This is a genomic window from Solirubrobacter ginsenosidimutans (genome assembly GCF_027587205.1).
Genome location: NZ_JAPDOD010000062.1, coordinates 1 through 46,395, shown reverse-complemented (window position 1 = coordinate 46,395; position 46,395 = coordinate 1). Strand labels below are relative to the sequence as shown.

Annotated in this window: 39 protein-coding genes and 2 pseudogenes; 22 read left to right on the top strand and 19 right to left on the bottom strand. The window is 72.0% G+C overall.

Translation table 11 applies throughout. The features are described from left to right. The 15 genes and pseudogenes from OM076_RS38790 to OM076_RS38720 all read right to left on the bottom strand — a co-directional run. Nucleotides 1–253, bottom strand: a pseudogene (locus OM076_RS38790) (DUF1254 domain-containing protein); the annotation flags it as partial. Nucleotides 254–277: 24 nt separating this feature from the next. Then, the gene (locus OM076_RS38785; protein ID WP_270045558.1) at nt 278–1,864 is read right to left on the bottom strand and encodes a DUF1254 domain-containing protein; all 1,587 of its coding nucleotides are present in this window, start codon (nt 1,862–1,864) and stop codon (nt 278–280) included. Nucleotides 1,865–2,041: 177 nt separating this feature from the next. Beyond that, entirely contained in the window at nt 2,042–2,515 is a 474-nt protein-coding gene (locus tag OM076_RS38780; protein WP_270045557.1) for a GFA family protein, read from the bottom strand. A 25-nt stretch (nt 2,516–2,540) separates the two neighbouring features. Then, nucleotides 2,541–2,750, bottom strand: a complete 210-nt coding sequence (locus OM076_RS38775; protein WP_270045556.1) for a hypothetical protein — start codon at nt 2,748–2,750, stop codon at nt 2,541–2,543. 306 nt (nt 2,751–3,056) lie between these two features. Then, nucleotides 3,057–3,476: a DUF6325 family protein gene (locus OM076_RS38770; RefSeq protein WP_270045555.1), complete on the bottom strand. Its 420-nt coding sequence runs from the start codon at nt 3,474–3,476 to the stop codon at nt 3,057–3,059. Nucleotides 3,477–3,665: 189 nt separating this feature from the next. Then, entirely contained in the window at nt 3,666–4,196 is a 531-nt protein-coding gene (locus OM076_RS38765; protein ID WP_270045554.1) for a hypothetical protein, read from the bottom strand. 78 nt (nt 4,197–4,274) lie between these two features. Further along, the gene (locus tag OM076_RS38760) at nt 4,275–5,933 is read right to left on the bottom strand and encodes a SulP family inorganic anion transporter (protein ID WP_270045553.1); all 1,659 of its coding nucleotides are present in this window, start codon (nt 5,931–5,933) and stop codon (nt 4,275–4,277) included. A 49-nt stretch (nt 5,934–5,982) separates the two neighbouring features. Beyond that, nucleotides 5,983–6,195: a DUF6458 family protein gene (locus OM076_RS38755; protein ID WP_270045552.1), complete on the bottom strand. Its 213-nt coding sequence runs from the start codon at nt 6,193–6,195 to the stop codon at nt 5,983–5,985. 2 nt (nt 6,196–6,197) lie between these two features. Then, nucleotides 6,198–6,698, bottom strand: a complete 501-nt coding sequence (locus OM076_RS38750) for a DUF1269 domain-containing protein (RefSeq protein ID WP_270045551.1) — start codon at nt 6,696–6,698, stop codon at nt 6,198–6,200. Between the two features lie 196 nt (nt 6,699–6,894). Further along, a complete protein-coding gene (locus OM076_RS38745) occupies nt 6,895–7,506 on the bottom strand; it encodes a hypothetical protein (RefSeq protein WP_270045550.1) in 612 nt (203 codons plus the stop codon). 83 nt (nt 7,507–7,589) lie between these two features. Then, complete coding sequence (locus OM076_RS38740; RefSeq protein WP_270045549.1) at nt 7,590–9,617, bottom strand: hypothetical protein; 2,028 nt, start codon at nt 9,615–9,617, stop codon at nt 7,590–7,592. A gap of 184 nt (nt 9,618–9,801) precedes the next feature. After that, on the bottom strand, nt 9,802–11,133 hold the full coding sequence (locus OM076_RS38735) for an RNA polymerase sigma factor (RefSeq protein WP_270045548.1): 1,332 nt from the start codon (nt 11,131–11,133) through the stop codon (nt 9,802–9,804). Beyond that, nucleotides 11,130–11,498: a hypothetical protein gene (locus tag OM076_RS38730; protein ID WP_270045547.1), complete on the bottom strand. Its 369-nt coding sequence runs from the start codon at nt 11,496–11,498 to the stop codon at nt 11,130–11,132. The genes OM076_RS38735 and OM076_RS38730 overlap by 4 nt, the downstream gene beginning before the upstream one ends. Before the next feature lie 98 nt (nt 11,499–11,596). Next, nucleotides 11,597–13,405: a type IV secretory system conjugative DNA transfer family protein gene (locus tag OM076_RS38725; protein ID WP_270045546.1), complete on the bottom strand. Its 1,809-nt coding sequence runs from the start codon at nt 13,403–13,405 to the stop codon at nt 11,597–11,599. Beyond that, entirely contained in the window at nt 13,402–14,211 is an 810-nt protein-coding gene (locus tag OM076_RS38720; RefSeq protein ID WP_505017728.1) for a replication-relaxation family protein, read from the bottom strand. Before OM076_RS38720 ends, OM076_RS38725 begins: the two co-directional genes overlap by 4 nt. 405 nt (nt 14,212–14,616) lie before the next feature. On the opposite strand from OM076_RS38720, the gene OM076_RS38715 reads away from it, so the two are divergent. Further along, the gene (locus OM076_RS38715) at nt 14,617–14,901 is read left to right on the top strand and encodes a hypothetical protein (protein ID WP_270045544.1); all 285 of its coding nucleotides are present in this window, start codon (nt 14,617–14,619) and stop codon (nt 14,899–14,901) included. 4 nt (nt 14,902–14,905) lie between these two features. Here OM076_RS38715 and OM076_RS38710 read toward each other — a convergent pair whose 3' ends face one another. From OM076_RS38710 to OM076_RS38695, 4 genes are all read right to left on the bottom strand, one after another. Beyond that, the gene (locus tag OM076_RS38710) at nt 14,906–15,310 is read right to left on the bottom strand and encodes a hypothetical protein (RefSeq protein ID WP_270045543.1); all 405 of its coding nucleotides are present in this window, start codon (nt 15,308–15,310) and stop codon (nt 14,906–14,908) included. Further along, nucleotides 15,307–16,137: a ParA family protein gene (locus OM076_RS38705; RefSeq protein WP_270045542.1), complete on the bottom strand. Its 831-nt coding sequence runs from the start codon at nt 16,135–16,137 to the stop codon at nt 15,307–15,309. The genes OM076_RS38710 and OM076_RS38705 overlap by 4 nt, the downstream gene beginning before the upstream one ends. Before the next feature lie 226 nt (nt 16,138–16,363). Further along, a complete protein-coding gene (locus OM076_RS38700; protein WP_270045541.1) occupies nt 16,364–17,248 on the bottom strand; it encodes a hypothetical protein in 885 nt (294 codons plus the stop codon). A 1,805-nt stretch (nt 17,249–19,053) separates the two neighbouring features. Beyond that, nucleotides 19,054–20,394, bottom strand: coding sequence for a choice-of-anchor Q domain-containing protein (locus OM076_RS38695; RefSeq protein ID WP_270045540.1), 1,341 nt, complete (start codon nt 20,392–20,394; stop codon nt 19,054–19,056). 723 nt (nt 20,395–21,117) lie between these two features. On the opposite strand from OM076_RS38695, the gene OM076_RS38690 reads away from it, so the two are divergent. From OM076_RS38690 to OM076_RS38590, 21 genes and pseudogenes are all read left to right on the top strand, one after another. Further along, nucleotides 21,118–21,849 (top strand): AfsR/SARP family transcriptional regulator, encoded by a 732-nt coding sequence (locus OM076_RS38690; protein ID WP_270045539.1) that lies wholly within the window; start codon nt 21,118–21,120, stop codon nt 21,847–21,849. A 52-nt stretch (nt 21,850–21,901) separates the two neighbouring features. After that, nucleotides 21,902–22,108, top strand: coding sequence for a hypothetical protein (locus OM076_RS38685; protein WP_270045538.1), 207 nt, complete (start codon nt 21,902–21,904; stop codon nt 22,106–22,108). Between the two features lie 69 nt (nt 22,109–22,177). Continuing rightward, on the top strand, nt 22,178–22,756 hold the full coding sequence (locus tag OM076_RS38680; protein ID WP_270045537.1) for a Pvc16 family protein: 579 nt from the start codon (nt 22,178–22,180) through the stop codon (nt 22,754–22,756). Then, complete coding sequence (locus OM076_RS38675) at nt 22,753–23,490, top strand: hypothetical protein (RefSeq protein ID WP_270045536.1); 738 nt, start codon at nt 22,753–22,755, stop codon at nt 23,488–23,490. Before OM076_RS38680 ends, OM076_RS38675 begins: the two co-directional genes overlap by 4 nt. A 22-nt stretch (nt 23,491–23,512) precedes the next feature. Further along, nucleotides 23,513–25,432, top strand: coding sequence for a phage tail sheath family protein (locus tag OM076_RS38670; RefSeq protein ID WP_270045535.1), 1,920 nt, complete (start codon nt 23,513–23,515; stop codon nt 25,430–25,432). Between the two features lie 4 nt (nt 25,433–25,436). Continuing rightward, on the top strand, nt 25,437–25,886 hold the full coding sequence (locus OM076_RS38665) for a phage tail protein (RefSeq protein WP_270045534.1): 450 nt from the start codon (nt 25,437–25,439) through the stop codon (nt 25,884–25,886). A gap of 77 nt (nt 25,887–25,963) precedes the next feature. Continuing rightward, the gene (locus OM076_RS38660; protein WP_270045533.1) at nt 25,964–28,825 is read left to right on the top strand and encodes a hypothetical protein; all 2,862 of its coding nucleotides are present in this window, start codon (nt 25,964–25,966) and stop codon (nt 28,823–28,825) included. Then, the gene (locus OM076_RS38655; protein ID WP_270045532.1) at nt 28,825–29,292 is read left to right on the top strand and encodes a phage tail protein; all 468 of its coding nucleotides are present in this window, start codon (nt 28,825–28,827) and stop codon (nt 29,290–29,292) included. Before OM076_RS38660 ends, OM076_RS38655 begins: the two co-directional genes overlap by 1 nt. After that, the gene (locus OM076_RS38650) at nt 29,285–29,974 is read left to right on the top strand and encodes a CIS tube protein (RefSeq protein ID WP_270045531.1); all 690 of its coding nucleotides are present in this window, start codon (nt 29,285–29,287) and stop codon (nt 29,972–29,974) included. The genes OM076_RS38655 and OM076_RS38650 overlap by 8 nt, the downstream gene beginning before the upstream one ends. Then, on the top strand, nt 29,971–30,138 hold the full coding sequence (locus tag OM076_RS38645) for a hypothetical protein (protein ID WP_270045530.1): 168 nt from the start codon (nt 29,971–29,973) through the stop codon (nt 30,136–30,138). Before OM076_RS38650 ends, OM076_RS38645 begins: the two co-directional genes overlap by 4 nt. Further along, the gene (locus OM076_RS38640) at nt 30,138–31,202 is read left to right on the top strand and encodes a phage late control D family protein (protein WP_270045529.1); all 1,065 of its coding nucleotides are present in this window, start codon (nt 30,138–30,140) and stop codon (nt 31,200–31,202) included. The genes OM076_RS38645 and OM076_RS38640 overlap by 1 nt, the downstream gene beginning before the upstream one ends. Next, a complete protein-coding gene (locus OM076_RS38635) occupies nt 31,203–31,910 on the top strand; it encodes a phage baseplate assembly protein V (protein WP_270045528.1) in 708 nt (235 codons plus the stop codon). After that, nucleotides 31,907–33,439 (top strand): serine/threonine-protein kinase, encoded by a 1,533-nt coding sequence (locus tag OM076_RS38630; protein WP_270045527.1) that lies wholly within the window; start codon nt 31,907–31,909, stop codon nt 33,437–33,439. Before OM076_RS38635 ends, OM076_RS38630 begins: the two co-directional genes overlap by 4 nt. Then, entirely contained in the window at nt 33,436–33,834 is a 399-nt protein-coding gene (locus OM076_RS38625; RefSeq protein WP_270045526.1) for a GPW/gp25 family protein, read from the top strand. Before OM076_RS38630 ends, OM076_RS38625 begins: the two co-directional genes overlap by 4 nt. Before the next feature lie 6 nt (nt 33,835–33,840). Further along, nucleotides 33,841–36,054, top strand: a complete 2,214-nt coding sequence (locus tag OM076_RS38620; RefSeq protein WP_270045525.1) for a baseplate J/gp47 family protein — start codon at nt 33,841–33,843, stop codon at nt 36,052–36,054. A 1-nt stretch (nt 36,055) separates the two neighbouring features. Continuing rightward, complete coding sequence (locus tag OM076_RS38615; protein ID WP_270045524.1) at nt 36,056–38,704, top strand: phage tail protein; 2,649 nt, start codon at nt 36,056–36,058, stop codon at nt 38,702–38,704. Beyond that, nucleotides 38,701–40,446: a hypothetical protein gene (locus tag OM076_RS38610; protein WP_270045523.1), complete on the top strand. Its 1,746-nt coding sequence runs from the start codon at nt 38,701–38,703 to the stop codon at nt 40,444–40,446. The genes OM076_RS38615 and OM076_RS38610 overlap by 4 nt, the downstream gene beginning before the upstream one ends. A 1-nt stretch (nt 40,447) precedes the next feature. Then, entirely contained in the window at nt 40,448–42,244 is a 1,797-nt protein-coding gene (locus OM076_RS38605; RefSeq protein ID WP_270045522.1) for a COG1470 family protein, read from the top strand. Further along, entirely contained in the window at nt 42,241–43,842 is a 1,602-nt protein-coding gene (locus OM076_RS38600; RefSeq protein WP_270045521.1) for a hypothetical protein, read from the top strand. Before OM076_RS38605 ends, OM076_RS38600 begins: the two co-directional genes overlap by 4 nt. Then, complete coding sequence (locus tag OM076_RS46560; protein WP_270045520.1) at nt 43,839–45,911, top strand: AAA family ATPase; 2,073 nt, start codon at nt 43,839–43,841, stop codon at nt 45,909–45,911. The genes OM076_RS38600 and OM076_RS46560 overlap by 4 nt, the downstream gene beginning before the upstream one ends. After that, nucleotides 45,908–46,395 (top strand): annotated as a pseudogene (locus OM076_RS38590) (hypothetical protein); the annotation flags it as partial. The gene OM076_RS46560 and the pseudogene OM076_RS38590, both read left to right, overlap by 4 nt.

Here is a 46,395-nt window from a genome sequence, read left to right as displayed (position 1 = left end):
GCAGCTCCGAGAACATCAGGATCTCGTTGTCCTTGGCCCCCGCCTCCTGCATGCCCTTGCGCAACGCGTACGTCGACGCTCCCGCAAAGCCGTTGAGGAACACATTCAGGGCGTGCTGAAAGTCGAGATGGTCATACACCAGGTCGCTGGTCTCACGGCTCGGAAACCCGTCGACGTAGTCAAACGTCCCGAGCCGGCTCTCCACCTGCGGAGGCGTCGAGATAGACCGAAACGTCTCGGCGGAAACGGTCATTTGGTTACTCCCTGACGTAGAGGCTTAGCGCCCGTTCGGGGCGGAATGTCCGTTGGAGCTGGCCTCGAGCGGCTCGATCTCGCTCGGCCGCCAGGTCTTGTCAAAGAACGGCTGCAGTGGGTTGTAGAGCCGCAGGATCGGCCACCAGCCCTTGCCCGGAATCGTCTGGAGCCAGTTGTTGTCCTTGCCCTCGGGCGCAGTCGGCCCGAAGTAGAGATCGGTCGTACCGTCCGGGTTGGTCTCGACCGTGCCGGACTGGCTCCCGAGGCGCGGGAGGTGTTGATCGGTCTCGAGCATCGAACGCGTCTGGCGGTCGTACAAGATCACCGACCAGAAACGCGACTCGGGGATGTCGGCGGGAAGCGTCAGGCGATAGTTGCGGCCACCGTCGAGGTAGGCGCCGTCGCTGCCGCGCATCGCGTAGATGTACTGCGAGCCGATGCCGGTGAGGCGCATGCACATCGCCGGCGTGGCGCCGGTGGCCATGTAGAAGAAGTTGGTCCGCGAGTCGAGCTTGCGAGCACCGTCACTCTTGGCCAAAACCACCCCGCCGGGGGTGATCTGCGGGGGCGGGTCCAGGAACTGGTAGCCGCCGACGAACAGCGCACTCTGCCATTGGGAGCCCGGGTAGAACTCGAAGCCTTCCTCGGGCCGTGCGGCAAAGGTGACGGTGCGCGCCGTGGCGTTGCCCACCACGGCCGCGTCCTCGAGGATCTTGCGCATGCGCTCGTCGGGATCGAACAGCTTGCCGTGAACGATCCCGACCGCCGCGAGCAAACCCAGCAACTCCGGCTCGCCCGACTCAGGCGGCTCCTGCTGCACCAGCTCGTCGATCGTCTCCCAGAACCCGAAATCGTTCGCGAAGATGGTGTTGAACTCCAAGCCCGACGCCTCGACGAAGCGCGTCTCGGGCGCCGTCTGCGGCGCGCCGAGCGGTGTGCGCCCGGCCAGGAAGCTTCCGACGGCCGTGCCCTGCGCGCCCGGCACGTAGCGGGAGACCCGGAAGCCGTTACGGATGGCCTCGACCGGGACCGTCGGATCGTTGTCGACCATGAACGCCCGGCCGATCACCGTCACCCTCCGCGTGCGGGCATGGAAGACGTGGAAGCCGCTGTCGGGCAGCGGCCCGCGATACCCAGGCCCCACCAGCAGGTACTTCCCGCCCTCGCCGCGATCAGGTCCGGGCAGGCCGATGTCAGTGACCCACTGAAACCACATGTCATCGATCGTGCCGAGGATCCCCGACGGTACATCGACGGACGGCACGTCGAGCACCATCGGCCCATCCGACAGGTCGACGAACCCCCAGAAGTACACCGTGTCGCAGTTGCCGGTCAGGAACACAGACGCCGAATCCATCAGCTCCGAGAACAACAGGAACGTGTTGTCCTCGGCGCCCACCGACCGGAAACCACGCCGCGCCGCGACGAGCGAAGCCCCCGGTATCCCCCGGAGAAACGCCTGCACCCCGTGGACGAAGTCCAGGTTGTCGTACAGCAACGCGGCCGTCCGCTCAGACGGGGCGCCATCGTTGAACTCAAGCGTCCCCAGCCTTGACTGCACCGTATCGGGGGTGTGGATCGAGGCCTGCGAACCAGCCGTCGCACTCATCTGAGCCATCTCCTCTTGTCCACCGCCCGGCCGTCCGAGCAGCTCCAAAAACGCTATGTCGCGGGCCGTCCCGGCGCCTCATCCCGACTGGACGAAACGCACCCGAATCTCGCCCTGAGCGCAGGCCGCGACATCGGGACCGGGCGCAACAGGCCCGACGGCTCGATCTTCATCCCGTCACAGTCGCTTCCCGCCGTGTGATGTTCCGTCGTAGTCGTGATGCCCGCCCGGCATCGAGAGTCCCGAGACGTTCAGCGCCCACGCCGCCCCGTACGCTTCGAAGCCGGCAATCACCGGCGGCGGGAACGTCGGGTCCGTGAAGGCGCCGACCGCGGCCCCGAGGAAGCCCGGTGCGATGGTGAGGTCCCAGTAGACGGTCGAACCGCATTCTGGGCAGAAGTGATACGTGGCCCCCGCGCTGTCACAGGAGCGAAACTCGGATGGCTTCCCGCTCTCGCTGGGAAACGTCCACGTCGTCGATTCGCCTTCGATCGTCACGTGCTCGATCGGAAGTCGCGTTTGCACGCCGAACATGCTGCCCGTCCGCCTCTGGCACTCGTAGCACTGGCACAGGGACACACGCTCTGGGTCGGGTCCGTCGTAGGTGACGCTGAGCTTGCCGCAATTGCATGACGCCTTACGCGTGGCCATTGGCCCTCCGTTCTGATGTGCGTGTCTACGTCGACGCGACGACTGCTTCAGGTGTGTTGCGCAGTCCACGAGCGAGCTCGCTGTCGTCGCTCCGAACTGCGATCTCGGCCGTTGCGTCGCCGGTCCTGACGCGCACGACGACCGGGTGATCGCCGAGCCACTTGACCTCGTTGACGCCGGCCGCCTGCGGTTCGTCGACGCCGTCGATCGGGATCAGCTCGTTGCGGAACGGCATGGGCGCCTTCGTCCAGACGAAGACGTCCCGAACCCCGTGCCCGTACCCGCGGTGCCACTTCGGCCCGAGACCGTCGATCCCGCCGCCGGTGACCCGGATCGCTCCATGAAAGGCGCCCGGCCGACGCTTGACCCACGCTTGCGTGACAGCACGAGCGCGAGCAATGCGACGACGACGATGAGGTCGACGCCAAGGATGGCGAGCAGTGCGATGAGCATCGGGCACCTCGTGGTCGTGCGGCCGCGATAACGATGATCGATCGGTCTCGCGTCGGCATCATCCCGACGGGACGAAGCCCGCGAGGGGTTAGCTGGCCCGCGCGAGCTCGGTGACGATCGCCTGCAGGTCTTCGGGCCCGAGCAGGCCCTGCGCGAGGACCCCGCCGCCGGTCGACTCGATGGCTTCCGCCAGGTCGCGCGCCCACACGTGCTCGACGAGGATCATGCCCGCGGCCTGGCCCGGCTCCAGCTCGTCGCCCACGCCCTCGATCTCGCGTCGTGACACGCCGAGCGTCAGCGTGCCCGCCAGCGCCCGGAGCTCCTCGCTCTGGATGTCCATCGTCTGCAGTTCGCCCGTGCTCGGGTCCTTGCGCACGAACAGCACGTCGAGCACGCGCAGTGAACCGCTGGCCTCGATCGCCTCGATCTCGGTGATGATGCGGCCCTCGTAGGTGGCGTTCCCGGGGAAGCCAACGGCAATGAACTGGACGGGTCCGATGCTGGTCATACCGCGATGATCAGTCCGCCGGCGGCGCTGCGCATCCTCCCGAGTGGATGATCGTCGCCGGGCGATCCCGGCGACGATCGTGGTGGTGACTAGCGGCGGCGAGCGACGCGACGTGACGTGCGGCGCGCGACTCTGCGTGATCCGAACATACGGTCCTCCTGAGTGGTGGCTTGGCGGGCGGGCGAAGGGTTACGCTGTCTCGAGCGCGGCGAGCTCGTCGGCTTCCTCGCGCGTGACCAGTCCGACCTCGACCAGGTCGAGCGGGCTGATGAACGCGTCGCCGAGTCGAGATCCCCCTGCGCGAGCGACCGCGTCACGCAGGCCCACGGCCCAGTGGTGCTCGATCAGGATGAGCGCCGCCGCCGTGTCGTTCGGGATGTCTTCGAGGACGTCCCACGCATCCTCGTCGGTGAACACGCTCACCCCGTCGGCCGCCGCCTCGGCACCGGCTTCGGCGCCGGCGACGAATCCGTCCTCTCCTTCGATGCCGAGGCCGACCAGCGCGCCGACGACGCTGCCGAGCTCGATCGCCTCGTCCTTGGAGAGGTTGCTGAGGTGCGCCACCTCGAACTCGCCGTTGGCATCCTTGTGTACGGCAAGCGCATCGATGACGCGCACGGTGTCGCTCTCACGCAGACGTTCGAGCTCGGCGATGATCTCGCCGTGAAACTCGGGGTGATCGAAGCCGAGCACGATGAGTTGCACAGGTCCGATGGCCATTTCCATCTCCTCCGTTCGGTTGCGGGCATCGTGGCGCGGCAACGGGAGATCGGCGTCGTCCCGATTGGATGAACCTGGTCACTTCGCCGGCGCCTTCGCACCCTCGTCGAGCCAATGCTGTGCCTCGCGGTAGGCCGCATCGGATGAGTCGCCGATCACGTCCGTCGCAGGGAACACCTTGACTTCGGCGTCGAGGTGCTCGCGCCCCGTCCGCCGGAGCTGCTTGACCAGCTCGGGTGCCGTGCCGCTGAGGATCAGGCGGCCATCGACCTCGGCCAGCCGCCCGGCGTAGCCATCGAGCACGACCAGCGAGGACGCGCCGAGCTGCGTGCGGCCGCGCAGGCGCAGCACGACCACGGGCCGCTCCGCGCCGGCGGTCTCGGGAAGCCGCGCGGCCAGGGTCTTGGCCCCGGCGTAATACAGACTGCCGTAGACGTCGAGCAGGGTCACGGCGTGGCTCGGAAGCCGCGCGGGCACGTCGGCCTCGGCGAAGCGCCCGTCGTCGCGCGGCTGCAACCGGACGACCTTGAGGTCCATCGCCTCGCGATTGAGTTGCAGCAGCAGCGAGAGCGCGACGCCGATGCCGACGGCCGCGGCCACGGGCAGGAAGATCGTCGCCACGACCGTCACGCCGAAGGCGATCTGCGAGCTGCGGCCGGTGCGCAGGATCGTTCCGATCGCACCGCTGCGCAGCGAGCCGGCCGCGGCGTAGATCAGCACCGCCGCGAGCGTTGGCATCACGACCCGGCCGACGATCCCCGAGAAGACGACCAGGATCGCAAGCATCCACAGACCCGAGAAGATGGACGCCCAGCGCCCGCGCGCGCCGGCGGCGACGTTGAGTGACGTCTGCCCCACCGACCCGCCCACCGGCTGCCCGCGGAACAGCCCGGAGGCGACATTGCCGACGCCCTGGGCGATGAAGTCGCGGTTCGCGTCCGACGCGCCGCCGTCGCGGTTCGGTGCCGCCTCGCTGACCCCGACGCCCTGGACGAGCACGATCACCGCGACCGACAGCGCGCCGACCAGGATCGTCGGATCGAGCGCCAACGCGAGATCGGGGAGGTGCGGCAGCGGAACGCCGGTCGGGATCTTGCCCGCGTCCTCGACGCGCGCGATCGAATCGACCGACAAGGTCAACAGTGTCGGGATGACCAGCGCGATCACCGCCGAGAAGGCGGACAGCCGCGTGCGCGCGAGGCCGATCAGCAGCACGAGTGCCGCGGCGCCGGTGAGCAGTGACGCGAGTTCGATGCGCGACGGGTGCAGGACGACGTCGAGTGCCTTCTCGAGCGCGATGTCACCGGTCGCTTTCGCGCCGGTGAGGTCGGGGATCTGGCCGAAGATGATGTTCGCCGCGACGCCCGTCAGGAAGCCGATCATCACTGAGAACGAGACGAACCGGGTAAAGCGACCGAAGCGCAACAGGCCGGCCGCGAGCATCACGGCGCCCGCCAGGACCGTCAGCATGAACAGCGCCTCGGGCCGCTTTTCGGCGTCGAAGCCCGCAACGGCCGAGCCCGCCGCGAGCGCCGCGGCGGTCGTCGTGGTAATCACCATCAGCCGCGTGCTCGCCGTCAGCCCACCGCCGATCGGCCCGGCGAAGCTGGCGTAGAGCCCGTAGACGGGGTTGACGCCGACCAGCACCGCCGACGCCATCCCGTCGGGCACGCTGCCGACGGCGCCGGGCACGCCGGCGATCGCGTCCTGGCGCAGCGTGCCTGGTTCCGGACGCACGGAGCTCAGCCACCGGCCGGCGAACCCGAGCTTCATGAGTGGTCGCGCATCACCGATACGTCGCCGACGGTGGCGGCGGCGGGCCGGGCGCGGCGCGGCGGTTCGCGAAGTAGAAGTACAGCGAGATCACGAACCCGATCCCGCCGATGACCATCAGAATCGTGCCGACGACCTGGATGTCGATGCCGGCCAGCGTGGCGGTGACCGCGAAGTGCAGGATCGCACCGACCGCGATGAGGAAGAGACTGGCGCCGAGGCTCATGGCTAAACCGCCGCGGCTTGGTGCGACGCGAGCGTGGTTTGCAACTGCGCCTCGGCATCGTCGCTAAGCGAGCTCTGGATGACGTCGCCGCCGAACTTGGAGATCTCCGGCAGGACCTTGTCCGGCGTCGAGCGGTGCACGAGCACGATCAGCGCCGCGCTGCCCGGCTCGAGCTTGGCGCCGAGCTCCTTCAGGAACTTGTCGTCGACGCCGACGTCGGCCATCGCCCCGGCCGCGCCGCCCGCCGCCGCCCCGATGGCCATGCCCACCACCGGCGCCAGGAAGAGCAGGCCAATCAGTCCGCCCCACAGCGCGCCGCCCGCGGCCCCCGCCGCGCCCAGCTTCGCGCTCTGGTGCAGCTTGACCTTGCCGTCCTGGTTGCGGCTGACGATCACCGCGTCCTCAAGCTCGATCGTCTTCTCGGTCTGCAACCGCGACAGCGTCGCGAGAACATCCTCGGCCGTTGCCTGGTCCGGATAGGCGATAGCGATGAGGTTGGCCATGCGGCCCCCTTTCCTGGGATGGAGTCGTCGCAGCTTGCGCCGGGAGCACCGGAACGGCATCGTCCAAACTGGACGAACCAGCCCCGCTCAGCATCCGTGGCTGCCGCACCTGCGGCGCACGGACGCCGCTATCCGATGCGGGAGCTCACGCCTCCGGGACGCCACTCGCGCGCGATTTGGCTCTGCCGCGGGAGTGTCAGCACGACACGAGAAGATGGAACGGTGCCGGTGCGGGCGCGCCCGTGCCGTCGTATGTCTTGACGAGAACGCTCGCGCCGCCGGCGGAGGCCACGCCGACGCGGCCGCCCGCGGGTGGCTGTTCAGTCGCGCCGCCATTGCTCGCCGCGGCGAGTGTCGCGGCGTAGATGCACGTGCTGACGTCGCGGGTGAACTCGACGGTGTACTCGTTGCTCCCGCCCGGGTGGTTCACGTTGTCGCGCGCATTGCCGCCGACCTTGGCTCCGCCGGAGTTGACGGCTGCGGTGAGACCGGTTCCCGCCGGACCTGTCGCGCCGGCTGGACCTGCGGGCCCCGCGGGTCCGACGCCGCCGCGCAGGCTGGAGCGTGTGCTGACGGCGAGGTCGCGCAGTGCGATGGTGCGGTCGCGGATCTCGCTGCTGCCGACTGCGCTGCTGCGGATCTCCGAGGAGCCGACCGCGTTGCTGCGGATCTGGGTTGAGCCGACGGTGTTGCGACCGAGCGTCGCTGCGGCGTAGCTAGTCCCACCGAGCGCGACAAACAGCGCGAGTGTGGCGGTGACGTTGGCGTAGGACAGCCGCGCGCGCAGGCGGGCGAGCGATCGGGTCATGAACGACGACTCCTCATCGGTTGGTGCACCCCTGCCCGCACGATAACTCTGGGAGGGCGGGAGTTGCGGATCGGGCCGGTGGCTCATAGGCCGCGGACCTGGACTCGGACCGCGCGCGAAGTGCCGGTGACGAACGGGAAACCGGGCTGCTGCCGGATGCGTGCGCGGAACTTGAAGCTCGCTCGCCCGCGAACAGTTTCGAAGCGATACCGGTAGGTGTAGCGGCCAGTCTTCGCGCTGGCGCGAGGCTGGGCGAACGTGCGCCACTGTCCACGCGAGCGCACCTGGAGCTCGACGAGGGCTCCGGTAGGCGGGATCCAGCCGCCGGCGAGGCGACCGCGGAACGTGACATATTCGCCGTTGACGACGTTGCGGCGGCTCGGCCTCAGTGTGCTCGAGGCGCGGACTCGTAGGGCGACGTCGTCGTTGCGCCCGCGGACTGTCGGCGTGCCGGCGTACCGGAAGCGGATCGAACGGGCGGGACCGCGGCGCGCCAGGTACGAGAACCGGCCGGTCCGGGACGTGATGACCGTGCCGACACGTGCCCACGGTGCCCCCGTGAGCTTCAGCTGGCGCCAGATCTCGATCTGCGCGCCGGGCATCGCGGTCCCGGAGACGGTCAGACGCCCGTAGAGGCGGGTCGAGCGTCCGACGCGCACGTTGGGCTTCGTCACCAGGTGGTAGCGACACGTTCGCGTGTGGCCGTGCCCATGGCAGGTTCGCTTGCCCCGGCGTCCTGTCGTCAGGCGGCTCGCGAGCCGGATCGGCAACTTGATGGTCGCCGGGTCGCCGGTGGTTGTCCGATCGTTGGAAGCCTCGAGCCCGGCGGCGTCGGTCACGCGCGCCCGCAGGAAGTACAAGCCCTTCGGCAGGGTCTCGTCGTCGACGACTGCGCTCAATCCGCCGGCCGTTACGTCGGTCGGCAGCGGTTGCCACGCGGTCTGCCCGTCGCGGCGAGCCTCGACGCTCCCACCCGCCAGTCCGGACAGTGAGTCGGCGGCCTGCATATGGACGCGAGTGGGGTCGTCAGGAGTCGGCGGCGTAAATCCCGTTGCGCTCGGAGGCGCGTCGTCGAAACCGAGGCCGTCGAGCTCGACGGCCTTTGCCGGCTGCTCGTTGCCGGCTTCGTCGACGAGCCAGAGCTTGACGTCCCACTGTCCCGTCTTCGGCAGCTCGAGGTTGTCGATGCTCGTCAGGTCTCGCTTCGAGCGGGTGCCGGTCGTGCATTGCGCGAGCAGCTTCGAGCGCGCTTCCGCCGTGCTGTCGGAGGGGACGTCGGGGCAGAGGGTGTATCGAGCGGCGGCGATCGGCGCCGCGTTCTGCGGTGGGTTGCGCCACGTGATCGTGAACTTGTTGCTGGCTCGCCATCCGACGCCGCCGGCGGCGGCGACGTCCAGCGGCGCAGTCGGAGCGACCGTGTCCACGTAGAAGGTTGAGCTGCCGGTCGTGATGACGTTCCCTGACCCGTCAACGACTTGTGCCGCCACGTCGTGCGGACCGTCGGAGAGGCCGTTCGTTGGAACGCGCACCTCGGTTGCTCCGTTTGAGCACGGCACCTTCTGACCGGGGGTGCACTGCCGCGCGGCGCTCGCGACGACGGCGCCGTCGATCAGCGCTCGGACACTTTGGATGCCGATGTTGTCGCTGCCGTCGACGACGACCGTCTGTGTGCCGCTCTTCCAGCCGCCGGAGAGCAACGAGCCGCCGGTCAGCCGGCCGGTCGGGAGGCCGTAGTCGTTGAGCGTCACGCTCGCGTTGCTCACGTAGATCTGGCCGCCGAGAGCGCCGTTCGAGCACGCGCTCGCGCCGCACCTCACGCTGAGGATCACCGGTCCGCTGTTGAACGCCGGGTACCCGCCGGCGAACCCGGCGCTCGAGCCTGGGCAGGTAAGACCAGGACAGCCCACAAGTACACGGGCGCTGGTCCCGATCGTGTAAGCCGCGGCTTCCCACCCATACAGGCCTTGGAGGCTTCCCTGGAGGTCGACCTGAGCGACCGACGTGCCGTCCGGGGGATCGAAGCGCCAGCCGCCACCGATCCCGTTTGGCGTGGCGAAGCTACCGCCGACGTTGCGAGCCCACAGCTCTGGGCACGCGGGATATTCGGTCACGTATCCGCTCGTGTCTCCCCACGACGTCCAGACGCCGCAAGTTCCCGAAACCGTGTACGGCAATGCGTCGGCCGATGGGCTCGCGGCGGCTAGCAGCGCGAGACTCAGCACGCCGGCGGCGAAGAGGTGCGCTGCGCGTCGCAGGTGCTCTCGTTGTTGGGGTCTCATGCGGCTCCTCGTCCGGTCATCCGAATTCGGCTGCTCCCGGTGCGGCGGGCACGGGTGCAGGTGCGGCTGGTGCGTTGGGCTGGTACGACGGGTCGAACTCGCTCGCTCCTCCCGGAGCGGCGTTCGATGGTGCGGGGGACGCCGGGGCTTGCTCGTGGCTCCGCGGGCCGGTCCCGCCCTGGGTGGACTTGGACTGCGAAGCGCTGCGCTTGGACGTCCGCTTCCGCTGGATGGCTACCGCCGGCGTCGGAGTCGGGGTCGGGGCGCCGTGTGGGAGGCGCGACTCGGGCGCGGCCGGGGACGGGGTTGCGGTCGGCGTCGGGGTGGCGCGCGCCGGCGACTCGGGTGTCGATCTGATCGGGAACACGCCCGTGGCGACGCACGCGCACATGGCCCCGAAGCACACCGTCGCGAGCTTCGCGAGTGCGGCGCCTCCGATGCCTCGACCGGCGCCGCTCGTGAGCAGCTGCCCACTGGTCGGTTCGTGCGAGAGGAGACGGGCCATCCAGTCGGGGAGCCACTCGCGCAAGCCGCCGGTGAGCGAACGACTCCGTTCGTCCGCGGCGGCGGGAAGTAGCACGACGACCTGGTGATGGAAGCGCGCGCCCTGGAGGTACCGGAGCTGGCGCGCGTAGTCGGCGGTGCAGGTTGGGCAGCGCTCGATTTCGAGGTGCACGCGCGCAGCGAGTTCTCGCCCGCTGACGGCGTCCTCGGCTTCGGGGTCGCCCTCGGCGAGGGCGGCGACTGCTGGCGCGAGGTAGCCGCACAGCCGTCCGGCGGCGTAGATCGTCGCGAAGCGTTCGTGCTTGCCGGCGATCGAGCGTTCCGCGGAGCGCACGGCTCCGAGTGGAAGTCCGAGCTCACGGGCGATGGCCTTGGCGCCGAGCGGGCGACGGCGCCCGTCGCGGTGCTGGCAGAGGAAGACGTCGCGTTCCTCGGGCTCGAGCAGGGCTGCGAAGTGCAGTGCCGCGGAGAGCTCCGCGCGCACAAGCGTGTGGTCCTCGGGTGTTGCGTCGGTCCCGAGCTCGTCCAGCGAGGCGATGTCGGCGCGCTGATAGCCGGCGCGCACGGTGTTGTATCGACCCTCGTGTGCACGCGCGACCCGCTTGGTTGCCGCGTCCCAGAACAGGTTCTCCAGTTCGCGCTGGGAGTTGATCGTGCCGTCGTAGCCGACCGAGACGAACTGGATGGAGTCGTCGACGATCAGTACTCGAAGGTCGTCCGGCAACGCTCGCGCCGAACTGATCTTGTGCGGCAGGCGCGCACGCAAGCGATCCCGCTGCGCCGACAGCGCTCGAGCGCGCCGTTGCGCGTCCCAGCCGACCCGTGGTGACTCCAGCGCGCTCATGCGCGGGCGGCTCCGTGCTCGAGCTCGACCACGAGTGCCTTCAGAGCGACCAAGTCGCCCTCGTCCGGCCAGCTCGGCGAGACGACGTCGGGCAGCTCGGGCGCGGGTGTGCGGACGACGACGAGCGACGCCAGAGCGGCGATCGCTGCCTCGGCGAGGCCGGGCGATCGACATTCGAGGCGGGCGAGGTCGCGGGCGAGCAGCCGACGGCTGAGCTCGCGCGCGCCGCGATGGACGAACGCGCAGAGTCCACAGAGCCGGTCGCCGCGTGCCGCGGGAAGCGGGCAGTCGGCGGTCGCGCACCTGCTCGGCGCTCGGGCGGGCTCTGGCGGGACGATCAGTCGGAGGTGGGCGGGACGAGGCATACGCGGCTTAAGCCCGCCGAGCCGCGCGCGAGCGCAAGCGAATGCCGGCGCGCCTTCGCGCGGCCGTTTGCCATGTGCCTTGCCTTGAAGTCCTGCTGTCACAGCGCCTCGTCCACCTCCTGTAGGTGGATGTCGTCGCGATCTCGCCCCCCGACCCGCCCAGTTGGCGCGTCGACGCTCGCCGCCAGACTGAGCGGACCGCACGGCGCGTGCAGTCCGTCCGGGCTCACCGGTGGCTTCGAGTGCTCTGGAAGCTCCGCCATGCGGACGCGAACACGTTGCGGTCCCGGCCCGAGCGTGCTCCAGATGTAGGCCTCGCCGCGCGAGAGGGTGCGAAGGTCGTCGGGACGCACCAGGAACTCCCGGACGCGCCGGCGGCTGCCGACGCCGTCGGTGCCGGCCCCACCGCGCGACGTGCGGGCGGTGGACTGCCACAGCTCGCGCGTGCCCATCAGCCTCGACAACCAGTCGCGCGACTCCGGCGAGCTCTGCAGATGAAAGATGCCGCCGGCGAAGTTGTCCGCGAGCGCGTCGAGTAGCGCTGGATTGCCCGTCGCGGCCGCGAAGTCGGTCACGCTCTGCGTCGTCACCGCGACCTGACCGCCACCCGAGCGTGCGCGCTGCAGCAAAGCGAGTGCCCGCTCACCGGCTCCCGTGCTGAGGACGCCGCCGAACTCGTCGATGAGCGCCGCCCACTCGACGCCTTCCGGCAGTGTCAGCGCAGCGGCGGCCGCGTCGGCGAGAAACAGCGTGGTGATCGCCCGCGCCTCATCGGGCAAGTCGTCCACCCAGGTGCGTACGAGCACGACCGCGCCGGCTCTCAGCGCGGCGGGCAGGGCGATCGCACCACGCTCGGGATGCGGTGTCAGGACGTCTCGCCATGTCTCCCCGGCGGCGACGCGAAGTCGCAGGATGCCGCCGGTGAGATCCCTCCTGGCTTCAGGGCTGGCGAGCACCGCGCGGTGTTCGCGGAGGCGCCGGACGATCTCGCTGCGTTCGTCGACTCGGTCGCGGACCAGCTCGAGCAGCTCGTCGAACTTCGACAGCTGGGCCGCGTCTAGGAGCAGAGGGATGTTCGCCGGCCACAGGCCGGCGGCGTTCAGGCCTGCCGCGACGGTGCCCAGGTGGATCTGCAGGAGGTCGGCGTAGTAGCGAGCGTTGCCCTCGCCCGCGCCGATCGGTGCGACGAGCCGGGAGACGACCGCTCCGGTGTCCTCGCTCCAAAGGGGGTTCCATCGCGACGAGGCGGGGGAGCGGGGGTCGAAGAGCACGAACGGGCGTTGTACGAGTCGAGCGGCGTCCTCGAGATCGCGTGCCAGCCCGCGATCGCCCTTCGGGTCTGCGACCAGCACCCCGACCCCATCGCCGATGATCCGCGCCAGCAGCCAGCGACGCGCACTGACGGTCTTGCCCGAGCCCGTCGCGCCGACGATCAACAGATGCTGGCCCTCGCGGGACGGTACGCGTCCGTCATCCCCGTCGGACATCGGGACGAACGGCTCATCGTCGGGCCAAGAGCGCTCGTGGACGAGCTCGCCCTGATTGGCGATCAATGTGCGCTCGCCCGATCGTCGTCGGGCCCGATCGCGCATTGCCGTCCACGCCATCACGCGGGAACTCTCGAAGTCCCGCAGCTCGCCCGTGGCTCCCAACGCCGCGAGGCGGTATCGGCGAGCCAGCGAGGCCGCGACCACGCCAGCCGAGGCGGCGGCGCCTGCCGCTGGCAACAGCCCGAGTTGTCCGGCTGCGAGGGCGCCGAGCCACGCGGCGATACCGGTTGGAGCCAGCGCGTACAGGTTCCATGCCGACAGGCGCGTGCGGCGGTGCGCCCACCATGCGCCCGCTGCCCCCGCCACGCCGCCACCAAAGAACGCGCCCGCCAGCGCCCCCATCTGCGAAACGTTCATCGCTCCGCCGCCTCCGAGTCAAGTGCGCCAGCGCGCCCGCTTCCGACCGCCTCGCCGATGGGCGCTTCCGAGGTGGATTGCTCCGGTCCGTCTGGCCGGGGGTCCCGCCGCTCGCGCGTCAGACGGCGGACCTCAGCCTGGACGTCCACGAGCGAACGGGTTCGGAAGCGACGCTCGGGCAACGCGACGCGGCGCGCAGAGCGATTGACCGCCTCCAGGACGTCGGCACGATCAGAGACGTAGATCAGCCCGCCCGCTATCCGGCCCGACGCGATCGCCTCCTCGTGGCCGGCGAGGATCGCCCGCAAGCGCCGCGGCGACTTGTGCGAGAGCTCCACCTCGACGGCAACTCGGGAGCCGCGCATCACCACGCCGATGTCCGGCCGGTGGCGGCCGCGGCTGGCGGCCCAGACGACCGGGATCTGCCACTCCGCGAGCCCGCGCAGCTCGCAATCGCTGACCCACTCGCGCCCGCGGAGCGTCAGCAGCGCCGCAACCCACGAGACCGCCCGCGCGTGCCGTAGTCCCGAGCCATGGGTCGCGCCGCTGCGCACGTCGCCCTTGTCGGCCCCGACCTCGCGCCGGCCCGACGCGGTGATCGCGACCACACTGCCGTCACTGTCGTAGCCCCGTGCGATCAGACCCGCGTCCGCGAGGCGCGCGAGATGCGAATACGTCGCGCTGCGCCCGAACCCGAGGGCCAAACCCAACGGCTCAACGCCCGCGACCTCAAGCCGCGAAAGCCACCGCAACGCCTCAAGACTCCGCGGCCCAGGCCCACGCGCAACTCCACCCCGGCCACTCATCGCCGCGCCTCGCTACCGCACGTCCAACGTGCGTCGCCATCCCTCGCTCTCGCCGTCGCAACACGCGCTCCGCGCTCACCTCGCCGCTTCGCGCTTCCACCGCGTTTGTCTCCGTCCTCGTGTACTTCGGCCCTTGACGTTGAAGTTGTTGTCTCTCCTCTCCCTCTGTCCCTCTGTCCTTCTGTCCCTGCACCACCTCTCAGCCCGTCCGCTGATCCCCCACCACCGCTTCTTGGGGGGACTGGATCCGACCCCGATCGCTCCAGTGAAGAATGAACGTGGGGCGGGCGGGGTCGGATCCAGGCCCCCCACCAACACCGCACCAGACAAGGGATCAGCGGACGGGCGCTACGGACTCCAGTCCACAGCAAAATCCATAGCGCCCAACCCGGGTAGACACGGACTGTGCGTCGCTTCTTCAGCCGCCTCGCCGTGTATTTCGGGCTCGAGGACGACCCGACTCGAGTTCCCGAGGTGCCGTGGTCAGAACTGTCGCCGCTGCGGCGCGTCGTCCATACGATCACCGCGATCGCGTACTTCGTGATGGCGATCTTCTTCGGCTGGTCGCTGGCCGGAGGGGAGGACTCGATCCCAGCCGCCGTGAGCGTCGCCTCGTTGGTCGCCGCGCTGATCGTCCTGGCCGACGCCGGCACACGCTTGTACGCGCAGTTCCGCGGCCGGACCGAGTAAGACGTCATCGCTCGCTCTCCCGGGGATCTGGCGACCGGCTATCGCCCTGCAGCGCCGACCGGGCGCGTGCGGTCATCTCAGTGAGGTCGCCGGCCTCGACGCCGTCCATGTCGATTTCGCGCTCGCGCAAGAGCTCGATCGCGGCGGCGAGCACGCCGGTGGCGACGAACTTGCTGCCGAGCGTGCGCGGCTGACCGGTCCGCCTGGGCCGCGAGAGGCTGCGCAGGAACTCCACGTCGCGCTCGTCGAGCTCCACGCCTTGCCGCAGGCGCTGTTCGCGATGGGTCGGCGTCGCCTCGACGCGTGCGGCCGGCTCGGAGGCGCGACGGGCGAGACCGCCGGTCGCCGAGCTCGTTCCGAACAGGCCGGAGATGGCGGCGCCGGCGTCGGCACGTTTGATCGCGCTCATCGGATGACTCCGGTCACGAGGTCCAGCCGCGCGCGCACGGCGAGTTCCTCGGCGAGGGCTCGGTAGTCGTCGCTGACCGGGTGCTCTGGGTCAAACTGGCCGACGGCCATGCCCGCGGCGTGTGCGTCGCGCACACGAGTGCTCTGCCGGATCGTGCCCCGGCAGAGCACTCCGCCGGCGCGTTCGCCGAAGAGCTCCTCGAGCTGGTCGCGGATCTCACGGGCATGTCGCGTGCGCTCGTCGGTCTGCGTGCCGACGATCCCGAGGTAGCGCAGCCGTGGGTTGTCGTACTCGCGGATCTCCTCGACGGTCTCCATCAGCACCGCCAGGCCAGCGACCGAGAGGAAGTCGAGCTGCGTCGGCACGAGCACACTGCCCGCGGCGACCAGAGCGTTCATGGTCAGCGACGTCATGCCGGGCGGGCAGTCGATCAGGACGATGTCGAAGCGCTCGTCGACGCCCAGGCGGCTGAAGCCGCGCTTGAGCCGTTGACTCACACCGCCACGGCCAGCCTCGCCGAGGGCGCGTTCGGCGGTCGCCAGCGCCTTGCTCGCCGGGATCAGCCACGTGCCCCAAGCCGTCTCGTGGATCACCGTCTCAAGATCCGGCGTGTCGCCGAACTCCTCGGGCATCAGCAACCGGCTCACCGTGCGATCCGGAGGCGTGTCGAAGCCGAGGCGGGCGAGGACCTCGAGCGAGGACTGCGGGTCAAGGCCGACCTGCAGCACCCGCGCTCCGCGCTCGGCGAGCGCGTAGCCGACGTCCTTCGTCAACGTCGTCTTGCCGGCGCCGCCCTTGCGGTTCAAGACCGCGACGACGGCGCTCATCGCACTGGTCCCGAGATCAGCAGGTGCGCAGCTGGGCACCTGCCCACATGCGTGGATGGGCGCCTGCGCGGCAGCCTAAGTGTGCAGGCGGCTGGCTGCTCACGTGCGGTGCAGCGCAGACGCGCGCACGGGTGGACGAGGGGCTGCACCGATGTCGAGGCGCTCCTCAGCGCAGCTGCGCACCTCGAATGGCCGGCACAAGTCGATCTGGGTGTGGTCATGGGGGCTATGCCTCCTTGGGGTTGGACGTCGGTGGTTCGTCTGCGGAGATCCGCCAGCGGCCCGCGGCCAGCTCGGCGCGGTAGCGGATTGCGCGAGCGGCCAGGCCATCGAGCTCTTCGCAGTGCTCCGGCTCGATCAGCCGCGGCTGTGCGGTGTCGCGGAGCGCCGGGTGGTGCGCGAGCGCGAGCTCGGCGTTCGGCCAGTCACCGGGATTCGCGCCGGCAACGAGCAGCGCGTCGCGGACACGACCGCGCCGCCCCTCGGCCGTCTCGATCCGCGGTGCGCTATTGCGGAACACGAAACGGCCGCGCGGAGGCTGAGTACGCCTCTCCGCGCGGGCTCGGCAGCGATCGAGCCGGGCAGGGTCGTTCGCGAGCGCGGCGGCGCGCATGCGCTTGGCCAGCCCGAGCAGTCGGGCGACGTCGCCGGCGAAGCGATCAGCTCGGCCGAGGCGACCGAGCGAGCACAGCGCCGCAGGGCCGCTCGCAGGCCAATCGGGCGGCCGTTCCTCGGCGTAGGCCTCGTAGAGCTCGATCGCGCGGCCGGTCTCGGCGACGAGCGCCGGCGAGACCGATCCCGCCAGCCAGGTACCGGAACGCCGCACCATGGCTAGCCCGTGGCGATGCGCGACCCAGGCCTCGCACAACCGGCTGATCGGGCAACGACGTCCCACCGGCCACGACCGAACCGCGCTAATGCGCTGAGTGACCTGCGGTTCCAGGACCTCTGCCCGTGCAGCGAGCAGTCGCTCGCGAGCTGCCAGCCGCTGGGCAACGAGGGCGTCGAAGTCTTCAGGCGGGAGGGCCCTCCCCTCCTCGGTGCCCGCCGTTGTGCGGCCTTGGTCAGCCCGGGGCGTTGTCGGACGCGCCGCGCGCCTGCGCGCGCCCATCTCGGCAGCAAGCGCTTCTTCGACTGTCGCCGATTGCGCTGGTGATTGCGCGTTTGATCTCTCACTCTGCGCCGTCGCGAGGCTTCGCGATCGCGGCGGAGAGACCACTGAGAGCGCCGACGTAGGAGGCGCTCCGAAGGGATGCGTCAAATCTCTAGGGAGAGCTCGACGCGCGGCCGCACTGGCGATCTGAGCCTCGACGCGTGCATGGCGCCCCCGCTCGTGGTCGCCGACGGAGCGAGCGAGCGCAGCGCGTGCTCGACGTCGCGCTCCTGGAACACCACTACGCTCGTGGATGCCCGCCAGACTTGGGGCTCGCCGGGACGAGCGACGGCGGGCAGCCTCACGCCACCGCCAACCGGCCGCCCGTCGCTTCGCAACTACGAGCTCGTCTCGGGTCGGCTCCGGTGCAGCCAAGAGCACGATCTGCGTTCGCCACCACTTGCCGTCGGCGTCGCGCTCGGGCTCGTGCGCCACCAGGCCGGCCATTTGCAGGTCGTCCAGCCAGCGCTGCACGCTGCGTCGATGCGAGCGCACGAACCGCGCTCGCTCCGCGCCGGCCTTCGGCATCGGCCCCCAGCCCATCACCGGCGCCAACCCCGCGACCAGCTGAGCGATCGACGTCGCGTACCGAGCCGAGCGCTGCGCGTGACCGAGCCGGAACAGATACCGCTTGACCGCGTACGCCCGCGTCTCCAACCGGTCGTCACCGGGCGTGTGGCACCCACGCGCCCGGCGGGCCCGCCCGAGCAAGGCGTTGACCACCAGCCGGCCCGGCTCAGCGGGCAGCGGCTCGGCCGCCGGTCGATACCAACGACGAGACGAGCGTCGAGCACGCGGTCGTGCAGGGGTGCGCTCCAGCGGCACCGCCAACGCCCGAAGGCGTCGCGGCAGCAAGCAGCGCTGCGCACGCGAGCGGACGCTCGCGGCACAGCTGGAAGAGCTCGGCCTGGCCGCTGCGCGAAGGCCTCAAAGGCGCGACGAATCCGCCCCCGTGAAAGGGGTTGGCGATCCGTCCGCAGCGCGGCTACAGTTCGATCTACGTTCATATGTGGGCGCTCACCCCGATCGGGTGGCGCTGAGTGGCCGGAAGGCCGCAGACGGAGACCGGGCAGCCACCCGGTCTTCTTCGTTCTTGCGGCGCGGACGGCGGCGGTCCTCGACACCGCGAGGTCGCGTGAGCTGGCGGGGCGCAGGCCGACCGAGAGTCAGCGTGGCGTTGATGTTTCGCGACACCGGATGAGGGCAGATCGAGAGCGCTCGATCCGGCGCGACGAAGAGCCCGGGGGGGTCCACTAGGACGGTGCGGGCGGCGCCTAGACCAGAGGGGCCTAGACGCCGGCTTCCCCACCGTTGTCCCCACGCGCACTACCGGAGGGCCATTTCTCCCCTGGTAGAGCCAAACGAGCTATGAGGCCGCACGGTCTTCAAAACCGGTGAGCCGTCGTAGCCCGGCGGTGGGTAGGTTCGATTCCTGCGCCGCTCCGCTTCGCCTCTTTGGCTCTGCGCCGCGGTTGTCGGCGCTCGATCGCGCCTCGTGGGTTCTGTCGTCGGGGTCAACGTGGGCCCGCCGATCCGCGGCCGTTCCGGGTCTTCGTTCCCCCGGCGTTCTCCCGAGCGGTGTCGTCGACCTGCGGTCGGCAGGGCTTGCCGTGCCTCCTTACCCGGCCCATCAGCGGAGGCGGCCGGCGGGGTCAACATGGAGTCCGTCAGGACCAGCCGCAGGCCGCCGCGCAGCCGGCCGCGGTCCGCCATCCACGCTCCCACCGCGGCCCCGCGACCTCTGGCAGAACGTCAGGCGCCCGTCAAGTACGCCGCGCGGACGTGCGGCCGATCCGCTTGGCCTTCTTCATGCATGCTGCGCGCCTCTTTGTGGTCTTCACCTTGCGGCAGGCCGAGAGCGCCTGCTCACGCTTGATGCAGGTCGAGCGCGCCTTTGCCTTCAGCCTCCGGCAGGCCGTCGGCACCTGCGGCGTGAACACCGGCGGCGATTGCGTGGACGTTGACGAGCTCGCAGGCGGCGGCGCCTGCACGCCGCCCGAGCCCGTCCCGGGGGCGACCGGGGGCGAAACGGGCGGGCTCACCGGCGGCGAGACGGGCGTGGCGGGTGGCGCGACATACTCAAACGGACCGATGTCTGCGGCGCCACCGAGCGGCCGGGCGTTGCCGTCCATGTCGAAGCCGGAGACGTCCGCGTCGATGACGCCGTTGTCGATTGTCGGGGACCCCGCGGCCGGCCGATAGTCGCCCACCTGTGAGTTCACGAACAGCGGATCGGCGGATTGGTTAGTGCCGCGGTCAACCAGGCTCCCGGTCCCGGCTCCGCCCGGCGCTAGCACCCGTCCCGATCGGAAGTTCGAGTGGTCGACATTGAGGACGCCGCGCGCGCCTGCGTAGTCGCTTAGCAGCACGGCATCCGCCAATGCGCCACGCAGGATCACGTTACGGGCGTCCACCGTGGCCGTAACTGCGCCCCGACAGCCAGCGTGCTGGAGACAGCCCCAGCCGACGATGTCGAGCGCGTCGCCGCCGTAGTTCGGCGCGATCGCCAGCACGTTGCGCAGCCGCAGGTTGTCCGCGTAGGTATGGATCGCGGTCGCCCCGGTGCCGCCCGCAAACGCGAACACGTCCCGCAACAGCGGTGTGGCGCCGCCGCTGACATTTACGGCCCATGACCCGTTGCCGGTCGCGACGACGACGACGTCGGACGCGGATGTGTTCGATTCCATTTCCAGGGTGAATGCGCTGGTACCGGTCTGGGTGACGTAAAGCCTGCGGGCGCTCGCCTGATCTCGCAGAGCGAGCGTGCGAGAGCTGTAAATCGCGCCGGAGTTCGGTCCCACGGGCACCGTTGTGCTGCCGCTGCCGTCGTTGACCAATGTGGGGCGCAGCCCGTGGGCGGGGCCGTGCACCGTCACCTGGTCACGCGCGACTAGCGGCGCTGTCACCGTGTAGGTGCCGGAGGCGATCTCCACGTCATCCGAGCCACGCGCCTCGGCGTTGATCGCCTGCTGCGGCGTGCATGGATCGGAGCGGTCGCAAGAGCCCGTCGGCGACCCGCTGGCGGTAACGAACAGCTCGCGCGCGGACGCGATCGGAGCGGCAAGCAGAAACGTGAGAAGCGCAAGCGCCACTGCGACGGACACACGGACGAGCGGAGAACACGCCGGTGAAGCGGGGGTCAAGGGCAACGGAGGGAGCTCTCGGATCGGATTCACGTTCTTGGAGATCCATCGGCGCGCCATCAACGGGCCCGGGGGAACTTGTGCTCGTGCCGCCGCGGGGATGACGAATGCGATGAATCCCGCGAGGGACGACGCGAATGCGATCGTTCGTTTGCTCAAGGTTTGAATTTCTGTCGTGGGTGGGTTCGGCGATGTGAATCCGCCACGGTCTCGCGGCCGCGTCGAAGTGCACGGCGCGTGCGCGCGGCCATAGGGCGCGGGCAGCACTACCGTGCTGATCTCAGGTACTCCGAGATCGCGACCGCGTCACCGCTGGATCACGAGTTCACCCGGGTGAAACGACCCGGATCGCGCATTGCCGTCGCGGCAGGCTTGTCGGGTCACCACTCCCGCTTATCAGCGGACGACGACGTCGATTCGCCGCAGCCCACGCGGCAAGCAGTCGCCCGCCGACTATTGGCGGTCCGCCTCGAGTGGAAGGCCGGGACGAGCTCCATCGAGCGGTTCGGCGACGAGCTCTTCAGGCGCCGGCCGAACTCGCATCCGGTGATCCGCGGCAACATGGGTGAAGCGGCGACGGTCGGCTCCAGTACGGAGACGATCGTGATCCCGCGAAGTTGGCCGCGGTTACATTTCGCCGTATCACGGCGCGGCGAGGGCGGGTCTGTCTCGTGAAGAGCCACGATGCCGCCCACGATCCTGCAGACCGGGACCGACGCGGCCGCCTCCGGCGTGACCCTCGATCTGCTGTGTGGGTTTCAGGCGCGCCAGAACGGCTGTGTGATCGAGCTCCCGCACACGGCCCAGCGCCTGCTCGCCTTCCTCGCGTTGCATGATCGTCCTGTTCAGCGGGCGCACGTGGCGGGGACGCTCTGGATCGACTCGAGCGAGGAGCACGCGCAGGCCGCGTTGCGGACCACGCTGTGGCGGATCCGCCAGCGCGCGCAGGATCTCGTCGCGACGACGGCGACGGCGATGGCGCTCGGGCGTCACGTCAGTGTCGACCTCCACAACGCCGGGGAGTGCGCGCGGCGTGCGCTGCGCTGGGGCGGTTCGCCGCGCTCCGGCGACGTGGCCGTGCTGTGCGAGGCGGGTGACCTGTTGCCGGACTGGTACGACGACTGGCTCGCGATCGAGCGCGAGCGGTTCCGGCAGTTGCGGCTGCTGGCGCTCGACGCGCTCTGCGAGGACTTCCGCGAGCAGGGGCGCTATCGGGACGCGATCGTCGTCGGGATGGCGTCGGTGGCGGCCGAGCCGCTGCGCGAGAGCGCGCACCGCGCGCTGATCCGCGCGCACCTCGAGGCGGGCAATCGCGGGGAGGCGGTGCGCGGGTACGAGCTCTTCCGCTCCCTGCTGCAGGACCAGCTCGGAGTGTCGCCGACACCCGAGCTGCAGGCGCTCGTCCTGCCGCTGTAGGAAGCCTGAGCGGTGATGGCGGTGTGACGCTCGGGCGTCAGGCTGCGTGATCGTGGCTGCGCCAGAGGTCATGGGTGTGATCGTCGTTCGCGCCTGGTTGGAGGACTCCGACCCCAGGCGCTTCCGGGCGCGCATCACCTCGACGTTCGAGCTCGAGGGCGGGCCGGAGCAAGGCGAGGTCGTCGGCTCTCCGCAGGACGCGCTGGCGGCCGTCGCGCGTTGGCTGGAGCGGTTCGGAGGCGACGTGACGCCGCCGTGACGGAGCGGTGACGAGGTCGCTGGATGATCGCCACGATGCCGTCCGCCGCGAACCTCCCCAGCCGCTGAGTTGGCCGATACACGCGCCATCGAGGCCGTCTGCAACGCCGTGGTGGACGTGTTGCGCGACAGCTATGACCCCGCGCAGCTCGACCAGGATCTCGAGTTCCGGGTCTACACCGCGTCGAACTTCCCGCAGCACATGACGGCGGGGGTGTCGCTGTTCCTGTACCGGATCTTCGTCGACGGCTCGCACCGCATTCCGGGCGGGCGCCGGCTGCCGGGAGGCGGGAGGGCCGACGCGCAGCTCCCGCTGGACCTGCACTTCCTGCTGACGACGTGGGGCAAGGACGCGTCGACGCAGTACTCGATCGCCGGCTGGATGATGCGCGCGCTCGACGACACGCCGGTCCTGCCTTCGGGCCTCCTCAACCGCCGCACGCCGTCGGTCTTCCGCGACGACGAGGCGGTCGAGATCGTCGCCGGCGAGATCGCGACCGAGGACCTGATGCGCCTCTGGGAGCTGATCGGGCCCGGCTCGTACCAGCTGTCGGTGCCCTACGTGGCCCGCAACGTGTGGATCGAGTCCAAGCAGCTCGAGCCCGGGGGCGCGCTCGTGCAGGAACGCGACTTCAGGGTCGAGTCGTGACGGTCGAGGACCTCCGGATCGTCACGCCGCTCGGCGTCTGGTTCTGGGACTCGGTCACCGACGCCCCGGTCACGGACCCGCTGCGCGTCCTCGCCCACCCGCTCGACGTGCCGGGCGAGCCGGCCATCGCGACCACGACGCCGTCCGGCGTCCGCGCATTCACCGGCCTGCCCGGCCTGCACCGGATCGAGTACCCGGCCGGAACCGAGGACCCGCTCGGCGCGCCGGCGACCAGCGGCACGTTCGCCGTCACCGTCGACGACCCGAGCGGCCGCTTCCTCCCCGCCACGATCGAACTCACGGCCCCGCACAAGGGACTCGCGGGGCTCAGCAACGGCCGCATCTACCTGTTCTCCGCCCCGACCCGGCGCTTCGCGGCGGCCGTGGCCGTCGCCCGCGCCCAGGTCGCGCCGCACGCGCGCGTCGACGTGCTGGCGGGTGGCCGTCGCTGGGCCGGGATCGCGACCGAGGACGGCGCGGTGGCGATCGGCTTCCCCTACCCCGCCTTCAGCGGCACCCCCTCGCCCTCGCCCCCGCCCGGCACCGGCGGCACGCCTCCCGCCCTGCAGGTGTGGACGCTCACGGTCGAGCTGCGCCAGGACCCGGGGGCCCTTGTCTTCCCGCTGCCCGGCCGCCCTCCGGAGCTCGCGAGCATCCTCGGCCAGCCCTTGGTCGAGACGTTCGTCGCGGAGCTGCACTTCGGCGCCGAGCTCGTCCTGGACACGTCCCCGTGAGGTCTCGAAAGGAGACATCGGCATGCCCGAGTACCTAGCGCCTGGCGTCTACGCGGAGGAGGTGAGTTTCCGCCAGAAGACGATCGAGGGGGTGAGCACCAGCACCGCCGGCTTCGTCGGCGCGACGCGCTTCGGACCGGTCAGCGGGCCGCCCGCGCTGCTCACCAGCTTCCTCGACTTCGAGCGCATCTATGGCGGGATCGACCCGCTGCGCTACGCCGGTGTGAGCACCACGAACCACCTCGCGCACGGCGTGCGTGCGTTCTTCGAGAACGGCGGCCGGCGTCTCTACGTCGCCCGCGCGTTCGACAAGGCGAGCGACACCGACCTCGGCGTCGCGGCCTTCGACCTGGGCGGCAGCCCGCCCGGCGGCTTCGTGCTCAAGGCCCGCCACCCCGGCAGCGCCGGGAACTTCGCGGTGACGATCTCGGTCACGGTCGGCCCGAACATCCTGGTGCAGAGCGACGGGATCGGCGTGCTGTCAGGCGCGCTGCCCTACGACACGGTCTACCTGACCGACAAGAAGGCCACGAGCGCCAAGCTCGGGACGCGCGACATCGAGGGCACGTACTGGCTGGAGCCGTTCTTCGACCCCACGACCAACCTCGACACGTTCAAGCTGCACGCGGCCGACCCCAACGCCGCGGAGCTGCTGGCGTCCAACCTCGTGGGAGTCGCGGGCCTGGGCGTCCACGTCGTCACCGCCAACGTCACGGTCTCGCGCCTCGGGAGGTTCGTGGCGGACGAGTTCTGGGGCGGGCTGGCGTTCCACCCCGAGCACCCGCAGGCGCTCACGCGCGTCTTCGACCCGACGCCCGTCGACCGCAGCACGTCCCTGTTCGTGCCGCTGGCGATCGACACGCCGCTGACCAACGGCCCGGAAATCCTCGAGCTGATCCTGGAGGCGCTGCCACCGGGGGACGCCTCGCCGCCGACGCCCGGACAGCTGCTGGAGAACCACACGCCGCCGGTCGCCGATCCGCGACAGGCGCCGCTGCAGCTGCTCGCGCTGCTGACCCACGGCAACGACGGCAAGCTGCCCGACGGCGACGCCTACCGGGGCGACGCGGACGCGGCCGGCAACAAGAGCGGGCTGCTGGCGTTCGAGGACCTCGACGACATCTCGATCGTCGCCGCGCCCGGCTCGTCCCTGGGCGGGCTCGTGGACGGCCCAACCAACCTGACGGCGCGCGACGTCCAGGACGCGCTGCTCGGCCATGCCGAGCGGATGCGCTACCGGATCGCGGTCCTGGACTCTCCCAACGGCGCGCTCCCGGACCAGATCCGCACCTGGCGCGGGCGCCTGAACTCCAAGTACGGGGCGCTCTACTACCCGTGGGTGCGGGTCGTCGATCCGTACACCGAGCAGGAGATCATCACGCCGCCGTCGGGCTTCGTCGCCGGCATCTACGCCCGCAGCGACGTGCTGCGCGGCGTGCACAAGGCGCCCGCGAACGAGCCGGTGCGCCTCGCGCTGGACTTCGAGTTCCTGATCAATCGCGGCCAGCAGGAGGTCCTCAATCCCGAGGGCATCAACTGCCTGCGGCTGATCGATCAGGCCGGCCTCGTCGTCTGGGGCGCGCGGACCGTCACGTCGGATCCCGAGTGGAAGTACGTGAACCTGCGCCGCTACTTCGCGTTCCTGGAGCACTCGATCGATCGCGGCTCGACGTGGGCGGTGTTCGAGCCCAACGGCCCCGATCTGTGGGCCAATGTCCGCCGCACCGTCGAGGACTTCCTGTTCAACGAGTTCAAGGTCGGGCACCTGCTCGGCACGACGCCGGAGGAGGCGTACTTCGTCGCGTGCGATCGCAGCACGATGACGCAGAACGACCTCGACAACGGACGCCTGGTGTGTCTGGTCGGGGTCTCGCCGCTGCGACCCGCGGAGTTCGTGATCTTCCGCATCGGCCAGAAGACGCTCGAGGCGACGAGGAGATAAGGCGATGCCCTTCCGCGAACGCCCCTACAGCCAGTTCAACTTCGTCGTCGACTTCGGGACCGACCCGAAGAGCGCGCAAGCCGGCTTCCAGGAGGTCTCCGGCCTCGGCATGGAGATCACCGTCGCCGAGTACCGCAACGGCAACGAGGGCGACAACACGGCCCGCAAGATCACCGGCACCTACAAGGTCCCCGACGTCACGTGCAAGCGGGGCGTGATCGGGGACAGCACCCTCTACGACTGGCTCAACGACGTCCGCAACGGCAGCCAAGAGGCGTTGCGCTCGGTCACGATCCAGCTGCTCAGCGAGGACCGCGCGACGGTCGCGCAGACCTGGAAGCTGACCAACGCCCGTCCGATCAAGTACACCGGCCCGCAGCTCTCGGGCAAGGGCACGGACGTCGCGATCGAAGAGCTCGTGCTGGCCTCAGAGCGCCTGGAGATGGAGTTCTGAGCACGCTCGCCGCCGCCCGCCTGCCCGGCATCACCTTCGATACCGGGCGCCCGGCGCCGCCGGAGACGCTGCCGCGGATGGACGTGGCCGCGTTCGCCGGCTTTGCCGCCGCCGGGCCCGTCGACGTCCCCGTCGCCGTGGAGGACGCCGTGCGCTTCCGCGACGTCTTCGGCGGTGACGTGGACCTGGCGCGCGACGGCGTCACCGGAGCACCCGTCACCAGCCGGCTCGGCCCGGCGGTCGAGGCGTTCTTCGCCAACGGCGGGCGACGCTGCTGGGTCGTGCGCACGGCCGACCGCGCGAGCATGGCGACGGCGCGCTTCCCCGTCGGGGGGTTGCTGCGCGCCACCCCCGACCCGTGCGCGTGGCGGCTGGCCGAGCTCGACGCCCGCTCACCCGGGAGCTGGGCGGGCGACCTCCGCATCTCGGCCATCCTGCGCAGCCGCCCGCTCGCGGCCCGTCCCGGCGGGCTGCGCGACGGACGACTGGCGCTGATCGCCGCCCCCGGCGTCGTCGCCGGCGACCTGTTGCGGATCACCCCCGCCGGATCGGCTGCCGCGATCTATGCGCCGGTCAAGAGCCTCGTGCGCGAGCCCGCGGGCCCGGTCGCGCTGCTCGGCGCCGCGATCCGCGTCGAGACGGTCACGCTGGCGTGCGCGGAGCTCGACATCGCCGATCGCCTCGACGCCGGCGGCGGCACGCCGATCGGCGCGCGGCTCCAGGACGGCGTGCTGCTCGTGCCGGTGGGCGAGCCGATCGCCCCCGGTGATCTGCTGTCGCTGACGCTCGGCGACGGCACCGTCGTCGCGCAGGCCGGGGCGCCCGCGCCGGCCGAGCCCGGCGACGACGACGGCTGGTCGCGCCTGGCGCTGACCGCGGCGTGGCGACTGACGCCGGGCGCCGGCGATTGCGACGGCGGCGAGCCGCCGCTCGTGGAGCAGCTCACGCTCGACCTGCTCGTGTGGCGCGACGAGGCCGTGATCGCCCGTCTCGCCGATCTCGGCCTCGCACCCGGGCACCCGCGCTTCTGGCGCGACCTGCCTGACGACGAGGCGCTCTTCGGCACGCTCGCCAACCTGCCGGGCGTCGCGACCGGCGGGACCGGCATCGTGTCCGCGCCACGGCTGCCCGCCGCGCTGTGGAGCGAAGCCGCACTGCCACGCTTCCCGCTCGCCGCCGCCGGCGACGACGACGGACCGTGGCTCCCGCTCGGCGTCCCGATCGCCCCGCGCGCCCAGGACGGCGAGCGGCCGTCCGCCTGGCTCGACGAGAGCGGGGCCGAAGCGGCGACCGAGCCGCTGGCACGCGACGGCCTCGCGCGGTTCAGCCCGGAGCTGTTCGTCGACGCGGCGCTCGCCGACTCCGGCGTCGACCGGCTCGACACCCAGGTCCGCGAGCTCGCCTACATGGCCCGCGCACCGCGCCGGCTCCGCGGCATCCACTCGCTCTACCCGATCGCCGAGATCGCGCTGATCGCCGTCCCGGACGCTGCGCACCGCGGCTGGCAGCGCGTCGCCGTCGAGCGCCCGCCCGTGCTCGGCGCCCCCGTGCTCTCGCTCGAGGGAACCCTCGCGCGCTGGACCGCGGTCGACGGCGCCACCGTCTACGTCCTCGAGGAATCCGCCGCGCCCGGCTTCGCCGCGCCGGTCGTACTCGTCCAGGGCACGATGCTGAGCTTCGACGTCGGCGAGGATTCCTGCGCCGGCCGGCGCTGGTTTCGCGTGCGTGCGCGGTCAGGCCCGTGGTCGAACACCGTCGACCTGCTCGCCGGCGACGGCTTCGACACGTGCTGCCGCGCGCCGGACCCGGTCGAGCTCGAGATCGTCGCCGACGACGAGGACGACGCGGTCCAGCTCTCCTGGTGCACGTCCGGCGAGGGTGGCTACGAGCTGCAGGTCTCGACCGATCCCGCGTTCGGCTTCGTCGACGACACCGTGACGACGAGCGTCAACCGCGTGCGCTACGAGCTCGATCGCGACGTCACGCACTACGCACGCGTCCGGCCGGCCGGGGTCGCCCCGTGGTCGAACACCGTGATCGTGCTCGCCCGCCCGACATCGATCTGGACGCTCGCCCCGCTGGATGCCCAGTCGCCCACAGGCGACCTGCTGGCGGTCCAGCGCGCGCTGCTGCGGATGTGCGCCGCCCGCGAAGAGCGCGCCTTCGCCGTGCTCGCCCTGCCGCCCGATGCGCGCGAGGCCGAGGCCGCGGCACACGTCGCCGCGCTGCTGCCGCCGGCGGGCGTCGCCGCGTTCGACCCTGGCCGTGGCGGCGTGCGCCCGCTCGACAACGGCGAGGCGGGCGCGCTCAGCTACGGCGCGCTCTATCACCCGTGGGTGATCGAGTCCGGGCCGGCGCTGCGGGTCGTGCCGCCCGACGGCGCGGCCACCGGCAAGATCGCCGGGCGCACGCTCTCCCGCGGCGCGTGGATCGCGCCCGCCAACGACCCGCTCGACGGGGTCATCGGCCTCGACCCCGAGCGCGCGGGCGTCGACCCGGCGGTGCTCGCCGGGCTGGCGATCAACCCGCTGATGACCGACCCGCGCGGCGTGATCGTCAACGGCGCGCACACGCTGAGCCTCGAGCGGGAGCTGGAGGCGATCGGCGTGCGGCGCCTGCTGACGCTGCTGCGGCGGCTGGTGCTGCGCGACGGCGTGACGTTGGTCTTCGAGCCCAACCGCCCGCAGCTGCGCGACCAGGTCGCGCGCCGGCTGGAGACGCTTCTGTCGCGCATGTTCGCCCGTGGGGCGTTCGCGGGCGAGACCGAGGCGCAGGCCTTCCGCGTCCGCACCGGCGACGCGCTCAACCCGCCGACGAGCGTCGACGAAGGGCGCTTCGTCGCCGAGATCCAGGTCGCACCGTCGCGGCCGATGGCGTTCATCACCGTCCGCCTGACGCTCGTCGAGAACGGCCCCGCGACGCTCCTGGAGACCGCCTGATGGCCGCCGACCAGCGCCCGTTCACCGCGTTCAACTTCCGCGTGACGATCACGCTCGACGGCGAGTCCGCTGCGCTCTGTGACGCGGCGTTCTCGGAGTGCTCGGGGCTCGAGCTCACCGCCGCGGTCAAGACGATCCGCCAAGGCGGCGACAACGCGCGCGCGATCCACCTCGCGGGGCCCGTGAGCTACGGGCAGCTCACGCTCAAGCGGGGGATGACCGACACGTTCGACCTCTGGGACTGGTTCCAGCGGGTGCAGACGGAACGCCACCTGCGGGCCAAGTGCCAGGTCGCGATGCTCTCGTCGGACCGCAAGCGGACCAACGCCTCCTTCGTCCTCACCGGCTGCATGCCGTTGAAGCTGCGCGTCCCGACGCTGGACGCCAAGGAGGGCGCGCTGGCGATCGAGGAGATGCAGATCGCCTACGAGACGCTGGCCCTGGCACCGGGAGACGGCAATGGCTGACCAGCCCGCCAAGGCCCACCTGCGCGAGATCAAGCTCCCGACCGAGAAGGGCAAGCCGGCCCAGGAGCTCCCGCACGACGTGACGGTCGACTTCAACCCCGAGACGCTGCGCGTGACCTACACGAACACGATCGAGGGCAAGGACCAGCGCGGCGGCCCGGCGATGCAGTTCGCCGCCAAGAGCACGACCAAGCTCGCCGTCGAGCTGTGGTTCGACGTCACCACCTCCCAGACCGACAAGGACGTGCGCAAGCGCACGGAGGGCGTGAACTACTTCATGCAGCCCAAAGAGCAGAAGGACGGCAAGGAGAAGAAGTGGGTGCCGCCCGCGGTGCGCTTCCACTGGGGCTCGTTCAAGTTCGACGGCGTCATGGACTCGATGGACGAGACGCTCGAGTTCTTCTCTTCCGACGGCCGGCCGCTGCGTGCGCGGGTGAGCCTCTCGATCTCGAGCCAGGACATCCAGTTCCAGATCGACGACGACGCTCCCGGGGTGCCGCCGACCCCGGGCACGCAACCGCGCCAGCAGATGCGCCAGGGCGAGAGCGTCCAGCAGGCGATGGGTCGCTCCGGGCGCCCGCAGGACTGGCCGTCCGTCGCCGCCGCCAACGGCATCGAGAACCCGCGGCTGCCCCGGCCCGGGCAGTTCATCGACGCGCACGCGGGCGTGAGCCTGCGATGACCGTCATCGTCAACGAGCTCGAGGTGACCGTGGCGCCCGCGGCGCCGCTGCAGGTGGCGCCCGCGGCGAAGCCGGAGCGCGAGCCGCGCGCGCTCGAGCCGCTCGAGGTGCTGGCGCTGATCGCGCAGCGCGCCGAGCGCGACCGCCGGGCGAGGGCGCACTGATGGCCGGCACGCCCGCCCTCTATGCCGCGCGCCCGTCGGTGTTGCTCGACGGCGCGGACAACGCCGAGCTCAGCGGCGGCCTGATCAGCGCCCGCGTCGAGGACTCGGCCGAGGGCTGCGCTCGCTGCGAGGCGAGCTTCGGCAATTGGGGCGAGCCCAACGGCACCGCCGGCTACCGCTACCTGGACCGCTCGCTGCTGGACTTCGGCAAGACGCTCGCCTTGCGGATGGGCGCGGGCGACGGCGCCGCCGAGGTCTTCCGCGGCCGCATCACCGGACTGGAGGCCCGCTTCCCCGAGGGCGCGGCGCCGGAGCTCGTCGTGCTCGCCGAGGACCGCTTGCAGGACCTGCGGATGACCCGCCGCACGCGGACGTTCGAGAAGGTCACCGACCGCGACGTCATCCAGCGCGTCGCCCAGGGCTACGGGCTGCAGACGCAGCTCGACGTGGACGGGCCCCAGCGCGCCGTCGTCGCCCAGGTCAACCAGAGCGACCTCGCGTTCCTGCGCGACGTGGCGCGCCGCGTCGACGCCGAGCTGTGGATGGAGGGCGACACGCTGCACGCCCGCCAGCGCTCCCGCCGCAAGGGGTCGCCCGTGAAGATCACCTACGGGCGCGAGCTGCGCGAGATCGCGATCCTCGCCGACGTCGCCGGCCAGCACACGGGCGTCTCGGTGTCGGGCTGGGACGTGGCCGCCAAGCAGGCGATCGACGTCGAGGCCACCGACGCCGCGATCCAGCCCGAGCTGGCGGGCGGGACGAGCGGGCCGGCGACCCTGCGGCGGGCGTTCGGCGCGCGACCGGGACAGGTCGTGCACTTCGTCCCGACGACGACCAGCGAAGCGCGCGCGGCGGCCGAGAACCGGCTGCGCGAGACCGCCCGGCGCTTCCTCACCGCGCGTGGCGTGACCGAGGGCGACGGGCGCATCCGTGTCGGGGCGGCGATCGACGTCGTCGGCGTCGGCGCGCTCAACGGGACCTACCACGTGGCGCGCGCGCTGCACACCTTCGACGGATCGCGCGGCTACCTGACCACCTTCGAGCTCGAACGGGCGGGGCTGTAGATGACCGGGCTCGACACCTACATCGACGAGCGCGTCCCGACCGGACACGGCGGGCTGTTCTACGGCGTGCACCCGGCGCTGGTGACCGACGTCAAGGACCCCGACTCCCAAGGGCGCGTGCGGATCAAGCTGCCGTGGACTCCCGACGGAGGCGGCGCCGCCTACGAGGCATGGGCGCGCGTGGCGACGCTGATGGCGGGCGCGGATCGCGGCACGTGGTTCGTCCCTGACGTCGACGACGAGGTGCTCGTCGCGTTCGAGGGCGGGGACGCGTCGCGGCCCTATGTGCTCGGTGCGCTCTGGAACGGGCGCGACAAGCCGCCGGACACGATGGACGGTGCCGGGCGCAATCCGCACCGGATCATCAAGACCCGCAACGGCGTCAAGGTCACGCTCGACGACGAGCAGGGCCAGGAGAAGCTGATCCTCGAGACCCCCGGCGGGCAGAAGGCGACGTTGCGCGACGGGCCGGGCTCGATCACGCTCGAGGACGCCAACGGCAACCGAGCCGTGATGGAGAGCTCGGGCATCACGCTGACGACCTCCGCCAAGGCGACCGTCTCGGCCTCGACGGTCGAGATCACCGCCGGCAGCGTGACCGTCAACGCGGGCATGTCCACGTTCAGCGGCGTCGTCAAGGCCGACACCGTCATCACCAACGCGGTCGTGAGCTCCAGCTACACGCCCGGGGCGGGGAACGTCTGGTGACCGTCCTGCGCGAACGCATCCAGTGGCGCACCGCGGCGCCGCTCTGGCAGGCCGCGTCCGGCGGCGGGGTGGACCTCGGGCGCCCGGCGATCCTGCGCTTCGCGACCGACGACTTTATGGATCGCGTGCAGGCCGTGCTGACCGCGGGCGGCGAGGGGCTCGACGGCTTCCTCGCGCGCAACGAGACGTGGCGCGCACCGGCCGCCGGGCTGCCGCTGGACACCGGGACACTGAAGCTCTTCCAGCCGCTGCAGGGACGCTTCTATCTCGTCAGCGCGACCCTCGTCTGCAGCAAGCGCGGCCTCCCCGACCGGATGGTCGACCCCACCCGCCAGGAGTCGGCGTTCTTCGTCCTGCGCCAACTGCGCCGCCGCAGTGCGAACGTCCCGCCCGACCCCCTCAACGCGGCGACCTTCAGCGAGTACGCGTGGGTCCCCGGCGCCGCCGGCACCGGCACCTGGACGCCCGTGCCCGCACCCGGGCTGGTCGCGAGCGAGCAGCGCCTGCCGCTCTTCGGCATCGCCTACCAGGCGCTCGGCGGCAACCGGAAGCTGCTCGCGGGCCTGATCCCGGTCGGCTCGCGCGAGCGGCTGCGCGCCGCCCCGGCGGTCCCCGCCGACGCGGGCAACGACCCCCTCGCCGGCGCGACCGACCCGCGGCTGGCGCCGTTCCTCCCCGCGATCGAGGGCCTGATCGAGGTGTCGCGCGCGGCGCCGAAGACGGTGCCGGCCTTGGCCAAGCTGCGTGAGGCGATCTACTTCGACACGCTCGAGCTCGCGGAGCGCGTCACCGACGCGCAGGCCGCGACCCTGAGTGTCTTCACCGCCAAAGACGGGTTCCGCAAGGGCACGACGTGGCGGGACGCGCTCCAGGCCGCTCGCACCAGCGACCCGACCGCGGCCGTTCCGAAGCCGTTCTCGGACCTGCTGCGCACGGAGATCACGCCCGCGCTCGGCACGCTCGGCGTCAACCCCGGCGCGTTGCCCGGCTCGACCGCCGTCTTCACCCAGATCAAGGGGCTCTTCCCGAAGCCGACGACGACCACCGCGGTCGCCGTCCCGGCGGACGACCCGCAGGCGGAGGAGGACGCGGTGCTCGTCGCGCGCTGCGGCTACGAGCGGCCGAACTGCGTGCCCGAGCACCGGCTCGAGCTCAGCCCGCCCTCGGCGCCGTTCGTGTTCGCCTCCCTCTACGACCCCGACGGCCCCGTCCGGCCGTCTCAGATCGCGATGCCCAACGACCTCAATCTCGCAACGCTGCGCAAGTCGCCCAAGGGCGTCTCGATCGCGTTGTCGACCGAGCTGCGCAATCAGCTCAACCGGTTCCAGGCGATGAAGGTCTCAGACCTCGAGTCCGGCAACACGGGCAGCGACGGCGGCTTCAGCTTCGGGATGGTCTGTCAGCTCTCGATCCCGATCATCACGATCTGCGCGCTGATCCTGCTGATGATCATCGTGGCGCTGCTGAACATCGTGTTCTGGTGGTTGCCGTTGTTCAAGATCTGCTTCCCGAGCGTGAGGCGCGGATGACCGGCGACGGCGCGGCGCTCTTTGGGCGCGGAACCTCCTTCCCGGTGCGAATCGGCACCGACGGGCGCGTCGCGTGGTCCACGGGCGACGCGAACATCCGTGAGTCGATCCGGACGATCCTGCTCACCGACCCGGGCGAGCGGATCATGTTGCCGGACTTCGGCGGCGGGCTGCGGACGTTCCTCTTCGAGCCCAACACCCCCGCGACCCACGCGCTGATGGAGGACCGCATCATGCGCGCGCTGCGGCGCTGGGAGCCGCGGATCACGGTCACCGGAGTGAGCGTCCTCGAGGACGCCGACGAGCCCGAGCAGGCCAACGTGACGATCGCCTACGAGCTCGTCGCGACCGCGCGCACCGACCAACTCGACCTGGCCGTCCGACTGACGGGATAACGACCCATGCCCCTCCAGATTCCCGAGATCGACGGCCGCGGCTATCAGGAGCTGCTGGACGAGGCGATCGCCCGGATTCGCGTCCACAACCCCGAGTGGACCAACTACAACCCGTCCGACCCCGGCATCACCCTGCTGCAGCTCTTCGCGTTCCTCGCGGAGAGCGTGCGCTACCGCAGCGCACTGATCCCCGAGCGCGCGCGGATCAAGTTCCTGCAGCTGCTCGACATCCCGCTCGAGCCCGCGCACGCGGCCGCCGGCATCGTCGCGTTCGAGTACCAGAGCGGCCCGCTCTCGCCGATCCTGGTCGAGACCGACCTGGAGCTGCTCGCCGGACAGGTGCCGTTCCGGACGACGCACGCTCTGTCGGTCGTGCCCGCCGAGGGCCGCGCGTTCGTCAAGGCGCCGCTGACGGCCGACCGCGAAGCGCAGATCCGCGCCCGCTACGAGCTGATCTACGAAGGCTTCGGCAGCGCCGGCGACCAGCTGCTGCTCTACGAGACGCGGCCGGTGGACTGGGCCGCGCAGACGGTGGATCTGAGCTCAGGCACGGTCGACCAGACGCTGTGGCTGGCGCTGATGGCGCGCACGCCGGACGCCGTCGGCGCGGTGCGGCGCTCGCTCGCGGGCGCCGTGCTGACCGTCGGGATCGTGCCCGAGACCTCGGGCGACGGCCGCGTGCTCGCGCCCGGCGGGCCGGCGGCGGGGCTCGCGCGCGAGCTGCGCTTCGAGCTGCCGCGCGTCGAGCCGCTCCCGCAGGACGCCGACGCGCGGCTCGCCCGCTACACGCTGATCCCGTCCGACGCGAGCGCCGACGTGCTCGCCGAGCCGGGCCTGGTGCAGCTGACGCTGCCCGGCGACGTCGGCCAGCTCGGCCTCTGGGAGGACCTCGAGCCCGACGAGGACGGCACCGGCGACTTCCCGCCCGCCGTCGAGGGCGACGACGCCGAGCGGATCGTCACCTGGGTGCGAATCCGCCCGGCCGCGACCGCGGGCGCGCTCGGCCAGGCGAGCGTGACGCTGCGCTGGGCGGGCGTCAACGCCACGTTGATCCAGCATCGCGCGCGGGTGCCGCACGAGCTCGTCGGCCGCGGCAGCGGCGCGCCGGACCAGGCCTACGCGCTGGTCAACACGCCGGTGCTGACCGACAGCGTGGCGCTGACCGTCGACGGCACGGCCTGGACGCTCGTCGACGACCTGCTGGCCGCCGCGCCCGAGGTGCCCTCCTCCAGCGCGCCCGGCGTCGGCTATGGGGATCAGGCGACGCTGCCGGCGACCGCCTACACCGTCGACCGCGAGTCGGGCGAGATCCGTTTCGGCGACGGCAGCCACGGCGCACGGCCTGCCGCCGGCGCCCTGATCGAGGCCACGTACGACTATGGCGGCGGGCGCGCGGGCGACGTCGGCGTGGACGCCGTGACCACTGGCCCGGCCCTGCCCGCCGGGTTGAAGGTCACCAACCCGCTTCCGACCTGGGGCGGGGACGAGGCGCTCTCCGTCGACGAGGCCGAGCGCCAGATCGCGCGCGTCGTGCGCCACCGCGACCGGCTGGTGACCGCCGAGGACGTGCAGGAGATCGCCGAGGTCACCCCAGGCGTCGACATGGGGCGCGTGGAGGTGCTGGCGCTGCTGAACCCGCAGCTGCCGGACGCGCGCCTGCCCGGGGTGCTGACCGTGATGGTGATCCCGCAGTTCGACCCGGTTCACCCGGACGCGCCCGAGCCGGACGGGCTGTTCCTCGACCTCGTCTGCGCGCACCTGGAGCCGCGGCGGCTGCTGACCACCGAGCTGCACGTGCGCGGACCGGTCTACGTGGACGTCTGGGCGTCGATCGGCGTCGATGTCGAGCCCGGCCGCGACATCGCCCCGGTGCTCGAGGCGGTCAAGCGCCGGATCCGCACGTTCCTGAGCCCGCTCCCGCATGAAGGCCGGCCTGAAGGTGGCTGGCCCGTCGCGACGAGCGTCGAGCGACTCGAGCTGTGGGCGCAGGCGGCGAACGTCGACGGCGTCGCGAAGGTCTTCGACACCCAGCTCACCGACAGCTCCGGCACCGCGCGCGACCGCGTCCCGATGAGCGGGCTCCAGCTCCCTCGGCTGGCTGCGATCGCCGTCTCCCAGGGCGACCCGCGCCCGCTGGACGAGATCCGCGGCGACGCCGGCTCGCCGCCGCCCGGCTCCGCCAAGACCCTGCCCGTGCCGGTCGATCCCGTGGAGTGCTGACGTGGACGCCAATGCCACGCCCTACGACCTGCGCCTGAGCGAGGCCGACTGGGACCTCGAGGCGAGCGGCGAGGGCCTCGAGTGGGACGGCGAAGGTTCCTCGGTCACGCTGACCCGCGAGCAGTTCCGGTTCCCGCGCCCAGGCGCGAACCGCGACCTGCGCCCGACCGACCGGCGCGGTGCCGCGCGCGACCGCTACGGCCACTGGTTCTTCATCGGCCCCGGCCGCAGGGACATCCGGCTGGTGCGCGCGGGCGAGCGCCAATCGGTGCGCTACTGGCCGGTGGAGACCCCGCCGAGCGAGCCGGTGGGCGACTTCGCGCCGCTCGTGCCGCCGCCGGCGCCGGAGCCCGTGGCGCTGTCGGGCCTGGCCGTCACCGAGCATCACCACCTCGTCGTCGGCGTGCCGTCGCTGCCCGGCCTGCTGCTCTTCGACCTGCACGGCGGCGGGCCGCCCGTCGAGCTGCGCTGGCCGTTCGCGTTCGCCCCCGTGGACATGGCGCCCGCTCCGGGCGACGGGCTCTGGGTGCTCGACCATCCCCCCGGCGGCCCGGCCGCGCGGCTCTGGCGCCTCGATCACGACTTCCGTGTGCACGATCTCGGCGGCGCGGGCGCGCCGCCGGCGCCCGTCGAGGATTTCGGGCCGTCACCGCTGCCCGCGCAGCCGTGCGCGGAGCGCATCGAGCGCGGCTTCGCGCTCCCGTTCGATCTGCGGCCCGACGTCGTCGAGGGCCTCCCCGACGACTCGGTCCTGCTCCTCGAAGGCACGCGGATCCTGCGCGTGCGCCGCAGCGGTGAGCCGGTGCCGTTCGCCTTCGACGCCGGCCAGTTGCGCGGCGCGCCGCACGACATCGCGTTCCTGCCCGCGGGCGACGGCGTGGCCGGGCGCCTGTTCGCCGTGGACACGGAAGGCAACCAGGCCTACGCGTTCCTGCTGTCCGCGGACGGGACCGAGCTGACGCCGACCCTCGAGTACTTCCCGCTGCGGCTGTTCGCGGGGCGCGGCCTGGTGCGGGCGGGTGATGCCGTGTACTTCGACTCGGGCGAGCGCTGGCTGGCACTCGTCGACCGCCGCACACCGCGCTACGGCGTCGAGGGCTCGGTGCTGCTGCACGGCTTCGACAGCGCACGGCCGGACTGCGTCTGGCACCGCCTCCTGCTCGACGCCTGCCTGCCCGCCGGCACGTCGGTGAGCGTGCAGAGCCGGGCGGGCGACACGCCGGAGCTCCTGGCCGCGGCCGAGTGGGTGGACGAGCCCGCGCCGTACCTGCGCGGCGACGGCTCCGAACTGCCCGCCGCGCCGCGCCCGCGGGCCGAGCGCCCGCCGGGCTCGGGAACGTGGGAGCTGCTGCTGCAGCGCGCCACCGGTCGCCACCTTCAGCTGCGCCTGCGGGTGACCGGCAACGGGCGCCGTACGCCGCGGCTGTTCGCGCTGCGCGTCTACCGCCCGCGGTTCTCGTATCTGCGCGAGTACCTGCCGGACGTGTTCGCGCAGGATCCGGTCTCGGCCTCGTTCCTGGACCGCTACCTGGCGAACCCCGAGGGGATCTTCACGGCGATCGAGGATCGCGTCGCGACGGCGCAGCGCCACTACGACGTGCGCACCGTCGACGGCGACTACCTGCCCTGGCTCGCCTCGTGGCTCGGCGTCGTGCTCGAAGCCGACTGGGAGGACGAGCGGCGACGGCTGTTCATCGACCACCTGCCTGAGCTCTTCCGCCTGCGCGGCACACGCGCCGGGCTGCTGCTGATGATCCGGCTGGCGATCGACGCCTGCCCCTCGGCCGCGCTCTTCGACGCGGCATGCGACTGCGGGTGCGGCGGCGGCGCGACGGCCGCGTTCACGCCGCGGATCGTCGAGTCGTTCCTGACCCGGCGCGTGCCGGCCGTGGCGCTCGGCGACCCGTCGGAGCTCGACGGGCCCCGCGAGGTCGACAGCGGCGAGCGCTGGACCCCGGCCGAAGGGGCGGCCGCGTTGCACGAGCGCTGGAACGCGTTCCTGGTCGCCCGCCACGGCCCGCAACCCGCGCCGGCGCGCTTCCCACCGCTCCCGCCCGCCGACCCGGTCGACTGGCGGCGCTTCGTCCGCGAGGCGCTCGCGATCCCGTATGAGGAGCCGGGCAGCGCGGACGTCGAGTCGTGGCGGCGGTTCCTGACCTCGCGCTACCGCCGTCCGGAGGAACTGGCCGCCGCGTGGGGGCGCGCGGCCGTGACCGCGTTCGCGGACATCGCGCTCCCGGCCGAGCTGCCCGAGCAGGGCGCCGAGCTGCTCGACTGGATCCAGTTCGTCTCGATCGTGCTGGCGACCGAGCGCCGCGCCCACCGGTTCACCGTCCTGGTCCCGGTGCGCCCCGAGGACAGCGACGAGGACCGCGCGCGCCGCCTGAGCCGCGTCGAGCGCGTCGTCCTCGTCGAGCGCCCGGTCCACACGGACTACGACATCAAGCCGTACTGGGCCGCCTGCCGCGTCGGCGAGGCCCGCGTCGGGCTCGACACCGTCATCGGCGAGGGCAGCCGCTTCGTCGCCGTCGTGCTCGGCCGCGACCGGCTGGCAACCGGCTATCTGAGCGTCCGGCCGCCGGGTGACGTACCCGACCGGCTGGTGGTGGGCCGCGACCGCGTCCGCCCCGATCGAGGAGAACGACCATGAACGACTTCACGGCGAGCGCCTGCACGGGCGGGTCGCTGGACCCCCGCAAGCGCGTGAACTACGCGCTCGGGCTCGTGCTGGGCGAGGACGAGTTCCGCCAGGAGCAGTTCTACCTGCGCGAGCGCGACCACCGAGCCGTGCGCGCGCTGCACGGCTACGGGACGGTCGCCGGCCTCGCGGTGGCGTTCGACCAGGGGCGCGTGGTCGTCCGGCCCGGGCTCGCCGTCGACGGCGCCGGGCGGTTCATCTGCGTCCCGTCGGACCAGTGCGCGAACCTCGACGACTGGGTCGCACGCAACCGCACCGAGGTGCTGGCGCACCTCAGCGGGTCACCCGGTCAGGGCGGCCTCGGGCTCTACGTCGTCCTCTGCTACCGCGAGTGCGAGACCGACAAGGTGCCGCTGCCGTCGGAGCCTTGTCAGTCCGACGAGGAGTCGATGGCCGCTTCGCGGATCACCGACGGCTTCGAGCTCAAGTTCGCGTTCTCCCCGCCCGCAGCGGGTGGCGAGACGGCCGGACCAGGGCTCGGCGACCTGCTCGACCAGATCGTGCACGTCGACGACACGGGCTCGCCGCCATGGTCGCCGCCCGAGGAGCCCGTCGCGCTCGAGGAGATCCGCGAGCTCGTCGCCGACTGGATCGTGCGCCTGCGCCCCGAGCTCTCCCAGCATCCCTGCCTGGCGCCGGGAGACGAGACGTGCGTGCTGCTCGCCCGCATCGACGTCGACGTCGACCTGCTCGAGGACGGCACGCTCTCGGTCGCCGGGCCGCCCGCCGTCGACGACGCCGACCGGCCGCTGCTGCTCAGCACCCGCTTCCTGCAGGAGTGGCTGATGCGGCTGACCGCGGCGGAGACCGAGGAGGTGCGGATCCTCGACGACCTCCTCGACGTCGACACCGCGGGCACCGACGCGGGCGAGGTCCTGACCTACGACGGCGCGCTGTGGGTGCCGAAGGCGCCGATCACCGATCACGGCCAACTCACGGGGCTCGGCGACGACGACCACACGCAGTACCTGCTCGTCGACGGGTCCCGGGCGCTCAGCGGCGACCTGAAGGCCGGCACGCACCGGCTGACGGGCCTCGCCGACGCGGTCGACACCCAGGACGCCGTCACCCTCGGGCAGCTCGCCAACGTCCTGCGGGTGGGCGACGCCGCCGGCGGCGATCTCGCCGGCACGTACCCGAACCCGAGCGTCGTCGGGCTCCAGGGCAACCCGGTGGCCGACGACAAGCCGCAGCCCGGCAACGCGCTCGTGTTCAACGGGGAGCGCTGGGCGCCGGCGACGATCGCGGTGCCCGACGCGCCCACCGTGGCGCGGGTGCTGCCGTTCGCGACGATCACCAAGCTCGACGAGCGGCGCTACGAGATCTGGTTCAACCTCGAAGCGCCGGACAACCCGGTCGCGGTCGAGAAGGTCGGCACGGACAACCTCCAGGTGGCGGCGGAGACCGACAAGGCGCCGTTCCTGGAGGCCCTCAACATCGACATCGTCGGCAACCCGCATCGCAACGTGTTCACGCTGGTGGTCACCCCGCCGAAGGAACCCCACGGACACCTGCGGTTCACCTTCACGCTGCGCGCCATCACGCTCGACTCCGGCGTGACCGTGGAGGAATACGCCAAGGCGAACTCGATCACCTACGAGGGTCTCGGCGAGCGCGCGGTCCGGCGCTCGCGGCTGACGACGGTGACCCGGTTCGTCCGCGACCGCGACCTGGACCACGACCAGAACGGCTGACATGACCGGGATCGCACTCAACACGCCCGTCCTGGACGACGGCATCGACAACGTCAACTTCTTCAACGGCCGCGTCCTGACCGCCGAGGACCTGCGCGACGAGCAGCGTGCCGGGCTGGAGCACCGCCGGCGCCTCGGCCGCGCGCAGGGCTGGGGTGTCGTCGGGGGGCTCGGCGTCCTCACCGGCAGCGACCGGCGTTCGGTGCACGTCGAGCCCGGCCTGGCGCTGGACGCGCTGGGCGACGTGATCGAGCTGGGCACGGCGGTGGATGTGGCGCTCGTCGTCAGCGCGACGGGCGACGCCTCCGGCGGCGCGTCGGCGTTCGCCCCCTGCGCGAGCGTGCCGACGGCGCCGGTCGTCAGCGGCACCGGCTTCTACCTGCTCACGATTTCGCAGGCCGCGGGCCCGAGTGGGCGCGCGGCCGCCGTCGGCTTCGGCGCAGGCGGCGTCGCGGCCGACTGCGGCGCCCGCTACACGGTCGAAGGGGTGGCGTTCCGGCTCGTCGCGCTCGACATCGCGGGCATGGCGGACAGCTCCGGCCTCGACGAGGACGCGCGTTCGGCCCTGCTGGCGGCGGCCGGCAGCGCCGCGCGGCTGCGCACCCGCAACGTGCTCGCGCACCTGTTGCTGGACACCGGCCTGATCGCGGACGAGAACCCGACGCCCTCGTCCACGGAGCACCCCGGCGCGCTGGCGACGCTGCGCGGCCTCGGGCGCCTGACCGACTGCGACGTCCCGATCGCGGTCGTGGCGTGGTCGGGCGGGCAGATCGAGTTCCTCGACGGGCCGGCCGCGAGCCGCACGCCGGTCCCGCTGACCTCGCCGTCGGACGTGTGGGCCGCGTTCCAGCGGCCGCGCCGGACCGCGCTCCGGGTGGCGGCCAGCGCGCAGTTCCAGACCCAGGCCCGAGAGCTCGCCACACGCCCCGACGCCGGCTCCCTGCAGGCGCGGCAGTACATGCGCTTCCTGCCCGCCGCCGGGCTGCTCCCGGACTCGTTCGACTACGGGGCCTTCGCCACCGGCATGTCGTACGTCTGGGGCGGCTGGCTCGCGCCGGACCGGATCGAGCGCCTCGTGCGCGACTCGCTCGCGTACCCGCCGATCGACGTCGCCGCGGGTGAGCTGATCTGGTTCTACTCGCTCGCCGTCGGCGACAACGTCACCGAGACGGTCTTCCTCTCGCGCTACCTCGCCCCGGACTACTGGTACGGGGATTTCCGGCTGCGGTCCGTCGAGCCGTCGCGGGCGGTCGCGGCCGACGAGCGCGTGATCCTGCGCGGCGCCGGGATCGACAAGGCCGCGGTCTTCGTGGGCGACGTCAAGGCGGAGGTCCGCAAGCTCTCCGACGACGCGGTCGAGGTGACGCTGCCGCCACTCGACATCCCGGACGGCGGCGAGCGCCTGGACGTCCGAGTGCGCGCGGGCGGGAGCGAGCAGGTGGTCTCGCTGCCCGTGCTGCCCGCGAAGTCGCTCGCCGGCGACCTGCAGCTCACGCGCTCCGAGCAGCGCCCGGCGGGCGGGCGGGTCGTCAATGTCACCTACACGGTCCGCTCGGACCTCAACACCACGGCCGACGTCGCGCTCGAGGCGGACGCCGAGCTGGCGGGCGGGCTCGTGGACGTGCACCTGGACCCGCCGGTGCTCGAAGCGATGCAGCCGGGCGAGGAGCGCGAGGTGTCGCTCTCGGCGCGGGTCGCCGTCGGACCCCGGATCGCGCTGGCGCCGAACTTCCGCGTCACGTTGCGCGCGAACGCGGAACACATCGAGGCGACCGACGTGCTCGAGGGCGGCCCGTGACGCTGCCGGCCGCCGAGGTCGGGCGGCTCGCGACCCGCGGCGTGCCGCGGGATACCCCGGCGTTGCGCAGCGCGCTGGAGAGCCGCGTGCGGGCCGCGGAGATCCGCCCGCGCGAGCTCGCGCCCGCCGCCGTGCTCGTCGTCCGGCGCGCCGATGTCGACGCGCCGCTCAGTGGCGCCGGCTGGGATCACGCGTGCCGGGCACGCCTCGCCGAGCTCGCCGCGCGGGCGGCACGCCCCGAGAACGGCGTCGTCGCAGAGGGCGCCGAAGCGGTCCTCTTTCGCGACGAGGCCGAGCTGCTGGCCTGCCTCGCGGCGGACCTCGCGCGGGGCGCCGCCGGGCGGCGCTGGTGGTGGCGGTTGCTGCTGGGGCGGTTCGGCTCGACGCCGGCGGACTTGCTCGCGGGACAGCCCGAGGCGGCCCCGGCGGTCCTCGCCGAGTTGCACGCGTGGGACCGCGCGGCCGCCGTGCTGGAAACCTTCGACGCTGACGACGTCGTGACCGTGCTGCACGCGCTGGCCCGCGCGCACGACGCGCCGGCGCTGGCGGCGGTGGCGGTCGAGCTCGCGGCGGCGTTCGCTCCCGGTGGCTTCGAGCCCGGCGCGCCGGGTGCGCCCGAGACCGGCGCCGACGAGCGCCCGGAGTACCCGCGCTTGACCCGCCGGGAGACGCCGGCCGCGCTCACCCGGGCGCCCGCGGCGGCGCCAGACGTGACGGGCGCCCGCGCGCCCGCGCCCGCGTCGGGCGAGGGCGGCGTCCGGCTCGCCGACGCGCGACGGCTGCTGCTCCGCACGGCCCTGCGCCTGCACGCTCGGCCCGCGAGCGCGCGCGGCGAGGCGTTCGCCGGCGAGTTGCGCCGCTCGGCGCCGATGCTGCGCCGGGCGTTGGATCGCAGCGTCCCGGCCGCGAGCGACTCCGCCGCGACCGCTCCACGGACGCCCTCCGCGCCGGGGCACGTGGACCCGGTCGAGCCACGGCCGCCACGGCCGCTCGACCCGGCGGCGGCAGACACGGTCGCCGAGGCACAGACGACCGCGTCCCGCGACGCTCCGCCCGCGCCGCCGGCCCGGACCGCGCGCTCCTCGCCGCCGCCGCGCGCTGACGCGGCCGCCTGGGAGGACGGCGTCACCACCGGCTTGGCCGGTGTCTTCATGCTCGTCAACGCGATCGCCTGGCTCGACCTTCCGGACGACGAGCGCGTGGCGGCCGAGCTCGGGGCGTGGGGGGTGCTCGAGGCACTCGCACGCGACCTGCTCGGCGACCCGCCCCCCGACGCGGTGTGGGAGGTGCTCGCGCTGCTCGCCGGCCGCGAGCCCGGCGTCGCCCTGCATTCGCCATACACGCGGGGGTGGCTCACACGCTCGCTCCCCGCCGTCCGCGCGCGGCTCGCCGAGGCGCTGGAGGTGGACGGCGACGCGGTCGCGGCGGAGCTGCTCATCCGGTGGGGGACGGTCCACGTCACCCGCACCCACGTCGACGTCGTCCTGACGCTCGACGCGATCTCGTTGCGCGTCCGGCGCGCCGGACTCGACGCCGATCCCGGCTGGATGCCTTTTTACGGACGCGTGATCCGCCTCCACTTCGAGGACGCCCTGTGAACCCGTTCGCCGCCCTGGAGCTCTCGCCCGCGTCGCACTTCGCCGTCAACGTGCACGCCGCCGTCTATCGCGTGATCGTCTACGCGCGCGGTTTGGGCGCGCTCGGCGGCGGCGACGCCGACGAGCTCTTCGCCCGCTACCCGTTCCTGCGCGGGCACCTCCAGACGATGGCTCCCTACCTCCCGGACGGGCTCGGGTGGGAGGAGACCGTGGCGTGGTGGCCGCGGGCGCTGAGCGAGTGGGAGCGCGAGGCGCCGGCGGAGCGCCCGCCGCCGCTGGTCGCGCTCGCCCGCGCCGGGGTGCTCGACCTCGACGACCGGATGGCGCTGCTGACCGCCGGGCTGGCCGAGGAGGACTCGCGGTTCGCGGAGCTGCTCTCGGACCTGCAGCCAGGAGGCGCGCGCACGGCGATGCTCGAGACGCTCGGGCGCGTCGTCGGCGTCGACCATTGGGCGCTCGGGCGGCGGTTGCTGGACGCCGGGCTCGTCGAGGCCGCCGATCCACGAGTCCCCCGTTCGCAGTGGGTGCTGCGCGTTCCGAGCGGGCTATGGGAAGCGATCCGCGGGTTCGCGGCAGTCGCGCCCGAGCCCGGGATGGAGCTGCGGTGGGAGCTTCCTGACGCGCGGGAGCTCGTGCTCGCGCCTGGCGTCGCCGCCCGCGTGCACGAGCTGCCGGCGGTGCTCGCGCGCGAGCGCGCCTCGACGCTCGTGGTCCGCGGGATGCGCGGCAGCGACCGCGAGGAGGTCGTCGGCGCCGTCGCCCGCTCGCTCGGGGTCGCGGTGCTGCGCGTCGACGGCGAGACCGCCGCCGACGAGGCGTCATGGAGGCGGGTGGGGCCGTTGTGCACGGCGCTGGGCGCGCTACCGATGGTGGTGCTCGACCTCGCGCCGGGGGAGACCGCGACGCTCGCCTCGCCTCCCGGCTACGACGGCCCGCTCGCCGCGGTGCTGGCGGGCGAGGGCGGCGTGCGCGGCCAGGCGATGCTGCGCTCGGTCACGCTCGAGCTGCCGCCCGAGGGCTTCGACGAGCGCCTGCGGCTGTGGGAGGGCGCGCTGCCCGCCCAGCCGGTCGAGGAGCTCGCCGAGCGGTTCCTGCTGCCCGCCGGGCATCTGCGCCGCGTCGCGACCGAGGCGCGCGCGATCGCCGCGCTGGAGCGGCGCGAGCAGGTCGGCGCCGCCGATGTGCGCCAGGCGTGCCGGAGCCTGAACCGCCAGCGGCTGGAGACGCTCGCCACGCACGTCGAGCCGGCCGGGACGTGGGAGTCGCTGGTCGTGAGCGAGCGGACCGGCGCGCGGCTGCTCGAGCTCGAGCGCCGCTGCCGTCACCGCGAGCGGATCCTCGAGCGGCTCGCGCCGTCGCTGCGTGCGGGTGCGACCCGCGGCGTGCGCGCATTGTTCACAGGAGCGAGCGGCACGGGCAAGACGATGGCAGCGCGGATCCTGGCCGCCGAGCTGGGCATGGACCTCTTCCGGGTCGACCTCGCCGCCGTCGTGAACAAGTACGTCGGCGAGACCGAGAAGAACCTCCACCGGATCCTCTCGACCGCCGAAGAGCTCGACGTGCTTCTGCTGATCGACGAGGGCGACGCGCTGCTCGGCGCCCGCACCGAGGTGCGCTCCGCCAACGACCGTTTCGCCAACCTCGAGACCAACTACCTGCTGCAGCGGCTGGAGTCCTACCAGGGGATCGTCGCCGTCACGACCAACGCGGCCGACCGGATCGACCCGGCGTTCTCGCGCCGGATGGACGTCGTCGTCAGCTTCGTCGAGCCCGGCCCGCTCGAGCGGCGCGAGATCTGGGCGCTGCATCTGCCCGAGGGCCACACCGCCGACGCGCGCCGCCTCGACGAGATCTCCGAGCGGTGCGTCCTCTCCGGCGGCCAGATCCGCAACGCGGCGCTCTCGGCGACGCTCCTCGCGCTCGACCGCGACGGCAACGTCGCGACCACCGACGTCGAACGCGCGGTAAGCGCCGAGTACGGCAAGGCCGGCGCCGTCTCTCCGCTCGACCGCGACGGCCACGCCGCACCCGAGCGCGGCATCGAAGCGTTCCTGGAGGCGCTCTCATGAGCACGGACCACGCCAAGCCCGTCAAGCCCAAGCGCCGTGTCGCGCGCGCCTCATCCGGCGGCGACTCCCCCGCCGGCGGGGGCGCGGGCGGAGGCGACGCGCCGGAGAAGAAGCACGACGGCGGCGCTCTCGCGAAGGGCGCCATGGCGCAAGCGCCGGCGGTCGCGATGCCGGTCGCCCGCGCCCCGCGGGTGACCCACCCCGGCGATGCCGAGGAGGTCGAGGCCGACAAGGCCGCCGCGCGCGTCGCGGCCGGCCAGCCCACGGGACCCGTCGAGGCGCAGCCGGCGACCGCGGCCCGCGCCGCCGCCGGCGAGGACCATCAGCCCGTCGAGGGCACCGACCCGACCGTCGCCCGCAAGGTCGACAGCGAGACCCCGCCGCCCGTCGAGCAGGTCCCGGTCGCGCGCGCGACCAAGCCCGCCGCCGGCGAGCCCAAGCCGGCCGCCAAGCCGGTCGCGCGCGCCGCCAGGCCCGCCGCCCG

Excerpts from the sequence above, each read along its gene's own strand:
- OM076_RS38785 (WP_270045558.1), bottom strand. The coding sequence starts at position 1,864 with ATGAGTGCGACGGCTGGTTCGCAGGCCTCGATCCACACCCCCGATACG.
- OM076_RS38780 (WP_270045557.1), bottom strand. The coding sequence starts at position 2,515 with ATGGCCACGCGTAAGGCGTCATGCAATTGCGGCAAGCTCAGCGTCACC.
- OM076_RS38775 (WP_270045556.1), bottom strand. The coding sequence starts at position 2,750 with ATGCCGTTCCGCAACGAGCTGATCCCGATCGACGGCGTCGACGAACCG.
- OM076_RS38770 (WP_270045555.1), bottom strand. The coding sequence starts at position 3,476 with ATGACCAGCATCGGACCCGTCCAGTTCATTGCCGTTGGCTTCCCCGGG.
- OM076_RS38765 (WP_270045554.1), bottom strand. The coding sequence starts at position 4,196 with ATGGCCATCGGACCTGTGCAACTCATCGTGCTCGGCTTCGATCACCCC.
- OM076_RS38755 (WP_270045552.1), bottom strand. The coding sequence starts at position 6,195 with ATGAGCCTCGGCGCCAGTCTCTTCCTCATCGCGGTCGGTGCGATCCTG.
- OM076_RS38750 (WP_270045551.1), bottom strand. The coding sequence starts at position 6,698 with ATGGCCAACCTCATCGCTATCGCCTATCCGGACCAGGCAACGGCCGAG.
- OM076_RS38745 (WP_270045550.1), bottom strand. The coding sequence starts at position 7,506 with ATGACCCGATCGCTCGCCCGCCTGCGCGCGCGGCTGTCCTACGCCAAC.
- OM076_RS38735 (WP_270045548.1), bottom strand. The coding sequence starts at position 11,133 with ATGAGCGCGCTGGAGTCACCACGGGTCGGCTGGGACGCGCAACGGCGC.
- OM076_RS38730 (WP_270045547.1), bottom strand. The coding sequence starts at position 11,498 with ATGCCTCGTCCCGCCCACCTCCGACTGATCGTCCCGCCAGAGCCCGCC.
- OM076_RS38725 (WP_270045546.1), bottom strand. The coding sequence starts at position 13,405 with ATGAACGTTTCGCAGATGGGGGCGCTGGCGGGCGCGTTCTTTGGTGGC.
- OM076_RS38720 (WP_505017728.1), bottom strand. The coding sequence starts at position 14,211 with ATGAGTGGCCGGGGTGGAGTTGCGCGTGGGCCTGGGCCGCGGAGTCTT.
- OM076_RS38710 (WP_270045543.1), bottom strand. The coding sequence starts at position 15,310 with ATGAGCGCGATCAAACGTGCCGACGCCGGCGCCGCCATCTCCGGCCTG.
- OM076_RS38705 (WP_270045542.1), bottom strand. The coding sequence starts at position 16,137 with ATGAGCGCCGTCGTCGCGGTCTTGAACCGCAAGGGCGGCGCCGGCAAG.
- OM076_RS38700 (WP_270045541.1), bottom strand. The coding sequence starts at position 17,248 with ATGGGCGCGCGCAGGCGCGCGGCGCGTCCGACAACGCCCCGGGCTGAC.
- OM076_RS38690 (WP_270045539.1), top strand. The coding sequence starts at position 21,118 with ATGCCGCCCACGATCCTGCAGACCGGGACCGACGCGGCCGCCTCCGGC.
- OM076_RS38670 (WP_270045535.1), top strand. The coding sequence starts at position 23,513 with ATGCCCGAGTACCTAGCGCCTGGCGTCTACGCGGAGGAGGTGAGTTTC.
- OM076_RS38665 (WP_270045534.1), top strand. The coding sequence starts at position 25,437 with ATGCCCTTCCGCGAACGCCCCTACAGCCAGTTCAACTTCGTCGTCGAC.
- OM076_RS38660 (WP_270045533.1), top strand. The coding sequence starts at position 25,964 with ATGGACGTGGCCGCGTTCGCCGGCTTTGCCGCCGCCGGGCCCGTCGAC.
- OM076_RS38655 (WP_270045532.1), top strand. The coding sequence starts at position 28,825 with ATGGCCGCCGACCAGCGCCCGTTCACCGCGTTCAACTTCCGCGTGACG.
- OM076_RS38650 (WP_270045531.1), top strand. The coding sequence starts at position 29,285 with ATGGCTGACCAGCCCGCCAAGGCCCACCTGCGCGAGATCAAGCTCCCG.
- OM076_RS38645 (WP_270045530.1), top strand. The coding sequence starts at position 29,971 with ATGACCGTCATCGTCAACGAGCTCGAGGTGACCGTGGCGCCCGCGGCG.
- OM076_RS38640 (WP_270045529.1), top strand. The coding sequence starts at position 30,138 with ATGGCCGGCACGCCCGCCCTCTATGCCGCGCGCCCGTCGGTGTTGCTC.
- OM076_RS38635 (WP_270045528.1), top strand. The coding sequence starts at position 31,203 with ATGACCGGGCTCGACACCTACATCGACGAGCGCGTCCCGACCGGACAC.
- OM076_RS38625 (WP_270045526.1), top strand. The coding sequence starts at position 33,436 with ATGACCGGCGACGGCGCGGCGCTCTTTGGGCGCGGAACCTCCTTCCCG.
- OM076_RS38620 (WP_270045525.1), top strand. The coding sequence starts at position 33,841 with ATGCCCCTCCAGATTCCCGAGATCGACGGCCGCGGCTATCAGGAGCTG.
- OM076_RS38610 (WP_270045523.1), top strand. The coding sequence starts at position 38,701 with ATGAACGACTTCACGGCGAGCGCCTGCACGGGCGGGTCGCTGGACCCC.
- OM076_RS38605 (WP_270045522.1), top strand. The coding sequence starts at position 40,448 with ATGACCGGGATCGCACTCAACACGCCCGTCCTGGACGACGGCATCGAC.